This window comes from Promicromonospora sukumoe 327MFSha3.1, from assembly GCF_000385135.1.
Classification (GTDB): Bacteria; Actinomycetota; Actinomycetes; order Actinomycetales; family Cellulomonadaceae; genus Promicromonospora; species Promicromonospora sukumoe_B.
Genome location: NZ_ARQM01000004.1, coordinates 1 through 57,671, shown reverse-complemented (window position 1 = coordinate 57,671; position 57,671 = coordinate 1). Strand labels below are relative to the sequence as shown.

The following is a 57,671-nucleotide window of genomic DNA, read 5'->3' as shown; positions in this document are numbered from 1 at the left end:
CATCGACTACGGCGACCGTGACTCGGTGGGGCTGTTCCAGCAGCGGCCGTCCCAGGGCTGGGGCGACCCCCAGCAGATCCTGGACCCGGTGTACTCGACCAACGCCTTCTACGACGTGCTGGTCGAGGTCGAGGGGTACGAGGACATGGAGGTGACGGACGCCGCGCAGACCGTGCAGCGCTCCGCCTACCCCGACGCCTACGCGCAGCACGAGACGCGGTCGCGCGCCTGGGCCTCCGCCCTGACCGGCAACTCCCCCGCGGCCCTGTCGTGCGAGCTCGCACCGGTGGCCGACGCGGACCAGGTCGCCCCCGACGCCGCCCGGGATGCGGTGGCGGGCCGGCTGGGCCGGGACCTCGGGCTCGCGCCCGCGACCGGCGCGGCGGACCCGAACCGGCAGGACCCGGCGTCGGTCACCGTGACGGTCGACGCCACGCCCCTGACGCCGGACGACCCCCAGCGCGGCGGCTGGGCGACCGGCCAGTGGGCCGTCGCGACGGCCCAGTCCACGCAGGCCGTCGCGGTGCACGTGGACAACCGCGTGTGGCTGCGCGACGAGGCCGCGTGGGTCGACGCCGAGACGCGGCTGCCCCCGGGCGAGGTCAGCATCACGGTGGACGCCACCGAGTAACGGGGTCTCGACAGGCTCGACCAGCGGTGCCGGTGGTCGAGCCTGTCGAGACCTACCTCAGCTGCCGCCGCCCAGGAGGCCGCCGAGGCCGGACGAGTTGCCGCCCTCGTCCTGGCGCGGCGTGGGGCGCTCGTAGTCGTCGTCGACGTGCAGTTCCGCGATGTCCTCGCCGAGCTTGTTCAGCAGCGCGTGCCGCGCCTCGCGCCGGCGCCGCTGCTCCAGCGGCTCCGGCACCGGGGCGGCCGCGATGAGCCGCTGCGTGTACTCCTCGCGGGGGTGGTGCAGCACCTCCTCGCGGGGGCCCTGCTCCACGATGCGGCCGTTCTGCAGCACCACCACGCGGTGGGCCAGCAGGTCGATCACCGCGAGGTCGTGGCTCACGAAGAGGCACGCGAACTTGTACCGCTCCTGCAGCGACGTGAACATCTTGAGCACGTTGGCCTGCACGGACACGTCCAGGGCCGACGTCGGCTCGTCCGCGACCAGCAGCTCGGGGTCGAGCGTGAGCGCGCGGGCGATGCTCACGCGCTGGCGCTGGCCGCCGGAGAGCTCGTGCGGGTAGCGGTTGTAGACGCTGCGGGGCAGCTCGACGGCGTCGAGCAGCTCCAGCACGCGGCGGCGGCGCGACCGCTCGTCGCCCTCCTTGTGCACCACCAGCGGCTCGGCGATCACGTCACCGATCGGCAGGCGCGGGTTGAGCGACGACGCCGGGTCCTGGAACACGACGCCGATGCGCTTGCGCAGGGCCTTGAGCTCCTTGCCGCGCAGCTTGCCGAAGCCCGTGCCGAGGATCGACACCGAGCCGGAGGCCGCGGGGATGAGCCCCAGCGCGCACTTGGCGATCGTGGACTTGCCGGAGCCCGACTCGCCCACGAGGCCCACGATCTCGCCCTGCGCCACCGAGAGCGACACGTCGTCGACGGCCCGGAAGGTGGGCTTGCCCAGGCGGTGGTACTCGATGACGAGGTTGTTCAGGTCGAGCGCGGGCAGGTCCTCGGCGGCCGCCTCCACGGGCGCGACGTCGCCGAACTGCCCCGGCCCGGACCCCAGGTGGGGCACGGCGGCCAGCAGGCGCTTGGTGTAGTCGTGCCGCGGGTGGTTGAGCACCTGGTCGGCGGTGCCCGTCTCCACGAGGTCGCCCTTGAGCATGACGGCGACGCGGTCGGCCATGTCGGCCACGACACCCATGTTGTGGGTGATCAGCAGGATGCCGGTGTTCAGCTTGTCCTTGAGCGAGCGCAGCAGGTCGAGGATGTCGGCCTGCACGGTCACGTCGAGGGCCGTGGTGGGCTCGTCGGCGATGATCACCTTGGGGTCGCACGCGATCGCCATGGCGATGACGACGCGCTGCCGCTGGCCGCCGGACAGCTCGTGCGGGTACTGCTTGAGGCGGCGCTCCGGCTCGGGGATGCCGACCATGGCGAGCAGCTCGGCGGCCCGCGCCGTCGCCTGCTTGCCGTAGGCGATGCCGTGCAGCTGCAGGCCCTCGGTGAGCTGGTCGCCGATGGTGAGCACCGGGTTGAGCGCGGTCATGGGCTCCTGGAAGACCATGGCCACGTCGTTGCCGCGCATGTTGCGCAGGCCCCGGCCGTCGAGGGCGCCCACCTCCTTGTCGCCCACGCGGATGGTGCCGCCGACGCGGGCGTTGCGGGGCAGCAGGCCGAGCGCCGTCATCGACGTGACGGACTTGCCCGAGCCGGACTCGCCCACGAGCGCGACGACCTCGCCGGGCCGGACCTCCAGGTCGATGCCCTTGACGGCGTGCACGTCGCCGAACTCGGTCTTGAACGTGACGGTGAGGTCCTCGAAGGCGAGGACGGCGTCGCCGGTCGCCGTGGCAGGGCCGGAGGCGCTGATGTCGAGAGTCGTCATTCTCAGTCCTTGGTCCGGTTCTGGCGGGGGTCGAACGCGTCGCGCAGGCCGTCGCCGATGAAGTTCACGCACAGGGCGATGGTCAGGATCATCAGGCCCGGCCACCAGAACAGCCACGGCCGCGTCGCGAAGGCGGCCTGGTAGTCGGAGATGAGGGTACCCAGCGAGGTGTCGGGCGCCTGGACGCCGAACCCGAGGAAGCTCAGCGACGTCTCGAGCAGGATCGCCGCCGAGATCGAGAGCGTCGCGGACACGATGATGACGCCGACGGCGTTGGGCAGCACGTGCCGCGTGATGATGCGCCAGGGGCCGGTGCCGACCGCCTGGGCGGCGAGCACGAAGTCGCGCTCGCGCAGCGAGAGCACCTCACCGCGCACCAGCCGGGCCAGGCTCGTCCAGGTGACGAGGCCGAGCACGAGGGCCAGGCCGAGGATGCCCCAGCTCGAGGCCGTCTTGCCGAGCACGGCCGCGATCACCAGCAGCGGGATGACGATGAAGACGTCGGTGACCCGCATGAGGATCGACTCCAGCCACCCGCGGTAGAACCCCGCCAGCGCACCGATGAGCGTGCCCACGATCGTGGAGATGATGCCGACGGCGAACGCGATGATCAGCGAGAACTGCGTGCCGCGCATGACCAGCGCGAAGTAGTCCTTGCCGCCGGTGTCCTGACCGAACGGATACTCCCAGGTGGGCGCGCCGTCGCCGATCTTGTCGTACTGGAGCCGGTAGTCCTTGGGCCACCAGCCGGGGATGTCGCCGACGCCGATGGAGGTGAAGGCCACCACGATGATGATGCCCAGCACGATCATCGAGGTGAGGGCGGCGCGGTGCCGGAAGAAGCGCCGCGCGACGAGCTGGCCCTGGCTGTAGGACTTGTCCTCGCCGGGCAGCGGGTCGGCCGAGCCGCCGGCCGCGAGGCCGACCGCGTCGACGCCCGAGGCGGTCACCTGCGGCTCGTAGTCCTCGCCACCGGGGTTGCTGTTCCTGATGTCACTCATGTCTGTGTCTCCTGCCGTGGCCCGCGCTCAGCGCCGGATCCGGGGGTCGAGGGCCGCGTACGCGATGTCTGCCAGCAGGTTCATCAGCACGGCCGCAATACCCGTGACGAGGAAGAACGCCATCACGGGCGCCGGGTCGACGGCGTTCAGGCCGTCCTGGAACAGGGCACCCATGCCCTTCCAGCCGAACACCTGCTCCGTGATGATCGCGCCGCCGATGATGCCCGCGAAGTCGAACGCGATGATCGTGGTGATCGGGATCAGCGCGTTGCGGAACGCGTGCTTGACGATGACCTCACGCTCGGACAGGCCCTTGGACCGGCCGGTGCGCACGTAGTCCTGGTTCAGCGTCTCGAGCATCGAGGACCGCGTGTACCGCGAGTAGCTCGCCACGGAGACCAGCGTGAGCAGGATGGTCGGCAGCAGGATCTGCGTGCCCTTGTCGAGCACCTGCTCCCAGAAGTCGCCGGTGAAGTTCGGCGTCTGCGAGCCGATCGTCGAGATCGGGCGCGACTTGATGCCCAGGAAGCCGGACCAGTGCACGATCAGGATGTCGACGACGACCACGAGGCTGGTGATGACACCCGTGATGCCGGTGATGAGCATGGCCTGCTTGCGGGCGTAGCCGCCCCAGGCGGCACCGATGCCCACCGAGACGAGCACCGCGAGCACGAACAGCCCGGCGAGCAGCAGCCAGCTCGGGCTGTTGAACAGGGGCTGCGCGAACACGAGGTAGGAGAGCGTGCCGACGACGGCGGTGGTGAGCGCCGCGTAGAGCGCCCGCCTGTTCCGGATGCCGGCGACGAGCGACGTGACGAGCACGCCCGCGGCGAGCGACGTCACGAGCACGCCACCGACGCCGAACATCGGGTTGCGCCACCAGTCGAGGGCGTTGAAGACGAAGAGGACGACGGTGACGAACGCGAACACGACCGCCGCCGTCAGCAGCCGGCGCTTCCTCGTGCCGCCGAGCACGGCCTGGAGCAGGAAGGCCGCCACCACCGCGACTATCACGATGGTCAACGGCGCGTAGTGGCCGTCCGCGATCCAGTTGTTGTACTGGATGGCCGCGAACTCCTTGAGCAGCGTGGCGGCCCAGAACACGGGCAGCGAGAAGAAGAGGAACGCGCTGAACGTGATCGAGTAGTCGAAGCCCGAGTACTGCCGGATCGCGGTCAGGATGCCGAGCGCGATGCCGACGACGATGGCGAGCAGCGTGGCCACGGTCACCAGGCGCAGCGTGGAGCTGGCCGCCTGCTGCGTCAGGCCGAGCACGTCGACGCCGTTCACGGTGACGCCGAGGTCGCAGTTCCCGGTGAAGCAGCCTCCCACGCCTCTGAGCCAGTCCCAGTAGCGCTCGTACCAGGGATCGTCGAGCCGCATCAGCGCGATCCGCTGGTCGATGAGCTGCTGCTTGTTCTGGGAGTTGGACTCGCGCAGGTCCTTGAGCGGGTCGCCCGAGTTGATGGTCAGGACATACACGAGCAGTGAGGCGCCCAGCAGGACGAGCGCCGAGGCGCCGATGCGCCGGAGGATGAACTTGAGCACGGGGTGGCCCTTCGAGGCGGACGCAGCACGGCGTCTGCTGGGGAATGCGATCAGCGTGTCACTATAGGACACAGGATGAAAATTGCTGCCATTCGCCCTGGTCAGGACTGGAAATAATCCTGACCGGAAGCGAACAGCCCTGCGGGGAAGGGACCAGAGGCGCCCTTCCCCGCAGGTCTTGCGTCAGGCTCGCGTCAGGAGGCGCGGGCCCACTGCTCGGAGTTCCACAGCACACCGCTCTGAGCGGCGGTGTTCCGCACGTTCTCCAGGCTCGAGCTGCTGGCGATGACGCCCGGGTGGGCGAACAGCGGGATACCGAACAGGGTGTCCCACAGCTGCTTCTCGATGATCACGGTCTGCTCGGCGTGCACCGCCTCGTCCGTGGTGCCGGCCAGGGTCTTCCAGGCCTCGTCCACGGTCTTGTCGGAGTAGCCACCGTAGTTCTGCTGACCGGTGGTCGAGTAGATGTTCTCGCCCGAGGCGATCTGACCCGAGCCGGCCCAGGCGAACAGCGCGACCTCGTAGTCACCATTCGGCAGGTCCTTGTCGAAGAAGTCCGGCGCGGCGGAGTCGACGATCTCGAAGCCGACCTGGTCGCACGAGGACTTGATGGCCTCGACCTCGGCGGCACGACGCGGGTTCGGCGCGGCGTAGCCGATGCGAACCTTCTCGCCCTCCTTGAGGCCCGCGGCAGCGAACTTCTCCTTGGCGGCCTCGAGGTCGACCTCGTCGTACCGGCCGTCGTAGGACTCGGAGACCGTGGCCTCGTAGTTGTCCTGGAACGGGAAGACCTCGCGGGCGTCCATGACGACGGCCTCGGGGGCGATCGGCTTGATCAGGTCGTCCACGATCTTCTGGCGCGGCACGCAGAGCGCGAACGCCTCACGGGCCTCCAGCGAGTCGGAGAAGATGCCCGAGTTGAAGTTGAAGTCGAGGTGCTCCCAGGTCAGGTTCTGGTTGGTGTCCACCGTGACGGCGTCACCGAGCTGCTCGAGCTGCGTCACCGTGTCGACGGTCGGGCCGTTCGGCTGGATGACGTCGAGGTCACCGTTGGCGAGCGCCTGGATCTGCGCGTCGGCGGCCACGAAGCGGAAGGTCAGCTCCTTGGTCGCGGCGGGCGTGCCCCAGTACTTGTCGTTCGCCTCGAGGGTGATGTACTGACCGGCCTCCCAGCCGTCGGCCTTGAAGTCGTACGGGCCGCTCACGGGGGCGATCGCCGGGTCCGGGACCTCGCCCGGCTGCGACAGCCAGCCCTCGTTCCAGAACTTGGCGGCCTTCTTCAGGACGTCGAGGTCGAGGTCCTGGATCGCGGTGACGAGCTCCTCCGTGGAGACGCCCGCCTGCTCGGCGACCACGTGGGCCGGGAACGGCGAGCCGATCTGGATCTTCCAGTCGGCGTAGACGCGCTCGTAGTCGTAGGTGAACGACTTGGCGTCCGGGGAGTCCGCCTGCGGACCCTCGGGCACGTAGTCGCCCAGCGTCAGGCCGGAGATGTGGTTGAACAGCGGCGTCTCGGAGCCGTCGTCGGTGACCTTGCCGTCCTCGGTGATGGCCTGGGCCGCCCAGTCGAGCAGGTAGTCGGCGTAGGTGATCGGGGTGCCGTCGGACCAGGCAGCCTCGTCGTTGAGGGTGTACTCGACCTGCAGCGGGTCCTCGGACGTCGCCTCGTAGGTGCCGTACTCGTCGTCGGTGCAGATGGAGCCGTCGTTGCCGAAGTACCAGAAGCCGCCGAACAGACGCTCGGTGACCGCGCTGTTGTACGTGGAGTAGGTCTCCGGGGTGTTCGTGTTGTAGCCGAGGAACTCGTCCTCGACCGACACCTTGATCTCACCGTCGGCGGTGGTGACGTCCCCGAGGTCAGCCTTGCACGGACCGTCGGCCGCGGCCGACGTCGCCGTGGACTCACCCTCAGCCGGGTCGTCGTTGCCCGCCGGGCTGGTGCACGCCGAGAACAGCAGCGCGCCACTGGCGGCCACCGCGACGGCGGCGCTCAGTCGCCTGATCTTCAATGTTCCTCCTCAGGGGAATGCCGGCGCCGTGGTCACCCCCGCTACGCCGCAGCGCACGGGGGTGAGATGTCCGTCACCGTCATGGTTTCCGCTCACGCTACTCACGCGATGGGAGGGTTTGCCCTAGTTCGCCGTTTGGCGGATCTGATCGTTACCGACCTGATATCGCTCCGTAGCGGCGCCGTCGCCGCGCATCAAGAACGGAAACAGAGTGGTAACACCTCGGGTGAAATTTCACACCCATCCGTGGGAACGCGCCACCGCGACGAAGGCACCCCGGGTCGCGAGCACCTGCTCGGCGGTGAGGGTGGGCACGCCGGCGAGCAGCACCTCGGTCACCTCGACGGCGAGCTCGCGCTCGGACGGGCCGTCGCCCTCGGGCCGCGAACCGGCGTCGGGCAGGGGCGGGAGGAAGGTGGGGACCGGCGCCGTGGCCGCACCCGCGCCGACCGCGGCCGCCGTCATCGACGGGGCCAGGGCGGGGGCCGGTGCCACCAGGGTGACCGTGGAGGCCTTCAGGCCCCGGTCGCCGTCCTCCACCGCGAAGTCCACGACCGCGCCCACGGCGAGGTTGCGCTTGTCGAACTCGAGGTCGTTGACGTGGATGAACACGTCGTCCCCACCGGTGTCCGGTGCAACGAACCCGTAGCCGCGAACCTCGTCGAACCTGATGACCTTGCCTTGAACCACGACACACACTCCGCCTCGTAAGAATCCCTGCGTGATCGAGTCTAGGACGCTTGTCCAACTCCGCCTGGGCAACGCGCGCGAGGGGTCCTGCGTTCCGTCCGGGCCAGGTCCGGGTCATGGCGGGTTCACGACCACCACGGTTCCCCGGCGGTGGCATACCACGTAGCGTGGCGGCCATGTGCCTGCCACCGAGCAGTCCGAGGCGAGCCCGCTGAGCGCCGAGGTCTGGTACGCGAGCTACGGGTCGAACATGGCCCGGGCCCGGCTGGCCTGCTACCTCCAGGGCGGGCGGCCGCCCGGCGCGCGGCGGCGCTACCCCGGCGCCCGGGACCGCACCCCGCCCCGCGAGGACCGGGCGGTCCACCTGCCCGGGCGGCTCTGGTTCGCCGGCGAGTCCGCCGTGTGGGGCGGCGGCACCGCCTTCTACGACCACGACGCCGAGGGCCCGACACCGGCCCGCGCGTACCGGATCACGGCCGCCCAGCTCGCCGACATCGCCGCCCAGGAGATGCACCGCTACCCCGTGGCCGACCCGATGGAGGCCTGGCTGCGCTCGGGCGTCGCGGGCCACACCGCTCGCCACACCGCGGGACCGGGCCGGTACGAGACGCTCGTCGCCGTCGGGCGGCTGGACGGGCTGCCGATGCTCACCTTCACCGCGCCGCACGGGCACGCGGGCCGGCCCCACGCGGCGCCGTCCGCGGCGTACCTGGCGATGATCTCGGCGGGCCTGCGCGAGGCGCACGGCTGGACGGACGCCGAGGTCGCGACCTATCTGGCCGCCGTCGTCCCTCGCGCCGAGCCCGGCGGACGGCGCTAGCGTGCCGACATGACGATCCGGGCGCTGGAGACCTCCGAGGTGCTGCGGCGCGCGGACGAGATCGCCCGCATCTTCCAGCGCGCCTTCGGCTACTCGGACGAGCGCCGCGACCACTTCCGCGACACCCGGCTCGCCTACCTGCCCCTCTACGACGGCGCGCTGACCTTCGGCGCGTTCGAGGACGACGCGCTGGTGGGCTTCGTGTACGGGTTCGACTACCAGCCCGGCCACTGGTGGCCGCAGCAGGTGGGTCCCGCGCTCGACCGGGCCGGGCACGGCGAGTGGACGGTGGACACGTTCGAGCTCAACGAGCTGGAGATCCTGCCCGGCTACCAGGGGCGAGGCCTCGGGACCGCGCTGCTGCGCACGCTGCTCGACCGGACCCCGCACCGCCACACCCTGCTGTCCACCACCGCCGACCCGGCCGACCGGGCCAAGGTGCTCTACCGGCGCCTCGGGTTCGTGGACCTGGTGCCCGGCTTCCGGTACGCCGGCGTCAGCGAGCCGGCCAACATCATGGGCCGGCGGCGGGCTCAGCGCTCCCAGACGTAGGGCGTCGTGGTGGACACCTTGGCGAAGCCGTAACGCTCCAGGATGGGACGCGAGTACTCGGTGGAGTCGCTGTTGATCAGCGTCTTGCCCTGCGCCAGCGCCGAGCGCGCGCGGGCCGCCGTCAGCGCCCGGTAGATGCCCCGGCGGCGCCACTCCGGCCGGGTGCTGCCGCCCCAGATCCCCGCGAAGTCGGTGCCCGGAACGGGCTCCAGCCGGCCGGCGGTGACGATCTGGCCGTCGGCCTCGGCGACCCAGAGCTCCATCTCGGGGTCGATGGACTGCCGGCGCAGGATCGCGTTCGCCGTCTTGTCCGAGACCGGGGCGCCGAACACCTCGTCCTGCATGGCGCACATGGCGCGCACGTCCGGCTCCTCGGTGACGCGGCGCAGGGTGACGCCGTCGGGCAGCGGGACGTCGACCGCGAGGGCCCGGGCCTCGCCGATCATGATCGACTCCGGCTCCTCGGGCTCGAACCCGTGCGCCAGCAGGGCCTCGTGCAGCCCCGGCGCGTGGTCGTGGCCGCGGGTCTTCCACTCGACCTTCGTGATCCCACCGTCGGCCCGGAAGTGGGCCACCGCGCCGTCGGCCAGCTCGCGCACGCCCGCCTCGTCGGCACCGCCGAGGTCGCGGTAGGTGACGAAGCCCCGGCCGCCCAGGAAGGTCACGAGCCGCAGGGGCCCGAGGAGCGTGACGGAGACGGCGCTGGGCGTCTCGGCGTCGGTACGGAGCTGTTCGTCGTACGCCTTCAGCAGGCGGGAAAGATCGGTCATGGGGACACCGTCCTTCGTCGAAGGCGCCCCGAGCAACGGATTTTGCCCGTGTCAGACGTACAGGTCCCTCCAGGGACCTGTACGTCTGACACGTGGGGTCAGTCCTTGGTGATGGTGCCGCCGTCGGCGACCACCGGGACACCGTTCTCCGGCGTGGCCGGGGTGTCGTCGGCGTCCTCCGTGGCGGACGACGCCGAGGTGGAGAGCTCGAACGGCTCGCCGTCGTGCTTCTCGACGCCGGTGTCGACCGTCTCGGCCAGCACCTGCACCGCCAGCTCCCGTTTGAGGACCAGCGGGTCGCTGGAGAGGTCCTTCCACAACGCCACGCAGAGCACGAGCATCACCACGACGAACGGCAGCGCGGAGACGATGGTGATGTTCTTCAGGCCGTTCAGCGCGGCGGCTGGATCGTCGCCGCCGGCCAGCAGCATCGCCGCGGCCACGGCACCCGTGCTGACGCCCCAGAAGATCACCGACTTCTTGGTGGGGTCCTCGGCGCCGTTCTCCGAGAGCCCGCCCATGATGATCGACGCGGAGTCTGCACCGGTGACGAAGAAGATGGCCACGAGCACGACCGCGAGGATCATCAGCGCGACCCCCACCCAGGTGGGCACCGGCAGCGCGCCGAGCATCTGGAAGAAGATGAGGTCGAAGTTGATGTCGGCCCCGCCCTCCCCGATCGCGGCGAGGGCCTTGCCCGCGTCCTGCGCCTGCTCGGCGCGCTCCTGGAGGCCGATGGCACCGCCACCGAAGATCGCGAACCAGATGGTCGACACGATCGAGGGCACCAGCAGCACGCCGGTGACGAACTGGCGCACCGTGCGGCCGCGCGAGATGCGGGCGATGAACGGGCCGACGAACGGCGTCCAGGACACCCACCAGGCCCAGTAGAAGATGGTCCAGGAGCCCATCCAGTCCGCGAGCGACTGGTCGCCGGACGCGGCGGTCCGCGAGGCCATCTCGGGCAGGTCGCCGACGAAGGCGCCGAGGGAGGCGGGCAGCACGTTCAGGATGAAGAGCGTGGGGCCGCCGATGAAGACGATGATCGCAAGCAGGAGCGCGAGCCACATGTTGGCATTGGACAGCCACTGGATGCCGCGCTCGATGCCGGACACGGCCGAGACGACGAACAGGCAGGTCAGGATCGCGATGATCATGACGAGCGTGGCCGTGCCGACCGACTCCATGACGCCCGAGTGCTGGATGCCGCCGCCGATCTGCAGGGCACCGAGGCCCAGGGAGCACGCGGAGCCGAACAGGGTGGCGAGGATCGCGAGGATGTTGATGACCCGGCCGCCGGCGCCGTTGACGGCCTTGCGGCCGAACAGCGAGGTGAACATCGCGCTGAACAGCTGCGCGCGGCCCAGGCGGTAGGTGCCGTAGGCCATGCCGAGACCGACGATGGCGTACATGGCCCAGGGGTACAGGGTCCAGTGGAAGAGGGTCTGTCCCATCGCCGTGGCCGCGGCGGCGGGCGTGGAGCCGTCGACGGTGCCGGGCGGGGGCGCCATGTAGAAGTAGAGGGGCTCGCCGACGCCGTAGAACATGAGGCCGATGCCCATGCCGGTCGCGAACATCATCGCGATCCACGACGGGGTCGAGAACTGCGGCTTCTCGCCGTCCTGACCCAGCGGGATCTTGCCGAACTTGCCCATCGCGACCACGATCACGAAGACGGTGAAGATCGTGGCGGCCGTGACGAACAGCCAGCCGAAGTTCTTCAGGACGCCGTTGAGCGCGCTGTCCGCCACCGTGCCGAGGCTGTCGGGGCTGGCGAAGCCCCACACGATGAACGCGAGCGCGATAAGACCTGCGACGCCGAAGACGATCCGGTCGGTGCCGACGCGCTGGTCCTGCGGGCCCTTCGCGGCCCGCTCGACCCGGCGCGCCGCGTGCTGGACCCGTCCCAGCAGGGTCTTGGTGGATTCTGAAGTACTCATCACAACGGCCCTCCGCTCCGCCCGGGTCTGCCGGGTGGTCACACAGGGAAGGCCAGGACTCCTTTACACATGAAGCGACGATTTACCGAGCGCTTCACGTTAGCACCACACCTGCTTTTCACCCCGGCGAGCGGACGGCGGCACGCCAGTGGGCGCGCCGCCGTCGGTCAGCCCTTGAGGCCGCTGTGCGCGAGGCCCTGGACGAACTGCTTCTGCGCCAGGAGGAAGACGGCCAGGACGGGCAGCACGGTGAGCGTCGTCGCTGCTAGCTGGACGTTCCACATGGGCCCGCCGTACGCGTCGACGTACTGCGTCAGGGCCTGCGGGAGCGTGAAGTTCTCCTTGCTGGAGAGGTACACGATGGGCTCGAGGTAGAGGTTCCAGGACTTGAGGAACGTGAAGATCGCCACGGCGCCCAGCGCCGACCGGGACAGCGGGAGCGCGATGCGCCAGAAGACGCCCCAGCGGCCGAGCCCGTCGATCCGGCCCGCCTCCTCCAGCTCGGTGGGCAGCCCCAGGAAGAACTGGCGCATGATGAACACGGCCAGCACGGCGGGCGCCCCGAGCACGGGGATGACGATCAGCGGCCAGTGGGTGTTGATGAGCCCGAGGCTGTTGACGATGCGGAACAGCGGGACGATCGTCACCTCGGACGGGACCAGCAGGCCCACGAGCACCAGCACGAACAGGGCGTTGGCGCCGGGGAAGCGGATCCGCGCGAACGCGTAGCCCGCCATCGCCGCCACCAGCATGGTGCCGAGGGTGACCAGCACCGCGATGTACAGGGAGTTCCAGTACTGCTGCGCGAACGGCTGGAGCGTGAAGACCCGGCCGTAGGCCTCCAGGGACGGGTCCTGCGGCCAGATGGTCGGCACCCGGCGCAGGATCTCGCTCATCGGCTTGAGGCTGGACGTCGCCATCCACCACGTGGGGAAGACGAACGGCAGGCTCAGCACGGCCAGGAGGAGCACGAGCAGCCACCGGGTCAGGCCGCGGCGGGCCCTGACGCCCAGGGGCGGGCGCCGTGCCGGGCCGGGCGCCGCGTCCCGGGTGTCGCCCGGCGGCACGGCCGGGGCGCTGGGCCCGGGCCGCCCGGGGGCGGGCGCGGGCATGACGTCAGACTTCATGGAAGACCCACCTCTTGCGCGACTGCCACTGCAGCAGCGTCAGTACGAGGACGATGAGGAACAGGAGCACCGCCAGGGCGCTGGCGTAGCCGAACTCGTTGAACCGGAACGCCTGCTGGTACAGGTAGTAGACGAGCACCGTGGTCGAGTTGCCGGGGCCGCCGCCGGTGAGGACGTCGATCTGTGCGAACACCTCGAGCGAGCCGACGATCGTGATGATCGAGACCAGCAGGATGGTGGGGCTGATCAGCGGCAGGGTGATCGACCGGAAGCGCCGCCACGCGCCGGCGCCGTCGAGCCGGGCCGCCTCCTGCAGCTCCTCGGGCACGCCCTGCAGCGCGGCGAGGAACAGGATCATGTTCAGGCCGACGTTCTTGAAGACCTGCACGATGACGACGGCGATCATGGCCGTGGTGGGGTGCCGCAGCCAGTTGGGGCCCTCGGCGCCGAGCACGGACAGGAACCCGTTGATGCCGCCGTCGGCCTGGAGCAGGAAGCTCCAGACGATGGTCCACGCGACGAGCGAGACGACGACGGGCGAGAAGAAGAAGGTCCGGAACGTGGTGGTGCCGGGCAGCTTCTGGTTGAGCAGCACGGCGAGCAACAGCGCCAGCGCGATGTTCACCACGACGAGCCCGATCGAGAACCACACGGTCGCCAGGAGCGCGTCGCCCAGCCCCGGGTCGGACGCCATCCGCTGGTAGTTCTCCGCCCCGACGAACGTGAAGGTGTTCGCCAGGACGTTCCACTCGTGCAGGGAGTACCAGACCACCATGCCGAGCGGCAGGACGACGAAGGCGAGGGACCCCAGGACCACCGGGGCGACCATCGTGTACCCGACGAGCCAGTCGCGGCGCACCGCCGCTGACGCTGTTGCCACGATCAGTCCTCCAGCAGCGGCGTGACCGCCGCGCAGGTGTCGGTCAGCACGGCCTCGACGTCGGCGTCCTCGACCCACAGCGCGTCGAGCTCGGCGCGCACGGTCTCGGACAGCTTGGCGAAGTTCTTGTGCGCCGGCTTGGTGACGGCGTCCTCCACGCCCTGGACCACCACGGCCTCGAGCTGCTCGGACGTCAGCTTGGGGTTGGCGGCCGCGAGGCTCTCGCCGTTGAGCAGCGACTGGCGCGGCGGCGGGAAGTAGGCCGCGAGCTGCTCGGCGTTCTCCGCGTTGGTGAAGTACGCCAGGAAGTCGGCGGCAACGTCCGGGTGCTCGCCCGCGGCGAAGACCCCGACCCCGGCCTGGCCCACGACGTTCTGCTTGCCGGCCGGGCCCTCGGGCAGCGGCACGATGTCCCACTGGAAGGAGTCGTCGAGCGCCGAGGCCCGGCTGATCTGCGTGATCGTCATGGCGGCGTCACCGGCGAAGAAGTCGGCGGTGGTGCCCGGCGCGGGCATCGCGGCGTCGGTGAACACGGCGTCGTGGAACCAGGTCATGGCGTCGACCATCGCCGGGTCCGTGAACGTGCACTGCGTGCCGTCCGCGCTCCACGGAGCGGCCTTCCAGCCGGACCAGACCGTGGCCAGGTTCTCCCACGACTGGTAGTCGAAGTCGCGCACCACCAGACCCTGCTTGCCGGACTTCTCGGCCGTGGCCGCGGCGATGTCGCGCGCCGCGTCGAACGTCCAGCCGCCGTCGGCCACCAGGTCGACCGGGTTGGGCTGGCCCGCCGCCTCGATCTGGTCGGTGTTGACGAACATCGCGAACGGGCTGTTGGAGAAGGGGTAGGCGTACAGGCCGTCGCCGTCCTCCCACAGGGTCAGGGCGCTGGGCACGAGGTCGTCGAACGCGTAGCCCTCGGTGCCCTCCAGCACCGGGCGCAGGTCCACGAGCGCGCCGCTGGAGACGAACTCCGGGGCGTTGCTCTCGAAGATCCAGGCCAGGTCCGGGGCGTTGCCGCCCGCGAGCTGGGTGGTCAGGGCGGTGGTGTAGTCCTCGAACGGGATGGTCTCGAACTTCACGCTCGAGACCAGCTCCGGGTTCTCGGCCACGTAGGCGTCGGCGATGGACTGGAAGAGGTCGAGCTGCGTCTCGTCCGCCGTCCAGACGGTCATGCGCAGGTCGACCGGTTCGGACGGGGTCTCGGGCTCCCCGACCGGTGCGTCGGTCCCGCCCGCGCACGCGGACAGGGCCAGCGCCGTCCCGAGGACGGCGGCGGTTCCCGCCGTCCTGCGGTTCCGGATGTGGTGTACAGACATCAGTTCTCCTTTGGACTGATCCGGCGACGGGACGTCGCCGGCGTGTGCCGGTGCGGGCGGACGCCGCCCGCGTCAGTAGGGGTGGGCCTCGTCCGGCCAGCGCAGCTCGACGCCGGCGGCGACGAGCTCGGCCTGGTAGTCGGCGAGCTGGTCCGGCCGGGACTGGACGGAGTGCGGCGTGCGGCCGGTCGCGAGGCAGTGCGCGGCCAGGTGGCCGGCGGCCTCGCCCACGTTCCACTCCACCGGGTGCAGGCGGTAGCACCCGTTGGTGATGTGCGTGGTGCCGATGTTCTTGTTGCCCGCCAGCAGGTTGGTGGTGCGGCGCGGCAGCAGGGCGCCCAGGGGGATCTCGAACGGGGTGGACGGCACGTCGATGTAGGTGTCGCCGCCCGTGGAGGGGTGCAGGTCGATGCGGTACATGCCCACGCCCACCGAGTCCGCGTACCGGGTGGCGCCCTGGTCGCCGCGCACGGCGTACGAGACGTCGTTCTCGGTGATCGTCGTGACCGCCCGGATGCGCCGGGACTCGCGGTGGTAGGCCGCCTGGGCCAGGCCGTCCGCGTTGCCCATGACGTCGGGGCGCAGCCGCAGGCCGGGGAACCCGGTGCCGCCGTCGGGCCGCGGCGCCTCGGTCTGCATCCAGTAGAGCATCGAGAGGCTGAGCTGCCGGGCGTCGGCGATCCGGGCCTCCTCCTCCTCGCGGGGGACGTCGAGCACGTGGCCCAGGAAGTAGTCGATGCTCGGCCAGTTCACGAGGCACAGGTCGCTCTCGTAGAACCCCGGCTCGTGCAGGTCGCGCGCGGCGATGCGGCGGAACAGCCAGAGGTTGCCGTCGCCGGCGTTCTTGGACTGGTCGGCGTCCACGGCCAGCGGGTCGTCGCCGGGGTTCGGGGTGAACGACCGCTTCTCCAGCGCGAGGGTGCGCGGGTTGGGCGCCGTCCACGACAGGAGCTGCTCGCCGCCCCAGGCGGCGGGCGCGTAGGTGCGCCAGAAGTCGTAGCGCTCGGGCTTGTCGATCGTGTGGTCACCGTCGGTGTGCTCGACGACGAAGCACACGCTCAGGGCCTGGACGTTGTCCGGCTGGGCCACGTCCGGGGCGCTGGGCTCCCCCGTCTCGTGCCGCGACTCGAACCCGGTGACGTACTCGGTGCCGGTCAGCGGCAGCAGCTCGCCGGTCTCGGTCGAGTCGACCGTGTAGGCCGCGGTGACCGTCACGTCCGCACCGCCGACGACGGAGCGCAGCGTCACCGAGGTGACCCGGTCGCCGTCGGTCGTGGCCGACACGGGGCGCACGCGCTCCAGCAGCCGGATCCGTCCCGCCGAGCGGTGCGGGGCGAGCATCTCCTCCAGCACGCCGACCGCGACCCGCGGCTCGTGGCACAGCTTGGACACCCACCCGGCGCCCGGGTTGAGCTCCGCCCAGTCCAGCGCCCCGTCGGTCAGCGGGTAGCGGCGGCGGTAGACGTCGCGGATGCCGTCGCGCAGCGCGCGGTAGCGGGCGGTCACGCCGAACCGCTCGACCCAGGGGTGCTCGTCCGGCGGCACGCCCTGCGAGGTCAGCTGTCCGCCGATCCACGGGTGCTCCTCGGTGAGGACGACGCTCGCGCCCCGGTCGGCGGCGGCCAGCGCGGCGGCGATGCCGCCGAGGCCCGCGCCCACCACGAGCACGTCGGTCTGCAGGTCTTGAGGGGTCACGCGTGGTCCGTCCTTAAGTGGGTGTCGGTTCGGGGTCTCGGTCACGGGGCGTCCGCCCCGGGCGGCGCCCCGGCCGGCGGGGCCACGGTGGCGCCCTCGACGTCGGGGCACACGAGGATCTGGTGCAGCTCGGCCTCGGTCACCGCAGCCGGACGCCGCGCGTCGCGCTCGCGCTCGCGCTCGCGGCGGGGGCCGTCGTCGGACACGAGGCGGGAGAGGAGGTACAGCGCGCGGGCGCCCATCTCCTCGCGCGGCACGGAGAAGCCGGACCACTGCCGGCCGTCGCGCCGCGGGTGGTGCGGCTGGCCGAGCAGCAGCACCGACACGTCGTCGGGCACGCGCCGGCCGCGGCGTTCGAGCTCGTCCGCGAGCTCCTCCGGGTGGTTCTCCGGGGCCACGACGACGGCGGTGAAGCGCTGGTCGACGATCTCGGCGGCGGTGGCGGCGACGTCCTCCAGCTCGACGAACCGAGTGGTCAGGCCGTGCGCCTTCATCGCGTCGCGGTACCCCTCGACGCGGTCGAGCGTGGGCTGGTCCGTGCCGCGCATGCCGACGTAGCCGATGCGCTGGTGGCCGTGGGCCACGAGGCGGTCGATCTGCCGCACGGTGCCGCCCACGTAGTCGGCGCCCACGTAGGGCAGGCGACCGCCGTCGCTGCCGCGCTTGCCGATGAAGACAAACGGGTAGTTGGTGTCGAGCAGGTGCTGCAGCTCGCCACGGTGCTCGTGCTGCCCGAGGAGCAGGCAGCCGTCGGCCACGCCGAGCCGCTGCCAGCCGTCCCGGGTGAGCCGGCGGCGGCCGTCGGCGACGGGCGCGCTGGTGAACAGCAGGATGTCGACGCCGAGCCGCTCGGCGGCGTGCTCGATGCCGGTCAGGAACGGCCCGTAGAAGTCGCGGCTGGCGCGCGGGAACGTGGCCTCGTACGTGAAGACGCCGAGGATCTGGGCGAGGCCGCCCGCCAGGCGCTGGGCCGCGGGGTTCGCGGTGTAGCCCGTGATGCGGATCGCGTCGAGCACGCGCTGGCGCGTCTCCTCGCTGATCCGCACGCCCGCCGGCGTGCTCCCGTTGAGCACGAACGAGACGGTGGCCTGGCTGACGCCCGCCATCGCGGCGACGTCGGTCTGGGTGATGCGACGACGTGGCACGGCTCCTCCTCGAAACGCCCGGTCGGGTCATCGTTGACATCCGGAGTCTCACGGGGCGCCGAGCGCGCGGTCAATCTGATGATGCGCATTATTAGCAGCTGCCCCGCGGGCCCCTCGGCGGGCCGGGCCGCTTGCCCGGGGCACCGTCCGGGCGCCGATGTGGCGCATTATCAGCGGGTTCGTTGATAGATCTGATGACCTGCCTTGACCGCCGCTCCGCTCCGCACGAAGGCTGGCCGCGTCACGACAACCGCGACGTCATGCACCGCGACGAAGGAGTACGCACCATGGCTGTCCTCACCGCGCGCCGGGCTCTGGCCGGCGCAACCCTCGCCCTCCTGGTCACGCTGATACCCGGCGTGACGCAGGCGGCGACGCCCGGTTCCTCCGGGGCCCCCGGCGCGTCCGGGGCGCACGGCGCGCACGGCGCCGGGCTGCCGGTCTTCACCTCGACCGGGGCGATCGTCGACCCGCTCGACGACACGCTGCCGCACAACCCCAACCAGGAGTTCATCTTCCCGTCGGTGTTCCACGCCGGGGCGCACCTGAGCGACCCGCTGGGCGAGTGGTACGTCTACTACGCGCCGCACGACGACCCGGGCGGCATCAACCTGATGTACGCCGACTCGCTCGACGGACCGTGGACCCAGTACGAGGGCAGCCCGGTGGTCGCCAACCAGTGGGAGGGCATCTACGACGTGCCCCACGTCTCCTCCCCCGACGCCGTGTGGAACGCCGCCGAGCGCAGGATGTACCTGTACTTCCACGGGGACAACACCGTGACGCGGTACGCGACGTCGACCGACGGCGTCACCTTCGAGTACGGCGACGAGGCCGTCACCACCGAGATGGTCGACGCCGCCCAGCCGGGCCGGCACGCCACCGAGACGTCGTACGCGCGGGTCTTCCCCAACCCCGACCGCTCGTCCCGCGACCGCTGGGCGATGCTGTTCATGACCAACTACGACACCAACGTGCGGCACATCAACCTGGCGTACTCCCGCGACGGCAAGGACTGGCGGGTCGAGCCCGAGCCGATCATCACGCCCGGCCCGGCCGAGGGCACCAACGTGTCCGCCGCCGACCTGTGGCGCTGGAAGGGCCGCGACTACATCGTCTACGGCTCCACCGTCGGCACGGTGTTCGCCCGGCAGGTCGACCGGACCCTCACGCAGGTGGGCGAGCCCGAGCCGCTGTTCATCCCGCGGCCCGCGCCGCCGGAGGCCGGGCGGGCGTCGTCCCCGCAGATCGTCACCGAGCGCGGCAGGACGCACCTGATCTACGAGTACGGCGAGCGCTCGCACACGACGATCGGGCACGCGGTGCTCGACCCCGACGGCGTGCGGGACCCGCTCAACACGCGCCCCGAGGACCCGATGTACGCGCAGTGCACGGGCGCGGGCTCCGACGAGCTCGACGGCTCGTCGCTGGACCGCTCGCTCTGGTCGACGTCGGTGCGCGGCGCCCTGGACCGCTCGGTCGTGGCCGACGGCGCGTGGCGCATCCCCACGTACACCGGCAACTCGACGTCGGCGCCGCTCGTGCTCCAGCCGGTCCCGGCCACGCCCTGGGAGGTGACCACGCAGGTCACGCTCGACCCGCAGGTCAACTTCCAGCAGGCGGGGCTCATCGTGCGGCGCGACGACGCCAACTCGGTGCGCGTCGACATCTCGCACGTGGACGCCGGCAAGCGGTTCGACTTCGTGTGGCGCAACAACGGCGTGGACCGGAACAACTCGTGGACGGCGGAGGACTCCGCGCTGGCCCCGCCGGAGACGGGCGACACCGTGTGGCTGCGGATCACGAACCACGGCGAGTGGCTGACGGCGTCGTACAGCGTGGACGGCGCGACCTTCGTCAACCTGGGGCGTGCGACGCCGGCCGGCCAGCTCGCCGCGACCGACGTCGGGCCGTTCGCCTACCGGGGCCCGGCGGCGACGCCGGAGCTCACGGCGGCGTTCGACTGGATCCGGTTCACGCCGGACGCCGAGGAGCTCGCGGGCTGCGGGTGAGGATGGCGCGGCGCTGCCGGGGCTGGGTGGTCGACAACCCTTGCTGACCTGCGTCGACGACGTACCACAGGGCCCCCTCACACCTCTCTACAGAACGCCGGCCTCGCCGGTGTGAGAGCTGGAACAGTCCGAGGGGGACCTGTGCTTCGCATTCACTTCTCCGCCGTCGACCTGATGCGCACCCGCGTGGGCGACCGGCTCGACCCCATGTGGGAGCTCGTGCTGAGCATCCATCAGATGGTCAGGCCCGAGTCGTACTTCGCCTCGTGGAGCCGGCGCTCCCGGCGCAGGCTCCACGAGTCCGGGCTCCTGCGCGACGCGGAGCTGCTGGCGGCACTCGCCCCTGCCAGTGGCTACTTTCCCGACTTCCTGACGCCCATGAGCGTGCCGACGGACTTCGAGGAGGGGGTCGAGACCGTCCTGTCCACGGACAAGAAGCGTCTGTGTGCCGAGGTCGGGCGGCTCGACGCCCCACGGGGCAGCGGCTCCTGGCTCGCCGACGTCGCGGCGGGCCGAACCGCCGCGCTGCACCGGCTGGGCGTCGCGATGCGGCGCTACCACCGGACCGTCGTGGCGCCGCACCGCGACCAGGCGGCACAGATCTCCGGCCGCGCGGTGACCCGGCTCGCGCACCGGACCCTGGCGCACGGTGTCGAGGCCGCGCTCGGCGGGCTGGGCCCGGCCGCCCGCTGGCGGTCCCCGGTCCTGGAGGTCGCCTACCCGGTGACCCGGGACCTGCACCTGGAAGGACGGGGGCTGTCGCTCGTCCCCACCTTCTTCGGCATCAACCATCCGATCGCCCTGGCCGACCCTGCGCTGCGGCCCGTGCTGGTCTACCCCGTCCACCGCGAGGCCTTCTGGCAGCCCGGCAACGAGACGGGCCGGCCCGGGACCGACGCCCTGCGCGAGCTGCTCGGCGAGACGCGGGCCACCGTGCTCCGGCTGCTGGACACGGAGCTGACGACCACGGCACTCGCGGCGCGCACGTCCACGTCACTCTCCAGCGTCAGCCGGCACACCGCTGTGCTGCGGCGGGCGGGGCTGATCACCACGACGCGCAACGGCACGTCCGTGCTGCACGTGCGCACCACGATGGGCGACGGCCTGGCCCACAACGGATGAATTCCGGCAAGGCTTTGCGGCTGGCTGCGATTCGTTGCCCGTGCCGATCCCGCGTTCCTACGTTGCCTCTGCCCGTTTCCGCCGTCCGACCCACGGAGAAGCAGAGCCACCATGACACATCCGCCCGTTCTGCCCGAGACCCGAGATCCTGAACGCCCGAGACGGTGGCGGAGGGGACGCACCGGGCGGCCATTGCTGCGGATCGCAGCCCTCGGCGTGACCGCCGCCGTCGGCGGGGCGGTGCTCGTTCCGGCGCTCGACCCGCCGGACGCCTTCGCCCACTCCCACACCCAGCTCTGCTCGGAGCTCGTCGGGCAGTCCGAGGAGTACATCTACGAGGAGTTCCCCGAACCGGGAGCAGCGCCCGTCGAGACCGACCAGGCGAACTACACCTACTCGGCCGAGCTCGACAAGATCCTGGGCACGCTCAAGGAACCGACCCTCGAGTACATGGACCGGATCCCCGACGAGTGGGCCGCCGAACCGCTGGACAGTCAGAAGCGGCTCGAGTGGAGCTACAAGCAATACCTCGCGGCAACCGACGATCCAGCATCGTGGGAGGGCTTCAAGCGGGTCTACGGCCGGGAGAACCGCGCATTCAGCAGCAACCTCGGGTTCGAACGCGCCTCGCTGTCGGCACTCTTCCCGATGGACACCGCGGACTGGATGTGCCGGGACACCAACCTGCAGAACGGCCAGACCACGAGCGCGGTCAATCAGCGCCGGCAGCAGCTTGTCAACGTCACGCCCGGAAACAGCGTCTCGCAGGCGCAGCTCAACTCGTACCGAGATCTGACCAGGTCGGGCTTCAGGGCACATCACGTGTTCGGCAGCACGCCAAGCACGACCACGGCGCAGCAGGTGCGCGCCTCCGGCGCGAGCTACTCGGTGCAGAACACGAACGGCGTGCAGACCAACCCGACCAGGCCGAGCCCGGGATCGGCCTTCAACCCGCGCGGGAGCACCTGGCAGCCCAGCGGCGGCGCGGTGCAGAGCAGGGCGAGCGTCTCGGGCTCGAACCCGCTCGACAACCAGAAGCTGCAGTCCGCCAAGTCGTGGGTCACGACCAACAACCCGCGTTCCTTCGGCCCACTTCGTCTCGGTGGGATCGACTGGACGAGCCTCGAGCTGCGATACGTCTCCGACGATCCGGACTCGGGCGAGTTCGACTACGCGTTCTCGGCCGACGAGCTCTCCGGGGAAGCGGACTCGTTCGGCGGCGAGGCGACACTCGACCTGTCGTCCGACGCGCTGTTCACGTGGCTGGCCCTCGATCCAAAACAGTTCTGGGTAAACCTCAACCCCGACCAGCCGGACAAGATCATCGATGAGCAGTTCGGACGGACCGAGGCGGGCCGGGTGCTGCTGGAGGCCGACTTCGAGCTGAAGAGCACCCTCTACGCGAACATGCATCCGGACACCGATTCGGGCGCGGAGTTCTTCGAGTCGCTGGAGCCCGGCCCGAACGGCGAGCTCTGCTGGGGCTCGTGGCGCATGTGGATCGAGCCGCTGCCGGCGTCGGCCCGCGAGGACGGCGATCAGCTCTACATCCTGGACTCGCCGCTGCGGGTGCAGATGGAGCCGTTCGAGGTCGACGCCGCGCCTCCTGGGCCGACCTGCGAGGACCTCGTGCCGGAGTCGACCCTGGACGCGAACACCCAGGTGCTCATCGAGAGCATGACGCCGCTGATCGAGGAGGCCGTGAACACCGCTCCCGAGTACGCGGACCTGCGCCGCGTCTACACGGCGCGGATCGCCGCGGAGTGGCTGCGGCAGCGGGACGCCGTGCGGCCGGGCGCGTTCCACGAGGTCATCGACAGCGGCGACGTGTCGCAGTGGCCGGTGCGCGAGGGCTGGGACCCGCAGAACGTGTACGACGCGTTCCTGGAAGCCCGCGAGACCGTGCAGTTCCGGTACGAGTACCAGCACGGCGGCCTGGACTACTACATGGACGTCACCGGCGGCATCGAGTTCCCGAAGGCCCCGCGCGACCCGATGCCCGAGGCGGAGTTCGAACAGGAGCACCCGACCCTGCCCAAGAGCGTGCGCTCCGCGAAGTACGAGGCCGTTCCCGACCGCGACGTCGATCCGGAGGCCGACGCCCGGACTGCCTGGCTCGGCGGCGGGACGCTGGACACGGAGCCGAGCTCCCCAGAGCCGACACCGACACCCACACCAGGCCCGAGCGAGGACGGCGACCCGGATGACGGGCCGGGCGACGGTGCGGGAACCGACGAGCCGGAACCGTCCGCCAACAATCCGCCGGCCGACGACGAGCTGGCGGCCACCGGGTTCTCCGGCCTCTGGCAGAGCCTGACGGCGCTCGCGCTCCTGCTGGCGGGAATCGCCCTGATCGTGGCCCGTACCCGGCTGCGGCAGGCCGGCGGACCTGGACAGCACGTGCGGCATCCGCGACCCGCTCCGCCAGCCTGACCGTGGTCGGCAGAACGTCAAGCGGTCGGTAGAACGTCAGGTGGTCGGTAGCTCGGGCTGCCGACCACCTGACTTTCTACCGATCACTCATTCGGGCGGGGACACGGGCGCGAGCCCGCGCACGGCCCCGCCTCATAGCTCCTCGTAGGTCGCCGGGTCCTGGCCCGCCGTGCGGCCGTCCGGGCGGCCCAGGGCAGTGATCCGGGCGACCTCGTCGTCGGTGAGCGCGACGTCGAAGATCGCCAGGTTCTCCCGCTGGCGGTCGCGACCCGCGGCCTTGGGCAGCGGGATCGCGCCGCAGGCCACGTGCCACGCGAGCACGGTCTGGGCCGGGCTCACCTCGTGCGCCTGCGCGATCTCGGTGATCACCGGGTTGTCCAGCAGGTCGTTGCCGCGGCCGATCGGGCTCCACGACTCGGTCAGGATCCCGTGCTCCCGGTGGAACGCCAGCGCCTCGGTCTGCGGGAAGTACGGGTGCAGCTCGATCTGGTTGACCGCCGGCAGCTCGCCCGTCTCCTGCGCGAGCCGGTCGAGGTGCTCGGGCAGGAAGTTGCAGACGCCGATCTGGCCCACCAGGCCGCGCTCACGTGCCTCGATCAGGGCGCGCCAGGCCTCGACGTACTTGCCGACGGACGGGTTGGGCCAGTGGATGAGGTACAGGTCGACGGCGTCCAGGCCGGTGCGCAGCACGCTCTCCTCGACGGTCTGGATCGCGTCGTCGAACGCCTGGTACTTGCCGGGCAGCTTGGAGGTCACCACGATCTCCTCGCGCGGCACGGCGGAGCGCCGCACCGCCGCGCCCACGGCGCCCTCGTTCTGGTAGCTCGCGGCCGAGTCGAGCAGCCGGTAGCCGGCGTCCAGCGCGTCGCCGACGGCGCTCGCCCCGGCCTCCCCGCGCAGGCGGTAGGTGCCGAACCCGACGGCAGGCAGGGTGTATCCGGACGGCGTGGCGACCGTGGGGATCGACATTCGAGGGCTCCTCAGCATCGACTTCAGGTCCCTCGACCGTAACCGTTCCCGCTCACCCGAGGCGCACGCCGAGCACCGCCGCGCCCGCCCAGGCGGCCACCACCACCAGCACGAGGACGACGTCGGCGCGGCCGATCGGGACCGGCCGCCAAACCGTGCGGGGGCCCTCGCCGAGGCCGCGGGACTCCAGAGCGAGCGCGATCCGTTCGGCCGACCGGATCGAGGTGACGAGCAGCGCGAAGGCGGCCCGTCCGGCGTCGGGCAGGCCGAAGCGGGGGCGCCCCCGGCGCAGGGGCGCGCGCACCGCGTGCGCCGCCCGGATGGTGGCCCACCGTGCGGGCATGGCCGCGAGCATGCGGTGGCCGGCGAGCACCGAGTACGCGTACCGCGGGCTGAGGCGAGCGTGCTGCACGAGGCTGACCATCAGGTCGCGCGGCGGCGTCGAGGCCAGGAAGCCGATGGTGAGCACGCCGATCACGAGGCCGCGCAGCGCGAGGGCGACGCCGATCGTCAGCCCCTCGACGCTGACCGGCGCGCCCGGGACGACCGGCGTCCCCGGGCGGCTCAGGGCGTTGATCGCGACGAGCCCCACCCCGAACACGACGAACGGCACCTGGCCGAGCAGCAGCGTGCGCACCGGGAGGCGGGCAGCCGCCAGGACCGCCACGACCGCGAGCGCCCAGAGCACGAGCAGGGGGCGCGGGTCCAGGAAGCCGAGGGTCGCGAGGGACGCCGCCAGGAGGATCGCGGCCTTGACCGTGGGGTTGCGGCGGGCGAGCAGGGACGGGGCCTGTGGTCCGGGCCGCGGGTCGACGGCGGTCATGCGGCCACCCCCAGCGCGAGGGCTGCGGCGTCCATGGCCCGCAGCACCGTGACCAGGGTGGGGCCGTCGCTCACCTCGGCGGCGAGCCGGCGCAGCAGGACGGGTGGTCGCAGCCCGGCGCGCTCCAGGAGCGGTTCGTCGCGCAGCAGCTCCAGGGGCGTCGTGTCGGCGAGCAGGGTGCCGTCGGCGAGCACGAGCACGCGGTCGGCGTAGCCGGCCACGGCGCGCAGGTCGTGGCTGGAGAACAGCACGCCCCGGCCGGCCGCGGCGACGTCGCGCAGGGCGCGGAGCACGCCGACGGACGCGTGCCGGTCCAGGCCGAACCCGGGTTCGTCGGCGAGCAGGAACGGGTGCTCGTGGACGAGCATGGCGGCCAGGCTGAGGCGGCGTTTCTGCCCGCCGGACAGCCGGTAGGGGCTGTGGTCGGCGAGCCGGGTCAGGCCGAAGCGGGCCAGGGCCTCCTCGACGCGGGGCGCGGCGTCCGGGGGCAGGCCGTGCCCGACCTCCTGGCGCACGGTGGTAGCGGTGAACTGGTGCTCCGGGTTCTGGAACACGAGCCCGGCGCGGGGGCCGTCCACGGTGCCGGCGGCCGGGCGGTCGAGGCCCGCGAGGCAGGCCAGCAGCGTGGACTTGCCGCTGCCGTTGGCGCCGACCAGGGCCGTCGTGGTGCCGGGGCGCAGCTCCAGGTCGACGTCGCGGAGCACGTCGCGGCGCCGGGCGCGGGGTCCGCGGGACACGGCGAGGTCGTGGGCGCGGAGCGGGGTGGCGCCGGGCGGGGTGGGGCGGGGGCCGACGTCGGGCACGTTCGCGACGTCAGGCGCGGACCGGGCACCCGGCGCGACGTCGCCCCGACCGAGCTCCCGCAGCAGCCGGGCCGCGAGCGACCCGCCGTCGAGGTGCGCTTCTACCCAGCGATTAGGCCCGGAATCGGGCTGTTTCCGGGCGTAATCGCGGGGTAGAAGCGCACCTCCGGATACCGCCGCACCGTCGCCCAGCAGCGCCCGGAGCTCCAGGTCGAGCGGGAGCCAGCAGCCCTCCCCCACCAGGTCGCGGAGCATCGGCACCGTCAGGTCCTCGACCGCGACGTCGTGCCGCACCCGCCCGGCCGTGCCGAGCACGATCCAGCGCTCTGGCAGGCCGGCCGCCCCGGCGTCGCCCGCCAGCTCGTCGAGCCGGTGCTCCACGAGCACGCAGGCGGCGCCGGTCTCGCGCCGCACCACGTCGAGCGCGCGGCGCACGGCGTCGATCCCGTCGGCGTCGAGCATGGAGGTCGGCTCGTCGAGCAGGAGCAGGCGGGGCGACGGCGCGACGGCCGCCGCGAGCGCCACGCGCTGCAGCTCGCCGCCCGACAGCTCCGCCGTCGCCCGCCCGGCCAGGCCCGCCGCCCCGGCCCGCTCGAGCGCTGTGCGCACGAGCGGGCCGATCGCGGCGGGTTCGACGGCGAGGTTCTCCAGCGGGAAGGCAACCTCGTCGAGCACGTCGGGCAGGCAGACCCCGGACTCGGGGTCCTGCGCGACGACGCCGACGACGTCGGCGAGCCCGGCGATCCCCGTGCCGGAGAGCGCCCGGCCCGCCACGTGCACGACGCCGTCCACCTGCGCGTGCACGGCGTACGGGACCGCGCCGTGCAGCAGGCGCAGCAGCGTGGACTTGCCCGACCCCGACGGGCCGAGCACGAGCACGCTCTGCCCGGCGGCGATCCGCAGGTCGACGGGCCCCACGCCGTAGCCGGTGCCGTACACGGCCTCCAGGCCGCTGGTCTCGACGACGGCGTCAGCGCTCACGCCGCACCACGGGTCCGCGGCCGGCGGCGGCCGCGCGGCCGATCGCGAACTCGTCGAGCACGCCCGTGCCGTGCAGGCGGTCGACGATCACCTTGGCGAGCAGCCCGCCCAGCACCAGGCCGGAGACGAGCTGGAGGCCCAGGCGCAGGGCCAGGATGTCCTGGCCGTACCAGTCGAACCGGAACGCGGACCAGACGAAGACCAGGCCCGCGCCGAGCACGCCCGAGAGCGCGTAGACGCCCCACCCGAACCTCCGGTAGCGCGTGAGGGCGAACGGCAGCTCGCTGCCCGCGCCCTGGATCGCGGCGGCCACCAGCAGGAGCGGCCCGACCGGGGAGCCCAGGAACACCACCTCGACCACGGACGCGATCACCTCGGCGATGATGCCGACGAAGGGCTTGCGGATGATCGCGACGGCGATCGGCGCCACCAGCAGCCAGCCGCCGAGCAGCACGTGCTGGGCCAGGTCGCCGGCCGGTCCCATGGCCACGGCGAGCCCGTTCCACGCCTGCACGAGCGCCCAGTACAGGAACCCGAACACGACGCCGAGCATCACCATGAGCACGATGTCGCGCAGCGGCAGCCGCGCGCGACGGCGCTCCGTCGTCTCACTCATGGGTGCCACCCGCGTGGCTCGGGCTGTTCACCGAGAGGGTGAGGTGGCTGGTCACGTGCTGGACCGTGCGGCCCGCGAGGACCCACCCGGCGAACGCGCTGGCGAGCACGCGTCCGGCGTCACCCTCCAGGCGCGTGACGAAGTGCTGGGAGCCCTGGAACGTCCCGTTCTCCTTGGCCAGCTCGATCGCGGCGTAGATGTCGCGCATGTGGTCGGGCGTCACGTCGGCGCGGACGTCGTCGGCCAGGGGGTACAGGGCCCACTCGGCCGTGACGAACCGGCCGGTGTCGCGGCCCTCCGGCACCTCGGTGACGCGCGGCCCCGCGCCGCCCGGCAGCTCGCAGACCACCTCGCCCGGGCAGCCCCGGGACAGGTGCACGGTGATCGCGGCGTGCTTTCCGGACGCCGCGATCCCGGCGGTCAGGTCGGTCACGTACCGCAGCAGGTCGGCCTCGGAGCCGCCCACGTAGGTGCTCACGTCGCCCGTCTCCACGACCAGCCCGGTGCTGTCGGCCTGGCGCAGCGCGCCCAGGATCACGTCGACGTAGTCGTCCGACATGACCGCCGCGGTGATCCGGGCGCCGACGCCGAAGCGCATCGGGTCGCCGCGCAGCCCGGCCGTCTCGTCGGTGCTGGTGGCATCGGTACTGGTGGCAAGGTCTGCCATCGGGTGTACTCCCTGTCCGTCGGATGTCCGTCGGCACAGGAGGACGGGCGCCCTACGGCCCCACGTCCTGAGTCGCTTCCTGCGCCGGCATGATCCGGATCAGGTTCTACGGTCGGAGTTCGAGTACTCCCTCTCAGCCCGGCATACCGGACTCCCGTGCACTGCGCTCACCGTAACAGCAGGGCCGGACGTGGTCGGCACGCGTCCGCTCGCTAGCATCAGCGCATGCCCGACGACGCCCCTACCGTCCCGTCCCCCTGGGGCGAGCTCACCCGTGCCACGACCACGCTGACCAGCGGCGAGACCCTGGTCCACGACTGGTACTCGGTCGACGCCGGCGCCGCTGACGGCGATCCCGAGCTCATGCTCCGGGCGACCGACGCCGCCACGGCGTCCGCCCTGCTGCCGCGCGTCGCGGCGTTCTTCGCGGACCGCGCGGGCTGGCAGCGGCGCGCTACCGACGCCGTCGTCAACGAGTTCAGCACCGAGGAGCCGACGGCGGACGAGCTCGCCGAGGCGGCGCACGACCTCCTGCTGCAGACGGTGGAGGTGCTCGCCGACGGCGACGTCGTGCTGCACCTCGACGACTCGTGCGGCGCGCACTTCCTGGACGGCTACTGGCCGGCCGTGCGGTTCGACGTCGACGACGTCGCCGTGGAGGTCACGGTCGAGGCGTGACCGCTCCCGCGCGGGCCGAGGTCACCGTGTCCAGGACCTCCGCCCACGGGAAGTCGTCCGGCTCGGCGGCACCCGGTTCGTGCGGCTCGCTCGGGCCGGTCACGAGGCGCACGCCCCACTCCTCGAGCGTCGCCAGGCTGCCCGCGTAGGTCGGGTGCGCGGCGAACCTGGTGTGGACGTAAGGCGAAGCGACGATCGGGACACCGCGTCCGACCTGCTCGGCCAGGCGGGTCAGCACGTAGGTGTCAGCGATGCCCAGCGCCCACTTCGTGAGCGTGTTGTACGTCGCCGGGGCCACGACCACTGCGTCCGGGTCGGGCAGCGAGTACCCGACCGTGGTGTGGAAGCCCGTCCGCACCGGACGCCCCGTGACCTCCTCGATCCGCGCCATCGCCTCAGGGAAGGCGCTCGCCGCCTGCTCGGTGGCCAGCACGCTCACGTCCCAGCCGCGCTCCGTGGCCGGCGGCAGGAGCAGGGACGGGACCTGCCGGGTCGCGCCGGCACCGGTCACCACGACGTAGAGCACACCCAGGGTCATGGGGCCCGAGGCTACTGCGCGGGACATCGGCACCGAGCCCGTTCCGGCGCTCAGCCGGCGTCGGCCAGCCGGCGGAGCTCGGTGAGGTCGTCGAACGTGCGGACCAGCACGGCACGCCGGGCCGCCCGGAACTCCGGCGAGGGGCCGAGCCCGTCCACCGTGCTGTCCCAGACCGCCAGGTAGTCGTTCTTCCACGCCTCGATGGTCGCGACCTCCGGCAGCAGGACGCCGACGTAGTCGGTGCGGGCGAGCACTGCCAGCAGCTCCAGGTTCGCGGGGACGGCAACGCCCCAGTACTCGTCGGGCTCGATCCCGACCGGGTCACCGGACATCGCCTCGGCGACCTCGGTCACGAGCTGGTCGGTGAGGCGCGACAGGTGGTCCGCCGCGGCGTCGTCGTCGAAGTTGCCCGGACCCCAGGTACCCACGGAGCTGCCTCTCGCTCGTCGTTTCGTTGACCGGGCCAGAGCCTAGCGGCAGGGTGTGATACCCCGGGCGGACCACCAGGATTCGTCGCCGACTCTCGCTTCAGACGACCGCGTCCGCGCCGGTCGCGTAGCATCGCCGCGCGGTCTACCCGCGGCCGAGCACGACGCGCAGCTCGTTCCGGCAGCGCACCGGAGACGTACCGATCCCACCCTGCAGAGAGGTATCGCCATGTCCGGTGCACACCCGAACGTCGCCCCGACGGCGGCCGCAGCAACGAGCGCAGGCGCGCGAGAGTCCTGTCAGGACCTCGCCGACGCGGTCGCGGGGTGGTTCCCCGTGATCAGCGGCGTCACCGGCAAACCGGTCACCCACCTGATCGAGCACCTCCACCGCGACCTTCCCGGCTTCGTCTGGGCGTTCAACGAGAAGACGGCCGTGGAGAACGCGGTCGGCGCCTCGATCGCGGGGACCCGGAGCTGCGTGGTGATGAAGCACAACGGGCTGGGCCTCGCCCTCGACACGATCACCAACGCCGGGGTCCACACGATCGGTGCCGCGCTGGTGATCGTGGTCGGCGACGACCCGGACGCGGCGAACTCCACCTGCGTGCTGGACAGTCGCGAGCTCGCCGCCGCCGCGCGCGTGCCCATCCTGGAGCCCGTCGGGAACGGGGACGTCGCGGCCACCGTCGAGATGGCGGTCACGCTCTCCGAGCAGGCGAAGACCCCGGTGCTGGTCCGCGTGACTCCCCGGCTGCACGCGCCCTGCTCCGGCGGGGCCCCGGCCGCACGCGCCGGCGCCGTGATCCCGCCGGCGCTGGTCGGAGAGCGCCACGACCGTGCGGCGGTCGCGCACCGGCTCACGAAGCTGGGCCGGGTGCAGTGGCAGCGGCTGGTCACGATGCCGACGTTCGAGCAGGCCTCGGCGTCGCGGGCCACCGAGACACGCTGTGCCTGTGACGGCACCACGGCCGTGGTCGCCGTGGGCGCTGCTGCGGAGTGCCTGCCGGACGACGTCTGCTGCGCCGTCACGCTGCGGGTGTGCTGGCCGGTTCCGGAGGCGGTCGTCGACTTCGCGTCCGGCCACGGCCGCGTCCTGGTCGTCGAGGACTCGGATCCCCAGGTCGAGCGCCATCTTCTCGAGCGCACCCGCGGCGGGGTCGAGATCCTGGGCCGCACCACGGGACACCTCCCGCCGGAGGGCTCCCTGTCGTCGCCGGCGGTCGTCCGTGCCCTGACCGCTCCGGAACCCGACACGTGGGAGACGGCCCGGTCGAAGGACGGCGCCCCCGCCGATCCCGGGGTGTACGCGACGCTCTTCGAGGCGGTGGCCGGGCTCCACCGGTCGGGCACCTTCGTCGCCGCGGACGTCGGGTCCGCGGTACGCCTCTGCTACCCGCCCTACGAGGCCGCGGACGCCGCCCTGTGCCTCGGGTCCGCGATCTCCGTCGCCGGCGGGGCGGCCCGCACCGGTCAGCGCGCCGTCGGCGTGATCGGCGACTACGGCCTGCTGCACAGCGGGTTGCAGTCGGTGCTGGAGATCGTGACCGACGGGCTCCCGGTGCTGACCGTCGTCCTCGCGAACGACACCCAGGCGCAGACCGGAGGGCAGCCCGTACCGCAGGCCGACTTCCCGGCCCTGCTGACCGCCTGCGGGATCGAGCACATCGACAGCTGGGACCTCGACGAGCTCGACGCGCGCGCGACCTTCGAACGCCTCAGCTCGCTCCTGCTCGGTCCGCTCCCGGCCGTCGCGATCGTCCGTGCCGACCGGAGACCCAAGCCCGGCGACGTGTGACCGAACCGGGCAGGCCGCAGCGACTTGCGCCTGCCCCTGGAGCACGGTCAAGGACTGCCTGTGGGGCACGCGTACCGATCGCGGGCCACGACCCGACCAGGTCAGGTCACTGCACGGTGATCGAGACGGTCTGCCAGCCCGACGCGCCGTTGGGAGCCGGCGGAGCCTTGGTCTCGGTCTGGACCTGTCCGTCCGAGTCCGTCGCGCGCACCGCGAGGCTGTGATAGCCGGCCTCCAGATCGATCGACGTGTGCCACTGGCGCCAGGTGTCCCGCCCCACCGTCTCGGCGAGCTCGGCGGTGACCCAGTCCCCGCCGTCGGCCTGGACCTCGACCTTGCTGATGCCGGTGTGCTGCGCCCAGGCGACGCCCGCGACGGTGACGGCGCCGGCGGACGGGGGTGCGGACAAGCGCGGCACGTCGATGCGCGACCCGATCTTGATGGGCCCCAGTGCGTCCCAGCCGCGCGGCGTCCAGTAACCCTCGTCGGCGTCGAACGTGGTCACTTCCAGCGAGGTGACCCACTTGGTGGCCGAGACGTACCCGTACAGGCCCGGCACCACCAGCCGTGCGGGGAAACCGTGCTCCAAGGGCAGCGGCTCGCCGTTCATGCCGATCGCGAGCAGGCACTCGCGGTCCGGGTCCTGGAGCACGTCCAGCGGCGTGCCGGCGCTGAACCCGTCGTCGCTGCGGGAGAGCACCATGTCGGCGCCGACCTGCGGCTTGGCGCGCTCCAGCAGCGCGCGGACCGGGTAGCCGAGCCACAGCGCGTTGCCGACCAGGTCGCCGCCCACGGCGTTGCTCACGCACGAGAGAGTGACGTAGTGCTCCTCCATCGGCAGCTCCATGAGCTCGTCCCAGGTGAGCGTGAACGGTTCGTCCACCAGACCACGGACCTCCAGCGACCAGTCCTGCGGGTTCACCTGCGGCACGATCAGCGCGGTGTCGATCCGGTAGAAGTCCGCGTTCGGGGTGACGTACGGCGCCAGGTCGTCGAGCTTCAGGTCAGCCCCGGCGGGCACCGCCGGCGCGGGCGTGCGCGCAGCGGGCAGGCGGAGCTTCTCCCGCACGGCGCTGATCGCGGTCGAGCCCATCGACAGCACCCGCGAGCCGGCCAGCGCGAGCACCGCGACACCCACGGTGATGCCCGATACGGCCAGGAAGCCACGCCGGTTCACGGCGCCGCCCGGAGTCTCGGCCGCTGTCCCGTCCGCGGAGGCCTCGCTCCGCCCCGGCACAGGCCGCAGCCGTGCCACGGCGGCACGCAGCAGGAGCACCGCGACGCCCAGCCCGATGGCGCTGGGCAGTGCCCACAACGGAGTCGCGCTCGGGCGCAGCAACGCGACCACGACCCCGACGACGCCGACGGCTCCCATCAGCACCGAGCCCGCCGGCGGGCGGCGCAGCTCCAGCCAGCCCGCGAGAGCCGCCCCCAGGGCCAGCACCAGACCCATCGAGGCGAGCAGCACGGCCTTGTCGTTGGTGCCGAACCACTCCACGGCAACGTCCTTGAGCCCTGGGGGCACGGCGTCGACCACGGCGGCGCCGCCCGCGAACAGCGTGCTGGCACCGGGTGCGACGACCGCGGCCACGAGCTCCGCGACGGCCAGCCCGGCACCTCCGGCGAGCACGCCCGCGAGGGCGGCCCAGGCCGCGCCGCCCGAAGAGCGCTCGACCGAAGGCGCCGCGGGGCTCTCAGCTGCCCGTGTCATGCGCTTGGCGTGAGCTCGTTGCTCTCCACCGCACCGGCTGGCGCGGCTACCCCTGGCAGGCCCACCAGGGCCGCTGTGGCAGCGAAGAGAGCGATTCCTGACATACGCATGACCGATCCTCCTTGGTGCTGGCGGCGGGCTGCCGCCTGAGCAGGACCTAGAGGGTTCGGAGCGATGGACGATCAGGATGGGGCAGGGCGAATGGACGCAACGTCGCGGAGCGCAGGTCGGCCGGCATCCGGCCTGGGCAGAGGACCAGGCCGAAACTCAGGTGATGCTCAGACGTTGAAGCGTGTCATGTGGCCCTGACCTCGTGGTTCACCGTTGGGCTTGGCGCCTTGGGGGAACTGTGGGGGAATCGGGCCGGTGTGCCGCTCCCGCTGGTGGGAGCCGTTGGGACCTCGACGGATTGGTCGTGATTCGCGAGGCAGGACTCTCGCCTGCTCGCAGTCGAGGTTACCCGTCCACTTCTCGATCGACACGGCTCCCGCACGGCGGGGATCCCAACCGTCGATCGCGATGCCCGAATCCGGATCATCCTCTGGCAGATCGGTCCGGACCTCGTCGCTTCCACGGTGTGAACCGTGGAAGCTGCCCTGTCCTGCCGCATCGGCCCCTATGTATCCGCGCGGACGGCGATCCAGAGCTCTCCAGCACACTCTCTGGGCAACCGGGGCAGTTGAGCGGTGTCAGGCACCGTGCTGGCATCGCCTACGAGATATCCGCTGGCTATCGAGTAGCACGAGTCCGCGAGAACGCGCTCGCTCATCTCGCACTCGGGAGCCCGAACTAGCGCCAGGTGTTCCTTCCGCCCAAACTCCGGCCGGATCGATACGGTTGTGCGCGACCTTGCCGAATGGGCATCGCTCCGCTGATCGCCTCGGCCAGCGTCTCACTTCCGTCCTATGAGGCGGCACCACCTCGACCTGGCCTCTCTACAAGGTGGTTAGGAAAACGTCGCGTAGGCCCTGGGCTCTGCGCACCGTGTAGGACACGCACAGATCGGCGAACGTCGCCACGAGCTCACCAGCCGCTTCGACCGGGAGCGCCAAGAACTCACCGCGGGGAGCGGCGCGGCCACGGTGAGGCTCGCGCCCTCGACGAACGCATCGACCAGTTTGTCGCTGCTGCGTTGCAGCACCACGCTCTGCTCACAGCCGTCGAGCTCGAACTGAGCCTGCAACTGGCTCGCAGCGTCACCGGGGGAACGCGGCGTCTGGCCGTACTCTTTAAGAATGTCGGAGGGTTCGAAAGACACGGCCGCGAAGGCATCGGCAGCTGCGGTCGGAGCGCTGGTAGGGACCGCCATCGCGGGGCCCGCCGGTGCCATGGTGGGTGCAGCAGCAGGGCCATTTCTCGAGCCGATCATGCTGCGGGTCTGGGACGAGCTCGCTTCCGACTCGCGTGCATCGACCGAGGAGGTCCTCGTTGCAGCAAGTGTTCACAGCGGTCTGACACCTGAAGAGTTTGCGGACCGCATCAGCCGAGACGAGACTAGCCGCCTTCTCGGAGGCATAGCGTTCTCTGCCGGATCCAGAACTCGGAACAAGGACAAGATCAGAGGGCTTGGACGGGCATTGTCTGACGGGATCCTGGCCGACGATGATGCGCGAATCGACGAAACACATCTCATCCTCCGCGCCATCGACGACCTCGAGACACCACATATTGCGGTACTGGACCTCCTCGTGAACTACTACCCGGGCTCCGGCTACTTCGACGGGCGCTGGGAACCGCCGACGCGCGTCGACCCCGATCGGCGCACGCCAAGTGGAGGCCCGATCCGCACTCGCTGGACGGAGCACGACCTCGACGTCGCCCGGCCCGGTTTTCATGGTTCAGTCCCGAGCCTGCTTGGGACCCTGCAACGACACGGTTTGGCCGTAACTGAGCAAGACATCAAGAAGGTGCTCGAGCAGTACCAGAAGGACGTCCGCAAGGCTGCCAACTCAAAGTCCGCCCGGCCACCGCAGCCCGAGTTCAAGACTCGAGATCTGAAGATGCACTGGAAGGCCACAGATCTCGGCTCACACGTCTTGGACTATCTCCTCAAGGAGCAGACCGACGCCGACCCAGGTCCGTCCGCGGCCGGTACGGGCCGTTGAAGCCCGGTCGGTCCCTACCGTGCTCGGCGATGACGCCACAGGAGTCGACGACGATTGGTACTCCGCTGATTGATAGGCATGTCGCGGGTGCGAGACCGGAGGTCGAATCTGGTAGCCGGCCCAAGTGTCGGCGACTGCTTCTTCCAAGGGCCGGCAGTGCAGCCCAGCCGCCTGAGCACTTCCGAGTCGACCTCCTACCTGACTGGGTTGAGGCTCCACAACAGGATGTCGGCGACTGGTTCACGCCCTGTTCTGAAAGTCGACTCGACGTTGCTGCGCTCTGCCAGCCAGGAACGCGAAGACCCTCCGGCGTCGTTACCGGAGGGTCTTCGTAGGTGGTGCCAGCACGGCGCCCGCCACCTCAACGCCGACTGCTCCGGTTGCCCAGAGCACGTAGTGCACGATCTCTCGTGCGGCGCGGAACATGCGTTGCTTACGGCTGTACGCAGGGTTATCACCCATGTCGTCCTCCTTCTTGTTGATCGCGGACGAGGTCATGTTGGTTGACTTCTGGACGATGGCGAAGAAGGCGAGCGCGATAAGCACCACTGGAACGAGGGAGTTAAACCCTCGCGTGCTGACCAGCTCAGAAGTATTCAGTTGTCGCAAGGGCAGCCGGGCGACGCAGGCTACCGCTGATGTGACTGGTCTAACACCTGCGCGTCGTCGAATAATCCCGGGGCGCTGGTTCGGGTTTTGAAGTTTTCTGAAAGAAGGCTTTCGCGAAGGCTTGTTCGACGATCATGGTCCCAGGACGCGATCGGTACCGACAGTCGGCGCCCCTCAGCAACCTTCGCTGGTTCACGCAGGGCGGGGGCATCCTCTACCAGCGCCTGAGGTGCGAGCAGCGCGCGAAGAAGCTGAACAAGTCGGGTCGCAGCCCACGTCCGGTTCGCGTCCCACCCCACGGACCAGACCAGCCTGCATACGACACCGTGGCCTGCTGACGAATGTGCGCCATCACCGGTGCGTTCCGGGAGACCGCTCCGCTCCGATGAGTGTCGGTGACCCCGGCTAACGTGGGCTCAACGATCTAGATCACCGATGGAGCGCCATGTTCGACCGGAACGTCGACTACCCCACAGCCGTAGCCAGCTATGACGACAGCGGCGTGAACGCCGCGATGAACTGGTGCATCGAACACCTCCGGGACGGCCACACGATCTCGGTGTGGACGTCATTGAAGTCCAACCTCGCCAACAGCGCCGAGCTCGACCGGTTCGTCCAGCGCAACCGCAACGTCAAGCACATCACCGGCCGCGGCGGCGGGACACCGACCGGCCGCGGGCCCGTCCTCATGGCCTGGCCAGATATGGACGACATCGGCAAGCTGGTCCAGCACGGTTACGGCATCACCGCGCTGTGCGTGATCACATGGGTCCCCGACCGAATCCGCCCATGGGTCACCGTCACCAACCCGCAGATCCTTGGAGACGGCTCGGACTGGCAGCACCAGTCCTCCGACATCGACCCTGTCGTGCTGGAAGCGTTGAAAGGGCTGACCGTCACGGTGAACCACAACAACACGATTGCAGCCGGCTACGAGAAGGACCACGTTGTCAGCGCCCTGCTGGCTCTGCACGACGCCGGGCTGCCCATGGACGCCGACACGATGCAGGGCTGGGCCCTCGCGCATGGCTGGTCCGGCAAGAACCCCGCGCATCTGGCCAAGTATGTACGCGACATCAAGACAGGCAAGCGCCCAAGCGCCTCCCGCGTACTCCGCCCGGACTACGTCCAGATCCTGCGTGACCGGATCGCGTCCGGCGACGCCGACTGACTCCGTCAACGCCACTGCCCAGACCGACGCGACGGACAACTGTCGCGCCTTCATCCGCAGCGGGGCCCGCGCTCCCACCCGCGCAAGTGACGCTCTGCCAGTCCGAACCGAGTTGCTCCATCACGACGGTATCGAGGTCAGCAAGAGCGTGTCACAGACTGATGGAAGCCACCGCCGCACGATTAACAACAACTCAACGATCGGAGATAGCGCCGATGACACCCGGTGCCAACAATGGCGATTACTCGACGGTCGACACTCCCGTCTGGCTCAAGTCGCTGGCGTCCTCATTCGATCGTCGCTACGGGGCCACCAGCGTGCTACCGCTGACGGTCGTCGTGGACGAGATCGCCACGTGGGTCGACCTGGCAAGCGGCGTGGACGCATGGAAGCCGGCACCGAACCGGAACTCGTTCCGACTCGATCTCGACCAGTCCACCAACGCTCTGGGTTCATCGGTCCGTGCAGCCGTCGCCGTGCCACTGGCCCGGTTCGACGCTGCCTTCACGCGACTGACCACCGGCCCAAAGAGCGTCCTTGCCCAACCACCAGGTACACGTACCGACGCGGCGTGGGCCGACATCGCCGAGGCTGCCAGCGAACTCCTGACCGTGCTTGATTCGGAGGAGGCGACGGTAGCGAGCTGGGACGACCTGGTCGCCGTAGCCCACAATCGGACTCTGGCGGGCGGGCAGCACAGGCCGGTCGCCGATCTGCTTTTTGACCAGCTGCAACGCCGCGGCCAGGACGCGGACGGCCTGTTCAGTACCCTGGCCTCTCTGATTGCTCTCGGTTCGGTGTCCGAGGATGACCCACTCACCCACGTCGAGCTCCCGGCCGAAGACCGACTCGCGCAGGCGCGCGCCATGGTGTGCGCCCCCGTGCCGGTCGAGCCCGTCGTCGTGTGGCTCGGCTACCGGGGAGGCCGCCCGGCTCCGCGCCTCGACGCTGGCCGGGTCACGTTCATGGACGCGCACTGGACCGTCCCGAACGCCGGGCCTGCCGGCCAGGACTTCGAGCACAAGGCCGAGCTGTGGCAGCTCGTGCAGCACGGCTTCGCCTTCCAGGTACGCGAAGAGAACGGCAAGAGGTGGGATGTGGACCTCTTAGTGCGCGTGGACCTCGGGCAGACCACTACGCTCGACGCCGCTGTAAAGGCTGCCAACATCGTTGACACGATCCTGAGCGTCGCAATCCACAACCATGGCGGGATCCGCCCGCGCCTCACCCAGCATGCCGTCCTGCGCTCTGGCCGCCGCGTCTCGTCGAGCTTCACGGTGAACCCGGATGCGACGGGATTCACCGATGACACCTACGGGGCAAGCATAATGTTTGAAGCGGTGCATCACCATGGTCCCCGAATCGCGGACGCGCTCAGCCGCGAAGCGCTCCCCCGGTTCCTCGCCGCCGCGATCGAGGTTCAGGCCGCTGCCGATCATCCCTTCAGTCGCGACATGGCGATGCATACCCCGTCCGACGCCGACATCAGGAGCGTGGTGCCGCTCGCCGACCGGGTAGTTCAGCACGTCGCCGCCCACGCAGGGATCGGACCGGACGAGGCATTCGAACTGCTGGGTCAGCTCTGGCCCCACGCCCGATGGCTATCCGATCTCGAGCTCGCCGTCCATCTGTGCACCTTCGGCGGCGACGACAGGCAAGGGAGCCTGCTCGGTGCCTGGTACTCCGTTGGCCTCTCCAAGCCCCGGCCTCTGTTCATCGCCGACCACGCTGAGGACCTGCTTTCCGTCTGCCAGATCGAGTCCGAACGTCCGTGGATCGCTCGGATGCTGCGAAGCGTGAGCGACGCTGCCATCTACGGCGAGCTCATCAAGCAGTACAGCGCAGACGGCGCAGTACTCGAGGCCCGACGACGGCGGGTGCGCAATGGACTCGTGCATGGCAACCCGACCAGCTTCGAGATCGTCAAGTCTGTACGTGAGTACGCGACCTTTCTCAGTAGCGGCGCGCTCCGGCTCGGCATCGAGGCCTATGTCCAGCAAGCCGAAGCGCGTGACTTCCTTGCCTGGCGGTCCCCGGATGTCATCGCGATGCAGTCCGGTCAGGACGCCGCCGCCTACTGGCGGCAGTGGCTCGCCACGCAGCCGTCATCCTGAACCCCGTCGACGCGCCAGAACCGGGCCACCACTGGATCGCGCGGGTAGGCGTGGAGGTCGGGTGATGTGACGCAGGCGTCTCCGAGCGCGAGTGCCTGGGAGGTTCCACCTTGCGGGTCTAGGGAGGGATCCTTCTCCTCAAGCGAGTCGGAGCACGCTCCTGATTCGCTCGTTCCGGATAGGTACGTAGCGGCCGTCGGCCGTCCGTCCCCCGCCGAACACCCCCATGAACCCGTTCGAGGTCCTTTCATCGAGCACCAAGGCCCCCGTCTCGAGCGCCTGGTTCAGGCGATCAGTAACCTCTTGAGTCATCAGTTTCTCCATCGCGCGATGCAGCTCAGCGAGATCCGCATCGTCGCGGGCATCTGCCAAAGTTTTGACCTGATCGGCGATGAAGGCTGCGGCGGCGAGTGTCGCGGCAAGGCGCTTGTCCGCTTCGGCCCGGCTCATTCTCTCGCCGGACAGGTCAATCGCGTCTTCGACGGCGCGGTGGAAGTCAGCTGGCGCGGCCGTCAGCGCGAGCGGTTCCCCCACTCGCATCTGCTTGGTTCGGCTGAACCTCTGGAGCCGCAGTGCGACGCTGGAGTGCCACCAGCGTTTGACGTGTGGCGCGGCTCGCACTGCGCCGGCGACCACGACGACCGCAATCCCGATGACGACGCCGATCGCCTCGCCGACCTCCTCCGGGGACAAGCCGTCGTCGTTTGATCCCACGACGTACTCGTCGTACGCATAGTCGCTGGCCTCGGGGATGAAGACAGCGTGGTCCGCGAGCTTCCCGCTGCCGTCGAAGAGCAGCTGGCTCAGTCCTCCACCCGCCGCCTCCCCCGGCCGCAATGCATCGTCGTAGACGAACTTCCCGCGGATCTCGGCCATCACTACCTCCTAGTTCGTTGACTTGTTCGGTACGAGGTAGTGCGGCCCGACGAGACCGACGTGCATCTGCTTGGTGGAGCCGCCGGTGTCGTCGTAGAAGTACACGCGAGGGGCGAGGTTCCCGCCGCCTTCGGATATCTTCAGGTGTGCGAGCATCGTGATCTCACCTGACGATTGAACCGCTCGGTCGATCTCGAAGACGCGCGTCCAGCTGAGCTTGTCGTTGTTGCGGACCGTCTCGCTCTCGACCATCGACAACTTCTTGCTGGTGGCTGGCCATCCGAGCAAGGGGCCCGAAGCGCACCATTCCCAGAAGCCACCTTTGTCCCAGCCGTTGGCACGGTCCTCGGCATAGGCGGCAAGGGCTCGCAGCCCGCGCCAGGTCTTGTTGCCCCAGTTGTACGCCTCGGGAGCGGTGTCGATGTCCTCGAGCTCACGAACGGCGGAGTCGGGCAGCGAGAGCCAGTCCGACAGATACATCTGTGCGGCCAGCACCGCCTCCGAGGTGACCTGCACTTCGTCCGGTATCGAGTCCGGATCCTCGTGCAGGGTGCCCCACAGCAAGTCGGCCAAACCTTGAGCGATCAGCGCGTCCTTGAGGCGGGCCAAGTGGCCGTTCGCGCCGGCGAGCTCGCGCTCCAACGAGCTCTGCTCATCGCGCGCGACCTCAAGGTCGAACTCCCACTGATCGCGCGCCTCGGTCAGCTCACCTGCCGGGATCATCCCGTCCAGCGCATCTACCGGCAGGCCGCTCTGCTCGCCGAACACCCGGAAGACAGCGGGAACCCGACGGCGGGTGGAGAGCTGGGCGACTGAATAGACGATCCGATCGATCACCGACGAAACAGATTCCTCGAACCGTGAGCGCACGTAGTAGCGGTGCCGCCAGCCCTCTGAGTCCCTGGCAACGACGCTGGGTACGTAAACGCGCATGCCACCGTCCCAGATCGCCAGCTGTCCGAGCTCGCGCCTGAATGCCACGACCGCTTTCGCATCCAAGGTGATGACTACTGCAATACCTTCTGCGCGAGCGGCGATCTTGCCTGCAGTACGAAGCCATGCGCCGTCGTGCTCACCGTTCGGCTCGGCGCAGACGATGACCGGGAGGCTGCGAGCGGGGTTGGCGAGCATGTCGGTAAGAATCGTGACTCCGTTGGCCGGCAACGCAAGCGGCCCGGTCAGCAGGCCGCTCGTGCCCAGCACCGGCTTCCCGGCCGCCTCAAGCAACTCATGCACGATCCTCGGCCGGCCGACGGCCACCCGACGGGCAAGGTCGTCGGAGGACATGCTCAGCTCGACGAACGTGTGCACTCGCTCACCGTCCGCAACGACGCGAATGACGGTCACCCACTCGGTCGGGTCTCCGAGCGCCTGATCAGTTGCGCTGACCTCGAAGGCCTCGGAGTTGATCGAGCGTGCGAATACCTTCCGATGCCGCCCCTGAGAGACCTCGAACCTACTGTGTCCGTCAACCATTGGTACGGGATCGGACGTCTCCTGGATCCACGCAGCGACGCAAGCTCGCAAGCGGTCAAGAGCCAGCGCATGGTTCGACGTTGCTGCGTCCGACCACACCGCTCGATAGAGAACGCTCATAGGTCAGTCCCTCCGCAAGGAGCCTCGTGGAAGATCACGTCGTCTTGCCCTGCATCGGCTGATCTGCCGGATGGGGGCGCGGCATGCTCATAGCTTCTGGACCGTCCGCTGGTACTGCCAGATCGCGTGGTCGAGAGCGCGCTGCGTCGATCCGAGACGTTCCGATGCAGCCTTCACCGCACGCTCCGCGCGGCCCTTCGAGACAATGCAGCTCTCCCCAACCGCAGTCGTGACGAACTGCCGGACCTTGGTGTCCGCTTTGACGCCTTGAGCGCCGGCGAGCATCAGGAGGTAGTCCCACGAGACGGGCCCGAGTCCCTTGACACTCCAGGCGCGCCGCGCCTCCGACGCTTCAGCGGAGCGGAGATGGGCCGTGGTCTCTACGCCGATGCCAGCTAGCCTCGCCACCGCGTCGGCGAGAGCTTCCGACTTAAGTCGCTTCGTACCGGGCGCCTTCGCGCGATTACCGAAGAGGCTGTCCGCGGCCGCGGCCGGGCCGTCGGCTTCCTGAATCGCGGCCAGCAGCTCGGGCGCTCCATCCTTGTTCGGGTCAGCGTCCTGTTCGCGCCGGTACGCGCGATAGCGGTCCAAGACGCGGACCGTTGCGGTGTAGTGCGACTGCAGCGAGTAGATCGAGTCGATGGCACACAGGGCCAGCGAGTCGGGGTAGCCATCCGGCTCAACCCAAGATGAGGTCGACCCAAGCCGGTCACGCACAAGCTTCTCGACGGCATCGACATCACCGGCATCAGTCATGGGCTGGACGCTACGCGGCCACACCAGTGCGCGGAACAGCGGCCCGGGTGAACCGCTGGGTGAGAAAGGCCTCCCCAGGCCTGGGGAGGCCGTCGGGTCGACGATCGAGCCCATCGCAAGCGAGATTCATCCATTTCCGGCCGTCACCCCCAGGGAGATCCGTCCGGGCCGTGGACGCTCCATCCATGGAGGAACGGCTTTAGGTCCTCGGCCTTGGGTTCCGGAACATTCGGGACGATGCGCGCAGGGTGCCGGATGGAGTCGAGAGTGTCGATCGTCTGCTCGGCTTCATCCAATTGTTGTTCGATCAGGTCTCGATCCTCGCCCTCGTACTGTCCCAGGCCTGCTCTGGCCGATTTGAGGAAGCCTCGATGCTGATTGATCGCCTGCCACTCTCGTGAACGCTCTTTGAAGTGCTCCCAGCGCGCGTGAGCAAAGTACTCTTCCTTGGCCAAGGCCATCGCGCGCTCCCAGCGCTGGCGCCTGTCAGCCTTCTCGCGATTGCGCTCTTGCTCCTGCCAGTCCGCGCGAAGTTTGTGGACCTCGAACGAGCGCAGCAGCTCAGGGAGTCGATCCTCGACCGTGATCGTCTTGGCGTCGCGGTAGTGGTCGCCTCCGTAGGCGCTTCCAGGGCCGCGGACAATAAGTTCGAGCTTCCCAGTGCTGATGAACTCCCATCCCCGGTTCTCGATCCACGCAGGGTCTACCTTGCGTTCGTTCCACCCGCGCCGGGCGGTCTTCTGCCCTCCCTTGCCGGCGATCTCCTTGACCTGAATGCTGTAGACACCTGCGGGCGTTCGCAGAGCGAGGTGTCCTGCTCTCGCTTCTCGGGCTTGATGATCTGGGAGGCCCTTCGCTGCAGAGCCTGGGTCTGTGGCGACGAGCCCGCGCTTGCTAGCTTCGTTGGCGAGGGCCTGCAAGATGCGAGCGGCCCGCCCGATGTATTCCGTGGTGACGTATTGCCATTCCTTATTGCTCACATAGGCCCTCACCGCCGGGTGGTACTTCCCGATCCCCTCGGGGATAGGCACTGGCCGCGGCTCCACCAGGTCGTCGAAGTGCTCGACAAACTCGATCGTTTTGGGCCCCTGGCCCCAGTGTCCGGTCGAGACCATCTCCAACCGCTTGCCTCTGGGCCGCGCCGGCGACTTGAGGCTCATGCGGACAAGCCGCTCATGGGCTGACTCGACCTCTCGGTCTTCGGGCAACGTCAGCCGACCGCCCGCATCCAAGACCCTGCCGATCAGCCGGTCGGCCTCGGACTCATCGGGCAGGACCACTGCAGGCGGCGCGGCCTGCCACTGGCGGCCAGCTTTGGTGACACGGGCACTCCAGGTCGGTCCCCTGCCACTGATCGTCACCAAACCTCGGTTCTGCAGCGCCCGGGCAACAATCCGGTGCTCATAGCCGTCGACGTAGACACCGTCGGGGCATCCGTCGTCGATCCAACGTAGGACGTCGACCTGCTTCTGATTCAGCTGCGCGGGGTTCTTACCCATATGGGAATCATCCCCAATATAAAATCTGAGGTCCAGCGGCTCAGAATCGATGTCCACGAGGCGTCGGAACAATGCCCATGGGCCGCTGGCCTCACCGAAGCCACCACGCTGGGACGTCTCGAAAGTGCCGATGGGGTCGCCGTCGGCACCGGCGATGTTTGGCGGCTAGCCGCGCTCAATGCCCCGTTGTCGAGCCTGATCACCGGGCCTCGAAACCCTTGCGCCAGGCGATCGACGGCTGCGGTACAGCGGATCGGCGCCAAAGCCTGGTCGGATCGCACCTGGTCCAGGACCCGGGCGATCCCGGTAGGCGAGTCTATTCACCTCGCTTGAACCGAAGGCTGGGATTCTCCGAAGACCAGGTCGCGGATCCAGTGCGGCCCTCGGCGCCCCATCGTGTGTGAGGCCCGACTCGAGATGCAGAAGGCGGCCGCGGACACTGGCCCACGACCGGAGGGTCGTGCTTGCGGCTCGAACACGGATCATCTGCCGGTCTCCGCGCGGGGGCAACCCGCCGCCGAGAAGGGCAATCGGGGTGGTACCTAGTGGGCACGCGACTTGACGTGCTCGTGTCTCATGGCCGTCGTGCGGACAGACCGGGACGAGGCACCCGCAGATCCTTGATCTCTTCGGGAGTCGCGGGCACAAACAACTCCTCTCCCTTATAGAGGCTTCCGAAGACCCGACAACCCACCTCACCCGCGATCGAGCCCACGTTTCGGCCACCGAGAGTCCACCGACTCTTGCCAGATCGCGGGATCCACACCCGTTCACAGGTAGGGTCGAATGGTGCTGACCCGACTGGAGATCGACGGGTTCAAGAACCTGCTCGGATTCGAAGCGGACTTCGGTCCCTACACCTGCATCGCCGGGCCCAATGCGGTCGGCAAGTCGAACATCTTTGACGCGATCCGCTTCCTGTCCCTGCTCGCGGACACGACGTTCATTGAGGCTGCCTCACGAGTGCGCGCCATTGATGGTGGCCCGCCTGACCTTTCGCTGCTCTTCTGGGACGGCGCCCGGCCCGGCGAACCCCGGACTATGCGGCTTGCCGCCGAGATGATCGTGCCGCGCGAAGTCACCGACGACTTCGGGCGCATGGGCACAACGACGGCGACATACCTGCGCTACGAGCTCGAGCTGGAGGACGTACCAACCGCAGTCGAGTCCCACGGCCGCACTGGTGGGATCCGGCTCCTACACGAGAGCCTGAGCAGCATCGACTCCACCGGCGCTGTCGATCGGATCGCCTGGCTCCGTGGCCGGGATTCGTTCCGCAACGCCGTAATCACCGCCGAAGGGGGACACACCACACTGATCTCCACGCTCAACGAGGACGACGGTGAGGTCGCCGTGCTCGTCCACACGGAGGGGCATGACGGGCGGCCCCAGAAGTCCCCTGCGCGCCTTGCACCCCGCACTGCTGTGAGCACGACGACGACCATCGATGCGCCGACGATCCTCGCCGCCCGCAACGAAATGCGGCACTGGAGCCTCCTGGCCCTCGAACCCTCGGCGATGCGACAGCCGGACGAGGTCACGGCACCGACGACGATCTCGGAGAACGGCGCGCACATGGCATCGGCGTTGAGCCGCATGGCGGCGGTCGACGGCGGTGCCGCCTACGAGCGCGTCAAGGCTGCCGCACTCGGACTGACCGATGTCCGCGAGATCGACGTCGACTCCGATGCTAAACGCGAACTCCTCACCCTCTACGCCGGCATCGGGCCTGGTCGGATGGTTCCCGCCCGCAACCTGTCTGACGGGACGCTGCGGTTTCTGGCGCTCTGCATCATGGTCGAGGACCCGGACTTCAACGGCGTCATCTGTATGGAGGAGCCCGAGAACGGGATCCACCCGGCACGGATGCGCGCAATGGTCGACCTCGTCCGCAGCCTCGCGGTCGATCCCGACGAGCCACTGGACCGCTCCAACCCCTTGCGCCAGGTCATTGTCAACACTCACTCCCCGCGCTTCGTGAGCATGCAGAACGCGGAGGACCTGGTGCTGGCGTTCAACACCTCGATCACCCGGTCGAACCGTGCAGCCGTAACCGTCCGTCTCCACTCGATGCGCGGCACCTGGCGCAGCACACCCGCACGTGTCGCTCTGACCAGGGCCGACGTCCAGGCCTATCTCGTCACGCAAGAGGGCGACCAGCTCGTCGTCGACCTACTCTCGAACGACGAGGCAGGTGTCTGATGGGGCTTCGCATGATCTCGTTCGTCCTTCTCGCGGAGGGCACGAGCGACATCCCGCTCGTCGGGATCATCAGCGAACTGGTCCGGCGCGCCGGCGCCGACGAAGTACAAGGCCTGCATCAGCCATCCCATGGCCCGTCGGAGAAGAAGATCTCTGACCTCATGAAGTCCGATGTGTCGTACGACCTGGTCTTCCTCCACCGTGACGCGGACTCCTCGGACCCAACACCTCGTGTTGAAGAGATCCATGCGGCATTCGCCCAGCATGGCCTTCGAGGCGTTCCTGTCGTCCCGGTGCAGATGACCGAGGCCTGGCTCCTCACTGACGAACAAGCGATCCGCGATGTCGTCGGTAACAGCCGAGGTCGCGTCAGCCTCGATGTACCTCTCTTCCGGCAGATCGAGGACACCAAGGGCTCGAAGGACATCCTGATGCGAGCGTGCTCCCGAGCAAGCGAGACGACTGGGCGACGCCTAAAGCAGACGAAGAATCGGTTCAACGACCATCGGCGAGCCCTGCTCGAACGCCTGGACCTGGACGGTCCGGTCGCGCAGCTTCCCTCGTTCCAGCGGCTCGCGCAGGAAACCGAGCGGGCTGTTCGGGCTCTGCTCCGGTGAATCCCCTGCTCAACATCACAAACGGCGGCGCGTAACGGACGATTTCCAGGCGAAGGCGACGTAGTCTGCCAACGTGCCTCATGTGACTCTCGGTCCAGCGCAGCGGCCTGCACTCGACAAGAGCGTGAGTGGCAAGGTGTTTACCTTCCTGGAGAAGCTCCGCTCCGACGACACAGTCCCTGGACTGCACATCGAGCCCATCACCGGGACCGTCGACCCGCGTGTCCGGACTGGACGAGTCGACAAGTTCTGGCGAGCCGTCCTGGTAAAGCTGGCACCGCAGGGTGGCTACGAGGCTCACTATGTCTACTTGGGTACGTACCCGCACGACGACGCGATCACATTCGCGAAGAAGGCAACGCTACGCGTCAACCCAGCAAGCGGCGTCCTGGAGCTGATCGAGGCGTCCGCGCCCGCGCCCGCGCCCGTCTCTCGCCCGTACCCGTCCACCTATGACCGCACCCCGCCGCGAGAAGACACAGCATCGCCCCTGCTCACGAAGCACGGTATCTCCCTCACCGATCTCCTTGAGATCGGCATCACGGACGACCTGGCAGAGCAGGCGATCGCCGAGAGCGACGAGAACGCGTTCTCAGCCTTGACGGATACCGCCCGTGCAAAATGGCAAGCCGAGGTCCTCCTGGACCTTGCCATAGGCACACCACTCAGCGAGGTGCGCGCCCGATATGAGCTGCGCCCCTCGTCCGGCGATCCGAACTCGGATGAGAGCGTCCTGAGTGCCCTCGACCACCCCGCCACGCAAATGGAGTTCGCCTATGTCAGAGATGACAAGGCACTGCGGGACGCCATCGAGGATCCCAACTTCGGCCGCTGGCGTGTGTTCCTTCACCCGGAGCAGCGCCGGTACGCCGAGTCGCCGATGACAGGATCCTTCCGGCTCTCGGGCGGCGCCGGTACCGGCAAGACCGTCGTGCTGCTCCACCGCGCGCGATGGCTCGCCACGGCAGATCCAGAGGCGCGGATCGTCCTGACGACGTTCAACCGGACACTGGCCGAGGAGCTCCTCAGGCAGTTGACGATCCTGGACCCCGGGGTGCGGATCGCCAGGGAGCCTGGGGAACCAGGCGTGTACGTGAGCAATGTGGACGCCATCAGCGTCAACCTGCTCAACCATGCGTCGCGACGAGGAATCCCGATCGACAGCGCCGTCCACGTCATCGGTGGGCAGCGGCATGGGCTCGATCTCGACCCGGAGGTGGACCGCACGTGGCGGGCTGCGCTCAGTGCCGCCGGCTGGGAACTGCCCGAGTCACTCCGCACTGCTGCGTTCCTGTCCGGAGAGTACGGCCAGGTCGTGCTTGCTGGACGGATCACCAACCGTGCCGAGTACCTACAAGCTGGCCGGCCTGGCCGGGGCGTAGCGCTGAACAGGGTGCAGCGATCCGCCGTGTGGGACGTGATCGAGGACTACCGCGCCCGCCTCGCGCACGGCGGAAAGATCGGGTTCGACGAGTGCTCGCTCGTCGTTGCCACGGCGCTTGACGCGATGGCTGCCGCAGGACAACCTCGGTTCGCCGACCATGTGCTGGTCGACGAGGCGCAGGACCTTACTCCCGCCCACCTGCTGTTCCTCCGCGCGCTCGTGGCGCCGGGCGGCAACGACTTCTTCATCGCCGAAGACTCTCAGCAGCGGATCTACAGCCCTCGCGTCGTTCCCGCCCGCCTGGGCATCCGGCTGGCCGGCCGGTCACGCAGGCTGACCCTGAACTACCGAACGACGGCGCAGACCCTCCGGTACGCGGTAAGCGTCCTAGGTGGAGAATCTCTGGTCGACATGGAGAACGACGCCACTTCTTCCCTCGGCTACCGCTCGTCCCGGATCGGCCCGCCGCCTGAGGAACACGGCTTCGCACAGATGGATGAGGCCTATGCCGCGACCGCCCGCATCCTGACAGGCTGGCGAACGAAGGTAGACGACGCGTCGGACCTCGCGGTGCTCGTCCGAAACCGTAACGAAGGAAAGATACTGGCCGACGACCTCCGAGAGCGCGGAATCCCGGCGAAGTACGTTGGGACCAGCTCGACTCTGGGCAAGGGCAACGTTCCGGTGATGACCATGCACCGCGCCAAGGGCATGGAGTTCCGCCGGGTGCTGCTGTTCGGTATCTCCGCAGACGTGGTGCCAGCGGGCATGAACAAGGTGCCTGCGGAGGAACGCAAGGAGCGGGTGCAGCAGGAGAGGTCTGTGCTGTACGTGGCGGCGACTCGCGCACGGGACCAGCTGGCGATCGTGTGGGACGGTCCGAAGAGTTCGCTCTTGCCCGATGCAGAGTAGGTGTCAAGCATGCTTGTAGACGATGTCCTCGGCATCGCGCATCTCCCGCTCGATCCGGTCGGCCAGGTTCGGGTCGTCGATGACGACGCCTAGCTCGACGTTTCCGTACTCGGCGCTCCAGGAGAAGTTCGCGCTGGTGATCACAACCCACCGGTGGTCGATCGACACGAACTTCGCATGGTTGCGGACCGGCTTGCCATCGAAGGTCCCGGTCGCCAGCACGACAGCTGGTGCCAACTGCACGGCAACATCCTCAGGAGACGCCGCCCGACCGCCAGCGGCAGCGGCCGAGTCGAGGTAGATGCGCACGCTCGTTTCTGGCCGTAAGGCAACCTGTCGCAGCGCAACCCACATCCCTGACGTGCGTTGGAAGTTGAACGTCGAGCACACGATCGACTCGCGTGCCCTGTCGACGAGCTCGACGAGTGACGACGTGAGGCCTCCGCTCCCGGCGAGGTGTGCGGGCATGGTCCACAGCGTGTCCACTCTCGTGGCACGGAATCGCGCGCCCTCGATGCCGCGCAGCACAGTGATGAGGACGTCTCGCCGGGCACGCAACCCTGCGGCGGCGACGAGCTCGAGGGCCTCCGCGCGACGTCCGGCTTCGACGATGCCGAACGCCGAGGACACGGACTCCCCCTCACCGAGTGCTTGGGCAGCGAGCCGGGCCTCGGTCCCGGTCAGCAGCGCCCCGAGCCGGGTCACCGCTTCTTCCTCGTTCGCTGTCACGGAGACGCGGTCAGGCACTCTGCTCGAAGAACCCGTACCCCATGAACCCGGGAAGGTTGACAAGGAACCGGCGGTCGAGGAACCGGTTGGCCCGCTCGCACGAGGTCTCCGACGCCATCGCGCATGTGTGGCAGGCGGCCCCATGCAGGAAGTCCTCGGGTTCCTTCGGGACTCGCTGCCCGCAGACCGGGTCCGACGAGCATCGCCGAGCTCGCGTCAACGCTCGCTCCAGGACACGCTTCAGCTTCTCCGGCTTGGACAGCTGCACGAGCCCGCCGAGCGTCCCGTCGGAGTCCGAGGCCGTGGTGATGATCATGAGCCCAGCCGCCGGCGGGCGGTCGTCGGTCTCGTCCCATGCGTAGACGCGCTCGGAGAGCGAAGCAGCGGAGTATCCCGAGTACATCGCCATCTCTCGGATGAGTACGTGTGAGAGCGTGTGCAGCAGCCAGTAGCGCGGTGGCTTGAAGCGGCCTTCGGCGTCACCGACGGCGGTGTCGGAGTACCGGTTCGCAAAGTTGCGCTCGTGGGACTCCCGATGGGCCTCCCACAGATCGACGGCATCGGCACGCCAGGAGCGTGCGTCCAGCACGCGCTGCTCCCAGGCTGTCACGCGGCCCTCGTCGAGCTGCAGATAGACGCCCTCGCCCTTGTCCAAAGTGGCGACGGTCCAGGTCGGGCGTCCGGAACGGGTGAGTGGGACGATGCGGGCGGGCATGTCGTTGGCGCGTTCCATCTCATCGATGCGGGTAAATCCGACGACGGCGTTGACCTTCCGCAGCCGGTCCACGGAAAGGACCCGGGACACACCACGACTGGACAGGTTCGCGTGGACGGGCTGCTTCGTGAGTGCCAGCCCGCTGAGCGCATCACCCTCGTGCCGAGGCCCGATGGGATCTATCTGGAGATAGTTCCACTCGGGCACGAGCAGATCGATCGGGTCCCACTCCCCCAGCGCCACGAGCTGTTCTTCGGCTGTGGGTTCAGGCTCATGCGCCTGCGTGATCGCCGCGGCGAGCTGTTCGTCGCTCCAGGCCGCGAGCGGCGAGTCCTCCTCGTCGAGGTAGTCGCGGTAGCGGGCCAAGTCATCGCCGTACTTCTCGAGGCGCTTGGCGCCAACGGCTTCCAGGAGCTGGAACCCAAGCGTCGAGGGCACGGCCTTCTCCGCCTCAGGCATGACGACGATGGACTGGGTCGCAGCAAACCACAGGTTCGACGCGCCGAGCAGCATGAGGCGCGTCTCGGCGGTGCAACCGCGCGGGTCGAACATTCCCAGGTGCGGGTGCCTGGCACGGCAGGCGGGGAGCTTCGCTCGCCCGACCTCACCCTGGGCCTGGTTCATGGGCCGCGACGCCCCGCACGGTGCGCAGTGCACGGTCGCGGAGGCACCCTTGCCTCCGGCGCGTTCGGTCATCTTGAGGGTTGCGCTGGTGACGCCGGGCGTCGGACAGTAGCCGCCCTCGTGGACCCACCAGTCGTAGGGGAATTCGTCGAGGTGCCCATCTGGGCAGGCCAGCAGGTAGCGCGCGGGAACTGCCTGGATGCCGACCTTACGGCCCTTGGGTGCTTTCGGACATCCAGCGTGCTCGAAGCGGGCGCGGTCGGGCCGGAACGGGTTCGTGTTGACGTAGTCGAACCGTGTTAGCGGCCCGAGCAGATCGCAGCCGGGGCAGCGCAGCCACTGGGGGAAGACACGAGCGGGCACGCCGAGGTCGTCCGTCTCTTTGGAGAACTGGGTCTGCTTAGGCGCCCACGGGAACGGCCGCAGCTCGCCGACGTTCCAGTGGCCAGGGAAGCGCCGCACGGCGTCGAGCAGACGCGGCGCATGGATCGTGGGCACGGAGGGACGCCGAGCCCAGACTTTCTCCCAGTCGTCGAGCCCAGCGGGCATGACCGTGAAGTGCGGCAGGTCCATGATCGCGCCAGGCCCGTACGTGTACAGCAACGACGACGGCCGAGCCGAGCCGACCTTCGCCCGATTCTTCGTCGCCTTCTGCGCGTCGATCGCGTCCAGGTCGCCCAGGGGGTCGAGGCCGTCATCCACCGGGTTTGGCGGCAGCGTTCTTTGTTGCGTCACCTCAGTCATCGGTCGCCTCCGTCCACAGCCGTGGTCTCGGAAGCACCCCAGGACGGTGCGTCGTACAGCTCGCGCGCCATGAGCTTCTCCTTCATCGGGGTCACCAGGAGGTTGATCTCCGGCTGCACCTCACGCATCGAATTCGCCACCACGAACGGCACGTGACTCACACCCTCACCAGTGCTGCGGTTCTCCGCGGACCGGAGGAGCGCAGCGAACTTGGAACCGTCGCCCACCTTCTCGTAGACGAGCCTGTGCTGGTCCACGGCGACAATCTTGCGGCGTGCCTTCCACTTCCCGATCCGGTTGTTCAGCAGCTCGGATACCTCATGCGCAGCTTCCTCGCCCGCGGCAACCGTCGCTCGCGCGACGAGCCGCTCAGCGAGAGCCTCGATACGGTCCGCCGCGTCCTCGATCCACCCAGCGTTCCGCTCTGGCGACAATCCCTCCTCACCGCGCGGCGCATCGAGGACGCGGGCAGCGGAGACGAGTACGCCGTCGAGCGACCGTTCCAATGAGGTCAGCGAGTAGGGCGTGACGGACAGCGGCTCCACCTGCGCGTAGAAAGTCTCGTGGTAGTACCGGAACTGCTCGAAGTGCGCCAGGTCTCGCGGACGGGCCCAGTTTCCGAGCGTCACCACGAGGCCGGGCCAACGGGCCTCGCGGCCAACACGGGAGGATGCCTGGATGTACTCGGCGGTGTTCTTCGGCTGCCCGACCATCAGCATCAGTCCGAGCCGGGAAACGTCGACGCCGACCTGCAGCATCGAGGTAGCGAGCACCACGTCGAACGGCAGCACCTCGCGCGACCGAGTCTTCTTCTCGGCATCGGTCAACGCACGCCATGCAACCCGGCTGGCGGTGCTGTCGAATTCCGGGTCGAACCCGACGGCCATCTGGTCGAGGTTCCCGCTGATCTCGGTCGAGGCGATGCGGGAGGTCAGTTCGGCGACGTTCAACGCGCCAACGGTGCCGTAACGGAACGGGAAATACTTCCCACGCCGGGGCCGGCTGATCGCTGTCTGCACGTCGTCGGCGACGTAGCGGGCCATGCCGGCCAGCTCACGGGTCGCGTTGAAGTAGCCGACGAGCGTCATGTACGGGTCCGCGGGCTTCCCGGCGCGGTCCATCATGAGCTGTCCGACTGACAGCAGGTTGGACGAGACGACGATCTCCGCCGCAGTCAGACGCACTCCGGTGGTGCTCACCCCAACGTAGCGGCGCCCTGGTGTCTGCAGGGTGACGGGCACCTCGCGAGAAAAGAACGTGTCGGCGACGTCGAGGACTTGCGGCGGGAACATCGTGACCCTGCGCCCGTACAACGCCTTGACTTGATCGACCGCGTTGCGGACGGTCGCCGTAGAGGCGACGACGAGCGGCCGGACTGGGGTCCCGTCGACCTGGTCCCAGGTGGCAAGCACGTCGATCGCCATCTCGAACGCGCCGACGGCCGTGCCGAGCGCCCCGGTGATCAGGTGCAGCTCGTCCTGGATGATCAGATCCGGCGGCCGAAGCCGGCCAGTCTTCCGGACCCGCGCCGCGCCGTAGGCACCGTTGCTCGGGTGCGTGCCCCCGGTCGCGACCGAGCAGCCGTCGTAGTCCTCGTGGACGTACCCGTGCCGGTCGCACCGCCGACCGACATATCCGAACAGCGCGGCAGCCTCGCCCTCGCGAGCCAGGCGTGCGAACTTGTCGACGGTCGCGATGACGAACGACGGCGTGAGCCGGTAGATCTCCTCATCCACCGTCAGGACCGGCAGGCCCTCCCCGCCGTCACGCATCGAGAACGGGCAATCGCCGAACCGGTCGCCGCAGTACACGAGGATTCGGGCCGTGACCGGATCGCCTTTGACGTGCTTTGCCCCCTCGATCGGGGTGCCGCACCACGGGCAGCGCTGGAGCTGCAGTACCGTCAGGCCATACTTTGAGTTGAGCTCGGCTGCCTTCTTGAGCTGTTCCTCCGCCTCCTGGTACCGCTTCGGCGACACCGACGTCCCGACCCACAGGCCGATCCGGAACGGCGTCGTCCCCCATGCCTCCGGGTCCTCCTGACGTGCGACCTCCGCCGCACACACCAACGCGGTGGCACGCTGGAACTGCTGGGCTGTCAGCAAGCGCAGTGTGTAGCGCATCAGGACTGCGACGCCGTCGCTCCCGTCCAGGTCGCCGTCGACCGAACCGACGACGCCTTGGCGCCGTCGGATAGCGAAGGTGAATGCCGCCAAGCCCAGGTACGCCTCGGTCTTGCCGCCGCCGGTCGGGAAGAACAGGAGCTCCGCACGAGCACCGTCCGAAGAACGCCGCACCAGGCCGGGCACGGCCAGCGCCTCGATCTGCATGAGGACGAAGGCGAGCTGGAACGTACGCCACGAGTGCGCGCTCGGGCCTCTCTCCTCCACCTCGGCACGAGCCTCTGCAAGCGAGAGGTCCGGTCTTGTCGTCCGCAGCGCAGCGACCTGTGACTGCATGCGCTGATCGGCCATGACTCTGTTCATGAACCGGAAGCACCGTAGTGCCTCATCGTCGCTCAGTAGAAAGTCCAGACCGCGCCCCAGCTGAGTGGCGACCTTGCGAGCGTCCTGGATCGTGTCCGCGGCGACCTCCCGCAGATGCTCCGGCAGGGTTTCCGCGGTCGATTCCTGCTCGTCGAGCCAGGCGCGATAACCCGTGACCACGGGGCGCAGCCCGGCCTCCAGGGTCTCGGCCGAGGCTGTCGATAGCGCGACCATGTCGAGCAGAGCCCCGGATATCTCCCGCGCATGTGTCTGCGGGGTCTCTGAGACCGGCAGCCACGTCGTCCGCACCTGGGTCGCACGACGGGCACCAGTAGCGACGGTCCAGTCCGCCGAACAGGTCCTGCCGACGGCGAACTGCAGTCGATCCCGGTACTGCAGCTGCAGCCGCCGCAACTCCGCGTCGTCGGGATCCAGGGCCACTGGGTCGTCGAGTATGTCGGACACCGGCAGGAAGACCGCCTGCCCGCCCGCATCGACGTGTAGGCGGGTCTGGTACATCCACATGTCGGTAGGGATACGTCGCGGCGAGACCCGGTCGTTGCACAGCGCCAGTTCGACGATGCGACGGCTCGCGGAGCCGACGACGTCGTCCATGACGTCCACCCGGACGATGACCGCTTCCTCGAGTGACAGGTCCTTCGTCGTCCCGTGCGTGAGAGACCGCAGGTCGAGCTCTATCGAGTGCACGTGCTGCGTGCGGGCGTACTTCCGCACCGGCCGGCCGGAACGGTCCATTTCGTCGGTCGTTTCGACCTTGTAGGAGCCCCACTCGGCCCGCACCGTCACCGCCGCTAGGTCCGTCGGCACCTGGAAGCGCAGCCCCATCGACGCCGGGATCATCAGCCCCTTGCGCACTGGCGCGTCCTCGACGCCGTCGTCGTCCGACGACGATGCTTCCTCGACGGTCCCCACCGGCACGCCCCGCCCGAGGTCCGCTTCCTCGGCCTCGACGACGTCCGCGTCGCCGTCCTCGCCGTCGGCGTTGCGGACCACGCCCTTGCCGAGCAGCTTTGCGGGCGCGATTCGCCCTACCAGGTACAGCACATCCGGCGGGGCATCCAGCCGTTCGTCGTCACCGTGGCCGGGACCTAGCAGCTCACGCTCCAAGATGTCTGAGAAGTTCTCCCGGACGTCCCAGGAGGTCCACTCGCCGCTCGGAACGTGTGAGAGTTCGTACTCCCGACGAGCGGGTGGTGGCGTCTTACCCGACGGCACCTCAGCCAGCTCGGACATGAAGGGTCGCCTCCTGTAGATGGCCTGGTCAGGGACGGGTACCACCGTAGCGGGAAGCACTGGCACGAACCTGCTGAAAGCGACATGAGACAGCGGGATCACCCCGAAGCGCGGTAGTCCATGACCCTGAACGGCCCGCGGCTCTCGGATCACGCGCTCATCACGACGACAAGCGCGTCATCCGGCCGCTCCGATTTTTCGACAGACAACGCTGATGGCAACCACTCCAACAGCACACGTTCGCTGTCGAAGTAACGCCCGATCACGCCACGCCGCACACGCAGTGTCGCGGTCTGCGACAGAAGGATCTCGCGGCGGATCAGTTCATTTGCGCCCGCCGCGTCCCAGCGCTCCCGAACAGTCGATCCAGCACGGGGCTCATCACCACGTTCGGCCAGAAGTCGGTCAACGAGGTGCGAATCGAGGCGAGAGCGTCCGATGGTCTGACGGCACCGCGGGCAGTACAGAACGGGCTGCTTCTGGTTTGTGCCTCGGTAGAGAAAGACGTCGCAGTCATCGCAGAGCACGGCCCGCGACAGGAACGCGCTCGTCGGTTTGCGCTCAGAGCGCTTACGAGCCTGGGGGCTGTCGCGCGAGTCCAGAGAGTGCTGTAGTTGCTCGAACTCCTCGTACGTAAGGAGGGCGAGGGACTCGTCGATGACTGGGGCACCATGCTCGTCGCGGACAACCGCGAATGGGTCTGCCCGCTTGTCGCTCTTCGCCCGGCCGGGGTTGTGTGGCGTCATCCCGGCCAGGATCGGGTTCCGCAAGAGCTGCTCGACGGTCTGGCGATTCCACGCGCGATTCTCCGGGTCGAGGCGAGCCTTGCGTCTCACCGGGAGCGGCGCCTCCTGGGCAGTAAGCCATGTTGCGATCGCGTTGACAGTCTCACCGTGCTGCGCGAGTCGCACCGCCTCTCCGAGCCAGCCGATCCGCTCCGGGTCCTTCTCCAACACCCGCCCAGGACCGTCGGGGTTCTCGGTCGATCGGTATCCGTAAGGAATGCCGCCTCCGACGAAGCGACCGTCCTTGATGAGGTGGGCGCGAGCCGCGCGGACTCGCGCCCGGATGCCCTCGGCTTCCATCTCGCCGAAGACGGCGAGCATCACCGCGAAGGCCCGGCCCTGCGGACTCGTCATGTCGATGGGATCCTCGACCGCCACTAGGCCAGCGCCCCGAGTCTGGAGTGCCTCGTCAGCATGAAGGAAGTCGAGAACGCGACGGGCGAGGCGGTCGACCTTCCAGATCACGACGGCATCGAACTTCCCGGCCGCCAGAAGCGCGGCCCAGCCCTTGCGGTCCTCTGGACGGTTCACTGTCGCGGAGACGCCGTCGTCGATGAACTCGCCGACGACTTCCCATCCGCGGGCTTCTGCGTACTTGCGGCCGGATTCGAGCTGGCGCGCGATCGAGACAGATTCCTCCTTGGTCACGCTGAGGCGGGCATAGAGGACGCAGCGACGGACTTGGTTGATGTTCACCCACGACAGGGTGCCTGACCTGCGACGACGTATTGCGACCTCGCTCCTGTCAGCGAAGGGGATGGTCGGCCTGATCGCCACGAACACGGTGGCACAGGGCGACACTCGCGAGGTCGGTCTGGACGCGATGGTCGCAGGCGGATTCACGATCACGCGGGCGGTGCAGTCACGGCCGTGGCCGGCGCAATCGGCGAACCTGGAGTACGCCGCAGTGTGGGGCAC

General features: G+C 69.3%; 44 protein-coding genes and 1 riboswitch (1 of these 45 running past the window's edge). Of the genes, 15 read left to right on the top strand and 29 right to left on the bottom strand.

Annotated features, from left to right (window positions below; all coding sequences use genetic code 11):
• On the top strand, positions 1 to 631 hold the 3' portion of the coding sequence (locus tag H291_RS0102400; RefSeq protein ID WP_020013381.1) for a hypothetical protein. The gene continues 338 nt to the left of window position 1, outside the view; the window shows 631 of its 969 coding nt (coding positions 339–969); the start codon falls outside the window, past its left edge; the stop codon is at positions 629 to 631.
• A 57-nt stretch (positions 632 to 688) separates the two neighbouring features.
• Here the strand turns inward: H291_RS0102400 and H291_RS28305 are convergent, their stop codons facing one another.
• From H291_RS28305 to H291_RS0102375, 5 genes are all read right to left on the bottom strand, one after another.
• The gene (locus tag H291_RS28305) at positions 689 to 2,503 is read right to left on the bottom strand and encodes an ABC transporter ATP-binding protein (protein ID WP_020013380.1); all 1,815 of its coding nucleotides are present in this window, start codon (positions 2,501 to 2,503) and stop codon (positions 689 to 691) included.
• A 2-nt stretch (positions 2,504 to 2,505) separates the two neighbouring features.
• The gene (locus H291_RS0102390) at positions 2,506 to 3,504 is read right to left on the bottom strand and encodes an ABC transporter permease (RefSeq protein ID WP_020013379.1); all 999 of its coding nucleotides are present in this window, start codon (positions 3,502 to 3,504) and stop codon (positions 2,506 to 2,508) included.
• 27 nt (positions 3,505 to 3,531) lie between these two features.
• Complete coding sequence (locus H291_RS0102385) at positions 3,532 to 5,052, bottom strand: ABC transporter permease (protein ID WP_020013378.1); 1,521 nt, start codon at positions 5,050 to 5,052, stop codon at positions 3,532 to 3,534.
• Between the two features lie 194 nt (positions 5,053 to 5,246).
• Positions 5,247 to 7,061, bottom strand: coding sequence for an ABC transporter substrate-binding protein (locus tag H291_RS0102380; protein WP_020013377.1), 1,815 nt, complete (start codon positions 7,059 to 7,061; stop codon positions 5,247 to 5,249).
• Positions 7,062 to 7,295: 234 nt separating this feature from the next.
• Positions 7,296 to 7,751, bottom strand: a complete 456-nt coding sequence (locus H291_RS0102375) for a cold-shock protein (protein ID WP_020013376.1) — start codon at positions 7,749 to 7,751, stop codon at positions 7,296 to 7,298.
• Between the two features lie 178 nt (positions 7,752 to 7,929).
• Here H291_RS0102375 and H291_RS0102370 point away from each other — a divergent pair, with 178 nt between their 5' ends.
• The gene (locus H291_RS0102370; protein WP_020013375.1) at positions 7,930 to 8,571 is read left to right on the top strand and encodes a hypothetical protein; all 642 of its coding nucleotides are present in this window, start codon (positions 7,930 to 7,932) and stop codon (positions 8,569 to 8,571) included.
• A 9-nt stretch (positions 8,572 to 8,580) separates the two neighbouring features.
• Positions 8,581 to 9,123, top strand: coding sequence for a GNAT family N-acetyltransferase (locus H291_RS28300; protein ID WP_020013374.1), 543 nt, complete (start codon positions 8,581 to 8,583; stop codon positions 9,121 to 9,123).
• Here the strand turns inward: H291_RS28300 and H291_RS0102360 are convergent.
• The 7 genes from H291_RS0102360 to H291_RS28295 all read right to left on the bottom strand — a co-directional run bounded on the left by H291_RS0102360 (position 9,105) and on the right by H291_RS28295 (position 17,996).
• On the bottom strand, positions 9,105 to 9,893 hold the full coding sequence (locus H291_RS0102360; protein ID WP_020013373.1) for a GNAT family N-acetyltransferase: 789 nt from the start codon (positions 9,891 to 9,893) through the stop codon (positions 9,105 to 9,107). The genes H291_RS28300 and H291_RS0102360 overlap by 19 nt on opposite strands.
• 98 nt (positions 9,894 to 9,991) lie before the next feature.
• A complete protein-coding gene (locus H291_RS0102355) occupies positions 9,992 to 11,833 on the bottom strand; it encodes a BCCT family transporter (protein WP_020013372.1) in 1,842 nt (613 codons plus the stop codon).
• A 167-nt stretch (positions 11,834 to 12,000) separates the two neighbouring features.
• Positions 12,001 to 12,960, bottom strand: coding sequence for a carbohydrate ABC transporter permease (locus tag H291_RS0102350; RefSeq protein ID WP_232215967.1), 960 nt, complete (start codon positions 12,958 to 12,960; stop codon positions 12,001 to 12,003).
• Entirely contained in the window at positions 12,950 to 13,840 is an 891-nt protein-coding gene (locus H291_RS0102345; protein WP_232215966.1) for a carbohydrate ABC transporter permease, read from the bottom strand. The genes H291_RS0102350 and H291_RS0102345 overlap by 11 nt, the downstream gene beginning before the upstream one ends.
• Before the next feature lie 2 nt (positions 13,841 to 13,842).
• Entirely contained in the window at positions 13,843 to 15,156 is a 1,314-nt protein-coding gene (locus H291_RS0102340) for an ABC transporter substrate-binding protein (RefSeq protein WP_020013369.1), read from the bottom strand.
• 72 nt (positions 15,157 to 15,228) lie between these two features.
• Entirely contained in the window at positions 15,229 to 16,851 is a 1,623-nt protein-coding gene (locus H291_RS0102335) for an FAD-dependent oxidoreductase (protein ID WP_020013368.1), read from the bottom strand.
• A 41-nt stretch (positions 16,852 to 16,892) separates the two neighbouring features.
• On the bottom strand, positions 16,893 to 17,996 hold the full coding sequence (locus tag H291_RS28295; RefSeq protein ID WP_020013367.1) for a LacI family DNA-binding transcriptional regulator: 1,104 nt from the start codon (positions 17,994 to 17,996) through the stop codon (positions 16,893 to 16,895).
• A gap of 287 nt (positions 17,997 to 18,283) precedes the next feature.
• Here H291_RS28295 and H291_RS32165 point away from each other — a divergent pair, with 287 nt between their 5' ends.
• The 3 genes from H291_RS32165 (at position 18,284) to H291_RS0102315 (ending at position 23,563) form a co-directional block, all read left to right on the top strand.
• Positions 18,284 to 20,008 (top strand): DUF1349 domain-containing protein, encoded by a 1,725-nt coding sequence (locus H291_RS32165; RefSeq protein ID WP_020013366.1) that lies wholly within the window; start codon positions 18,284 to 18,286, stop codon positions 20,006 to 20,008.
• Positions 20,009 to 20,149: 141 nt separating this feature from the next.
• Positions 20,150 to 21,130: an ArsR/SmtB family transcription factor gene (locus H291_RS0102320; RefSeq protein WP_020013365.1), complete on the top strand. Its 981-nt coding sequence runs from the start codon at positions 20,150 to 20,152 to the stop codon at positions 21,128 to 21,130.
• A 192-nt stretch (positions 21,131 to 21,322) separates the two neighbouring features.
• On the top strand, positions 21,323 to 23,563 hold the full coding sequence (locus tag H291_RS0102315) for a hypothetical protein (RefSeq protein WP_020665182.1): 2,241 nt from the start codon (positions 21,323 to 21,325) through the stop codon (positions 23,561 to 23,563).
• A gap of 132 nt (positions 23,564 to 23,695) precedes the next feature.
• On the opposite strand, the gene H291_RS0102310 is transcribed toward H291_RS0102315, so the two are convergent.
• From H291_RS0102310 to H291_RS0102290, 5 genes are read right to left on the bottom strand one after another with little or no spacing between them, the layout of a single operon-like run.
• Positions 23,696 to 24,532, bottom strand: a complete 837-nt coding sequence (locus H291_RS0102310) for an aldo/keto reductase (RefSeq protein WP_020013364.1) — start codon at positions 24,530 to 24,532, stop codon at positions 23,696 to 23,698.
• A gap of 52 nt (positions 24,533 to 24,584) precedes the next feature.
• Positions 24,585 to 25,355, bottom strand: coding sequence for an energy-coupling factor transporter transmembrane component T family protein (locus tag H291_RS32160; protein WP_020013363.1), 771 nt, complete (start codon positions 25,353 to 25,355; stop codon positions 24,585 to 24,587).
• Positions 25,352 to 27,139, bottom strand: a complete 1,788-nt coding sequence (locus tag H291_RS0102300) for an ABC transporter ATP-binding protein (protein WP_020013362.1) — start codon at positions 27,137 to 27,139, stop codon at positions 25,352 to 25,354. The genes H291_RS32160 and H291_RS0102300 overlap by 4 nt, the downstream gene beginning before the upstream one ends.
• The gene (locus H291_RS0102295) at positions 27,129 to 27,755 is read right to left on the bottom strand and encodes an ECF transporter S component (protein ID WP_020013361.1); all 627 of its coding nucleotides are present in this window, start codon (positions 27,753 to 27,755) and stop codon (positions 27,129 to 27,131) included. The genes H291_RS0102300 and H291_RS0102295 overlap by 11 nt, the downstream gene beginning before the upstream one ends.
• Positions 27,748 to 28,422 carry a YkoF family thiamine/hydroxymethylpyrimidine-binding protein gene (locus H291_RS0102290; protein WP_020013360.1) on the bottom strand — a complete coding sequence of 225 codons (675 nt, stop codon included), beginning with the start codon at positions 28,420 to 28,422 and terminating at the stop codon, positions 27,748 to 27,750. Before H291_RS0102290 ends, H291_RS0102295 begins: the two co-directional genes overlap by 8 nt.
• Positions 28,423 to 28,481: 59 nt before the next feature.
• Positions 28,482 to 28,590, bottom strand: a riboswitch (TPP riboswitch).
• A 57-nt stretch (positions 28,591 to 28,647) separates the two neighbouring features.
• On the opposite strand from H291_RS0102290, the gene H291_RS0102285 reads away from it, so the two are divergent.
• The gene (locus H291_RS0102285; protein WP_020013359.1) at positions 28,648 to 29,100 is read left to right on the top strand and encodes a hypothetical protein; all 453 of its coding nucleotides are present in this window, start codon (positions 28,648 to 28,650) and stop codon (positions 29,098 to 29,100) included.
• Here the strand turns inward: H291_RS0102285 and H291_RS28280 are convergent.
• Entirely contained in the window at positions 29,084 to 29,638 is a 555-nt protein-coding gene (locus H291_RS28280; protein WP_020013358.1) for a flavoprotein, read from the bottom strand. The two genes, H291_RS0102285 and H291_RS28280, sit on opposite strands and share 17 nt — an antisense overlap.
• A gap of 50 nt (positions 29,639 to 29,688) precedes the next feature.
• Complete coding sequence (locus H291_RS0102275) at positions 29,689 to 30,066, bottom strand: DUF4259 domain-containing protein (protein WP_020013357.1); 378 nt, start codon at positions 30,064 to 30,066, stop codon at positions 29,689 to 29,691.
• A gap of 229 nt (positions 30,067 to 30,295) precedes the next feature.
• On the opposite strand from H291_RS0102275, the gene H291_RS0102270 reads away from it, so the two are divergent.
• Positions 30,296 to 31,864, top strand: a complete 1,569-nt coding sequence (locus H291_RS0102270; RefSeq protein WP_157236671.1) for a thiamine pyrophosphate-dependent enzyme — start codon at positions 30,296 to 30,298, stop codon at positions 31,862 to 31,864.
• Positions 31,865 to 31,970: 106 nt separating this feature from the next.
• On the opposite strand, the gene H291_RS0102265 is transcribed toward H291_RS0102270, so the two are convergent.
• Positions 31,971 to 33,575, bottom strand: coding sequence for a molybdopterin-dependent oxidoreductase (locus tag H291_RS0102265; protein WP_020013355.1), 1,605 nt, complete (start codon positions 33,573 to 33,575; stop codon positions 31,971 to 31,973).
• Positions 33,576 to 34,810: 1,235 nt separating this feature from the next.
• Here H291_RS0102265 and H291_RS33610 point away from each other — a divergent pair.
• Positions 34,811 to 35,680 carry a hypothetical protein gene (locus tag H291_RS33610; RefSeq protein ID WP_157236670.1) on the top strand — a complete coding sequence of 290 codons (870 nt, stop codon included), beginning with the start codon at positions 34,811 to 34,813 and terminating at the stop codon, positions 35,678 to 35,680.
• A gap of 315 nt (positions 35,681 to 35,995) precedes the next feature.
• Here the strand turns inward: H291_RS33610 and H291_RS0102250 are convergent, their stop codons facing one another.
• On the bottom strand, positions 35,996 to 36,226 hold the full coding sequence (locus H291_RS0102250; protein ID WP_020013352.1) for a hypothetical protein: 231 nt from the start codon (positions 36,224 to 36,226) through the stop codon (positions 35,996 to 35,998).
• A 508-nt stretch (positions 36,227 to 36,734) separates the two neighbouring features.
• Here H291_RS0102250 and H291_RS0102245 point away from each other — a divergent pair.
• Entirely contained in the window at positions 36,735 to 37,460 is a 726-nt protein-coding gene (locus H291_RS0102245; protein ID WP_020013351.1) for a hypothetical protein, read from the top strand.
• A gap of 215 nt (positions 37,461 to 37,675) precedes the next feature.
• Positions 37,676 to 39,574 (top strand): hypothetical protein, encoded by a 1,899-nt coding sequence (locus H291_RS0102240; RefSeq protein ID WP_020013350.1) that lies wholly within the window; start codon positions 37,676 to 37,678, stop codon positions 39,572 to 39,574.
• Positions 39,575 to 39,712: 138 nt separating this feature from the next.
• On the opposite strand, the gene H291_RS0102235 is transcribed toward H291_RS0102240, so the two are convergent.
• The 4 genes from H291_RS0102235 to H291_RS0102220 form a co-directional block, all read right to left on the bottom strand.
• Entirely contained in the window at positions 39,713 to 40,450 is a 738-nt protein-coding gene (locus H291_RS0102235) for a hypothetical protein (protein WP_157236669.1), read from the bottom strand.
• A 9-nt stretch (positions 40,451 to 40,459) separates the two neighbouring features.
• A complete protein-coding gene (locus tag H291_RS0102230) occupies positions 40,460 to 42,046 on the bottom strand; it encodes a hypothetical protein (RefSeq protein WP_232215965.1) in 1,587 nt (528 codons plus the stop codon).
• A gap of 87 nt (positions 42,047 to 42,133) precedes the next feature.
• The gene (locus H291_RS0102225) at positions 42,134 to 42,802 is read right to left on the bottom strand and encodes a hypothetical protein (protein WP_020013347.1); all 669 of its coding nucleotides are present in this window, start codon (positions 42,800 to 42,802) and stop codon (positions 42,134 to 42,136) included.
• Positions 42,803 to 42,945: 143 nt separating this feature from the next.
• Positions 42,946 to 44,301 carry a hypothetical protein gene (locus H291_RS0102220; protein ID WP_020013346.1) on the bottom strand — a complete coding sequence of 452 codons (1,356 nt, stop codon included), beginning with the start codon at positions 44,299 to 44,301 and terminating at the stop codon, positions 42,946 to 42,948.
• A 789-nt stretch (positions 44,302 to 45,090) separates the two neighbouring features.
• On the opposite strand from H291_RS0102220, the gene H291_RS0102215 reads away from it, so the two are divergent.
• The 3 genes from H291_RS0102215 (at position 45,091) to H291_RS0102205 (ending at position 49,416) form a co-directional block, all read left to right on the top strand.
• On the top strand, positions 45,091 to 46,503 hold the full coding sequence (locus H291_RS0102215; RefSeq protein ID WP_026365310.1) for an AAA family ATPase: 1,413 nt from the start codon (positions 45,091 to 45,093) through the stop codon (positions 46,501 to 46,503).
• 11 nt (positions 46,504 to 46,514) lie between these two features.
• The gene (locus tag H291_RS0102210; protein WP_026365309.1) at positions 46,515 to 47,120 is read left to right on the top strand and encodes a DUF4276 family protein; all 606 of its coding nucleotides are present in this window, start codon (positions 46,515 to 46,517) and stop codon (positions 47,118 to 47,120) included.
• Between the two features lie 73 nt (positions 47,121 to 47,193).
• Positions 47,194 to 49,416, top strand: a complete 2,223-nt coding sequence (locus H291_RS0102205) for a 3'-5' exonuclease (protein ID WP_026365308.1) — start codon at positions 47,194 to 47,196, stop codon at positions 49,414 to 49,416.
• A gap of 3 nt (positions 49,417 to 49,419) precedes the next feature.
• On the opposite strand, the gene drmC is transcribed toward H291_RS0102205, so the two are convergent.
• From drmC to H291_RS0102185, 4 genes are all read right to left on the bottom strand, one after another.
• Positions 49,420 to 50,145, bottom strand: coding sequence for a DISARM system phospholipase D-like protein DrmC (drmC, locus tag H291_RS0102200; protein WP_026365307.1), 726 nt, complete (start codon positions 50,143 to 50,145; stop codon positions 49,420 to 49,422).
• A 10-nt stretch (positions 50,146 to 50,155) separates the two neighbouring features.
• Positions 50,156 to 52,228 carry a DUF1998 domain-containing protein gene (gene drmB, locus H291_RS0102195; protein WP_026365306.1) on the bottom strand — a complete coding sequence of 691 codons (2,073 nt, stop codon included), beginning with the start codon at positions 52,226 to 52,228 and terminating at the stop codon, positions 50,156 to 50,158.
• Positions 52,225 to 55,968, bottom strand: coding sequence for a DISARM system helicase DrmA (gene drmA, locus H291_RS0102190; protein ID WP_051109363.1), 3,744 nt, complete (start codon positions 55,966 to 55,968; stop codon positions 52,225 to 52,227). The genes drmB and drmA overlap by 4 nt, the downstream gene beginning before the upstream one ends.
• Positions 55,969 to 56,117: 149 nt before the next feature.
• A complete protein-coding gene (locus H291_RS0102185) occupies positions 56,118 to 57,449 on the bottom strand; it encodes a recombinase family protein (RefSeq protein WP_020013339.1) in 1,332 nt (443 codons plus the stop codon).
• Between H291_RS0102185 and H291_RS34400 the strand changes: the two genes are divergently transcribed.
• Positions 57,442 to 57,671: hypothetical protein (locus H291_RS34400; RefSeq protein ID WP_232215964.1), on the top strand; the 230-nt coding region annotated here is incomplete at its 3' end. The genes H291_RS0102185 and H291_RS34400 overlap by 8 nt on opposite strands.

Excerpts from the sequence above, each read along its gene's own strand:
- H291_RS28305 (WP_020013380.1), bottom strand. The coding sequence starts at position 2,503 with ATGACGACTCTCGACATCAGCGCCTCCGGCCCTGCCACGGCGACCGGC.
- H291_RS0102390 (WP_020013379.1), bottom strand. The coding sequence starts at position 3,504 with ATGAGTGACATCAGGAACAGCAACCCCGGTGGCGAGGACTACGAGCCG.
- H291_RS28300 (WP_020013374.1), top strand. The coding sequence starts at position 8,581 with ATGACGATCCGGGCGCTGGAGACCTCCGAGGTGCTGCGGCGCGCGGAC.
- H291_RS0102360 (WP_020013373.1), bottom strand. The coding sequence starts at position 9,893 with ATGACCGATCTTTCCCGCCTGCTGAAGGCGTACGACGAACAGCTCCGT.
- H291_RS0102355 (WP_020013372.1), bottom strand. The coding sequence starts at position 11,833 with ATGAGTACTTCAGAATCCACCAAGACCCTGCTGGGACGGGTCCAGCAC.
- H291_RS0102350 (WP_232215967.1), bottom strand. The coding sequence starts at position 12,960 with ATGAAGTCTGACGTCATGCCCGCGCCCGCCCCCGGGCGGCCCGGGCCC.
- H291_RS0102340 (WP_020013369.1), bottom strand. The coding sequence starts at position 15,156 with ATGTCTGTACACCACATCCGGAACCGCAGGACGGCGGGAACCGCCGCC.
- H291_RS32165 (WP_020013366.1), top strand. The coding sequence starts at position 18,284 with ATGGCTGTCCTCACCGCGCGCCGGGCTCTGGCCGGCGCAACCCTCGCC.
- H291_RS0102310 (WP_020013364.1), bottom strand. The coding sequence starts at position 24,532 with ATGTCGATCCCCACGGTCGCCACGCCGTCCGGATACACCCTGCCTGCC.
- H291_RS32160 (WP_020013363.1), bottom strand. The coding sequence starts at position 25,355 with ATGACCGCCGTCGACCCGCGGCCCGGACCACAGGCCCCGTCCCTGCTC.
- H291_RS0102295 (WP_020013361.1), bottom strand. The coding sequence starts at position 27,755 with ATGAGTGAGACGACGGAGCGCCGTCGCGCGCGGCTGCCGCTGCGCGAC.
- H291_RS0102290 (WP_020013360.1), bottom strand. The coding sequence starts at position 28,422 with ATGGCAGACCTTGCCACCAGTACCGATGCCACCAGCACCGACGAGACG.
- H291_RS0102285 (WP_020013359.1), top strand. The coding sequence starts at position 28,648 with ATGCCCGACGACGCCCCTACCGTCCCGTCCCCCTGGGGCGAGCTCACC.
- H291_RS28280 (WP_020013358.1), bottom strand. The coding sequence starts at position 29,638 with ATGACCCTGGGTGTGCTCTACGTCGTGGTGACCGGTGCCGGCGCGACC.
- H291_RS0102270 (WP_157236671.1), top strand. The coding sequence starts at position 30,296 with ATGTCCGGTGCACACCCGAACGTCGCCCCGACGGCGGCCGCAGCAACG.
- H291_RS0102265 (WP_020013355.1), bottom strand. The coding sequence starts at position 33,575 with ATGACACGGGCAGCTGAGAGCCCCGCGGCGCCTTCGGTCGAGCGCTCT.
- H291_RS33610 (WP_157236670.1), top strand. The coding sequence starts at position 34,811 with ATGTCGGAGGGTTCGAAAGACACGGCCGCGAAGGCATCGGCAGCTGCG.
- H291_RS0102245 (WP_020013351.1), top strand. The coding sequence starts at position 36,735 with ATGTTCGACCGGAACGTCGACTACCCCACAGCCGTAGCCAGCTATGAC.
- H291_RS0102240 (WP_020013350.1), top strand. The coding sequence starts at position 37,676 with ATGACACCCGGTGCCAACAATGGCGATTACTCGACGGTCGACACTCCC.
- H291_RS0102235 (WP_157236669.1), bottom strand. The coding sequence starts at position 40,450 with ATGGCCGAGATCCGCGGGAAGTTCGTCTACGACGATGCATTGCGGCCG.
- H291_RS0102230 (WP_232215965.1), bottom strand. The coding sequence starts at position 42,046 with ATGAGCGTTCTCTATCGAGCGGTGTGGTCGGACGCAGCAACGTCGAAC.
- H291_RS0102225 (WP_020013347.1), bottom strand. The coding sequence starts at position 42,802 with ATGACTGATGCCGGTGATGTCGATGCCGTCGAGAAGCTTGTGCGTGAC.
- H291_RS0102220 (WP_020013346.1), bottom strand. The coding sequence starts at position 44,301 with ATGGGTAAGAACCCCGCGCAGCTGAATCAGAAGCAGGTCGACGTCCTA.
- H291_RS0102210 (WP_026365309.1), top strand. The coding sequence starts at position 46,515 with ATGATCTCGTTCGTCCTTCTCGCGGAGGGCACGAGCGACATCCCGCTC.
- drmB (WP_026365306.1), bottom strand. The coding sequence starts at position 52,228 with ATGACTGAGGTGACGCAACAAAGAACGCTGCCGCCAAACCCGGTGGAT.
- drmA (WP_051109363.1), bottom strand. The coding sequence starts at position 55,968 with ATGTCCGAGCTGGCTGAGGTGCCGTCGGGTAAGACGCCACCACCCGCT.